This is a genomic window from Aeromonas sp. 601027, assembly GCF_049174455.1.
In the GTDB taxonomy this organism is placed as follows: Bacteria; Pseudomonadota; Gammaproteobacteria; order Enterobacterales; family Aeromonadaceae; genus Aeromonas; species Aeromonas veronii_A.
This window is the reverse complement of sequence record NZ_JAAKTN010000010.1, coordinates 56016-113686: the sequence shown is the minus strand read 5'-3', so window position 1 is coordinate 113686 and position 57671 is coordinate 56016. Positions and strand designations below refer to the sequence as shown.

Below are 57671 nucleotides of genomic sequence, written 5' to 3'. Positions count from 1 at the left end.
TCTTTTAAGGGGTTTGTCGGTTTGCAGGCCAACGATTTTTTCCAGCCCCTGCTCGATATAGCCCGGCCCGTGGGCGGTGATGGTCGTGGCAATATTGGTATCAAAATCGACCGGCGCGTGGGTGGCATTCTCGATGCGGACCCCCTCCATCACCTTGTTCCACAAGGTGGTGGTTGCTTCGGTCGCATCTGCTAAAAACTGTTCGTCACCTTCATAGGGGGTGTAGTTCTGCTGGATAAAATCACGGACGTTGATCTCGTGCTTCCAGCTTTCACCGGCAAACCCTTGCCATGCCTGACGGAATTTATCCTGCTCCAATTGCATATCAACTTTCATCAAATAAACCTCATTCACTACTCATGACACTACAGTGGAAGATGTCAGACGCACTCGGCCTGACGAACCTGCTGCCCCAGACGAATGGCATCCAGCGCGATCATTTTCTCTTCATTGGTGGGAATAACTGCTGCCAGTACCATAGACTCTGCCGCCGAAATAACCCGGCAGCCCTCGCTATTGGGACGCTGGTTAAACGGCTCGCTGATCGCTACGCCAAATACCTGAAGTCGTTCGCATACCAGCTTTCTGATAAAGGCCGAGTTCTCGCCGATCCCGCCGGTGAAAATAACGGCATCCAGCCGGCGCAATGAGGTGGCATGGCCGCCGATATGGCGGGCAATACGATGGACAAAAGCGTGAATGGCCAATTTTGCCCCGGGATGTCCTTCGTGATAGGCAGCTTCCAATACCCGCATATCGGAGGAGAGCCCCGAAATACCCAGCAGGCCGGACTGCTTGTTCAATACCCGCTCGATATCCTCGATGGATTGCCCCGTCTTGCTGGCGATATAGGCCAGCGCGCCAAAATCGATATCACCGCTGCGGCTGCCCATGATCAGCCCCTCCAGCGGCGTCATCCCCATCGAGGTATCGACGCTCTTGCCATCTTGGACCGCACAAATAGAGGCGCCATTGCCCAGATGGGCGATGACCAGACCGGCATGCTGCTCATCCAGCCCCATGAATACGCAGGCCTGCTCGGCCACATAGCGATGGGAGGTGCCATGGAAGCCATAGCGGCGCACGCCGTAATCCTGCAGGTATTGGTAAGGCAGCGCATAGATATAGGCTTCCGGCTTCAGGGTCTGGTGAAAGCCGGTATCAAATACCGCAATCTGGGGCTGGTCGGGAAATAGCTGGCGGGCGGCCATCACGCCGCTCAAATTGGCGTGGTTGTGCAGCGGGGCCAGTGGCGAGACTTGCCTGATTTTGGCCAGTACCCGCTCGTCAATGATGGCCGCTTCGCTGAACTCATTGCCGCCATGGGCAATGCGATGGCCCACCAGGGTGATGGCATCGAGTAAACCGCGCAGTTTCAGCTCTTCTGCAATCACCGCCAGTGCGCAGCTATGGTTGTTTTCCGGCAAGGGGGTGGCCGGGTTTTTATCAATTTTCAGCTGGGGATGTTCGGTCTCGATACCATCGGCCATGCCGGAGATCACCACCTCGCAGGTTTTACTATCCAGTACCGAGAATTTGACCGACGAAGAGCCACAATTGATAACCAGAACCAACGAATCAAACTTCATTACATCGCCTCGATATTTATGATGTCGAGTCACTGCAGTCAGAACATATTTACCACTGTTTGTGGTGGCCAAATAACGCATAGCCTTGCCCTGGGCCCAAATAATTGGGCCAACCAAGAACCGGTTATTGCGCGCTTCTAACTGCGCCATGCAGACCCTGCCAAGGGGTCAGGGTCTGAATGGCTGATGACTTACAGAAAAGGTTTTCAGAACAGCTTGGAAACAATATTCAGGATGGTCAGCACACCGATGATGGTGACAAACAGGTTGCTGGCCTGGCCTTTATATTTGGCCAGCGCAGGTGTTTTGTTGACGGCATACATCGGCAGCAGACAGAGCAGTGACGCGATGATCGGCGCCCCCATTGCCTCAATCAGGTCGAGGATGTTGGGGTTCACATAAGCGACCAGCCAGGTCGAGCCCATGATAAACAACATACTGACCATGTTGAGTTTTTTACTGGAAACCTTGCTCTTGTCGCCCTGGTAGCCAAAGCGGAGGATGAGGCCGTTCAACCCTTCCAGCGTCCCCAGATAGTGGCCGAAGAAGGATTTGAAGATGGCAACCAGCGCAATGATGGACGCGGCATACTCCAGGGTGGTGGCAAATGCAGACTTGCTACCAGCCAGCGAGGAGAAGTGGTTGGCCAGATAGGAGAGCACCGGAATATTCTGGGCCTTGGCTTCCGCCATATTTTGCGGCGACAGGGTAAAGAGGCAGCTGAAGGCAAAGAACATCACCACGGCCACCATCAGCATGCTGGCACCGGAGATAATCTTCGAGCAGCGCTTCTCGGTAAAATCACGACCGAACTCCTGCTCATACTCTTCCCGTTTGGAGACGATGAAAGAGGAGACAATCGGCGAGAAGTTGAAGGAGAAGACCATGATGGAGATCCCCAACCAGACGGTGACCAGAATACCGTCGTGACCGAACATGGATATTTCACTCAGGTTGACCTGATCAAAAACGGCACTGTTCCAGTAAGGGACGAGGGAGAGAGAGATAACCACCAGGCTGGCGATGAAAGGAAATACCAGATAGCTCATCACGCGAACCATCAGATCCTTGCCGAAATAGATCACGAAGGCCATCAACAGCAGCAGCCCAAGGGCGACAACACCCCGATTGAGCGGCGCCATTTGCAGTTGATGCTCCCAGAATGCCATGAAGGTATTGGTGATTGTTACACCATATATCCAAAGCAGTGGGCAGATGGCAAAGAAATAGAGGAAGGTAATTACCACCCCGCCCATTTTGCCAAAATGCTCTTCAACGGTCTCGGTAATATTTGCCGATGGATTGCTGCCAGAAAGACATAATCTTGCCAACGCCCTGTGGCAATAAAATGCTATAGGATAAGCCAGCACCAACATGATTAATATTGGGATCAGGCCACCATATCCGGCTCGAATGGGGAAAAATAGAACACCTGCACCGATCGCTGTACCAAATAGACCGAGTCCCCAGGTTGTATCCGACTTACGCCATGCTTTAACACTCTCTTTACTGCTGCTAACGACACTATCCAATATCATGACTGTATTCCTTACAGGCTAAATTGACGGATATTGTTCTGTTCGATAATTTCGGCGATTCGGGTCAGGTCAATATTGCCACCCGAAATAATGCTGACGGTCTTTTTGCCTTCGACATAATGTTTCAGTTTGCCGCTTAGCAGCGCTGCCGAGGCCAGAGCTCCCGCCCCTTCGGTAATCACCTTGTTGCGCTGAATAAGGTCAATCATGCTATGACGAATATCATCCTCGGTGACCAGTACAATATCATCCACCAATTGTTTGACGATTTCGAAGGTCAGTGAACCGGGTCTTGCCACATCACAGCCATCGGCCAGCGTGCTGCTGGTTCTGTGATTGGTCATGGTACCGGCATAGAAAGAGGCCGCCATACCGTGCACATTCTCGGATTGCACACCAATCACCTTGATGGTCGGATTAATAGATTTGATAGCCATGGCAACACCGGCAATCAAACCACCGCCACCGATCGGCACTATGATGTTATCGACATCATACAAATCTTCGATAATTTCCAGACCAATGGTGCCCTGGCCGGCAATCACTTTTGCATCGTCGAAGGGGGGGATAAATACGCGGCCTTCCATCTCCACGATTTCGCTGACTTTGGCAATGGTGTCATTGAAGCTATTTCCATGGAGGATCACTTTGGCTGAATAGTCACTGGTTGCAGCAATTTTTGATTTGGGTGCGCAGCAAGGCATGACCACCTTGGCATCAATTCCCAGCATGGCACTGGACAAAGATACCCCCTGCGCGTGATTACCGGCAGAGCAGGCGACAACACCTTTTTGACGATCCTCCAGACTTAATGAACTGAGTTTGTTGAAGGCACCGCGAATTTTAAAAGAGCCTGTACGTTGCATGTTTTCAAGCTTGAGGTAAACCTCGCCATGGCAACGTTCACTGATGTAGTTAGAGGGTAATTGCGCGGTCTTGTATATATGGTTGGTCAGTCTTTTTTTGGCTTCGGTAATATCATGAAGACCAATGGGCAGATTGCGATACATCTTCATCGCAAATCTCTTTTTATTTATTAATTTGTAGGGTTTTATTTCACTGGGCGAAGCGATACTAGGTTCTATCACTTGCAATTAATGTGAGTATAAACACAAAAAAATCTACAAAGAGACTGCGTTACGGTGAAATTATCAAAAAATGTGATGGCAGCAACACTTGAATCCAAAATGATTAAAAAAAGTAATCGCAGATTGGAAAATCAATATGATTAACAACTCCAAAACAAAGCGGCAAAGATTAGATTTTTCAGGGCGAACGCGTTGCTTTTTGCAACCGGCAATCAGTTGCTTACCTGCCAGAACCGGGATAATAAAAAAGGAGCCGATGTGGCTCCCTATCGACAACACAGGACCGATTACTCGGCTGCTGCATCATCTTTCTTGTACTTGGCAGCAGTCTCTTTGATCAGAGCCTGCAACTCGCCAGCCTGGAACATCTCGATCATGATGTCACAGCCACCGATCAGCTCACCTTCAACCCACAGTTGCGGGAAGGTCGGCCAGTTGGCGAATTTTGGCAATTCGGCGCGGATATCCGGATTCTGCAGGATATCAACGTAGGCAAACGGCTCGCCGCAGGACATCAGAGCCTGGGAGGCCTGGGCAGAGAAGCCACAGCTGGGTAGCTTGGGGGAGCCCTTCATGTAGATGATGATGGGGTTGTCAGCCAGCTGCTGCTTAATCTTTTCAATAGTTTCCATAGGTGCCTCACTAGAGCGATTTCGGCGGCCATTCTACTGCAATCTTGCCCGAGCACAAACTGACAAAGGGGTGACCCGGCTCGAATTGTGCAAAGAACCCACACAGGATTGATCGCGATCATGGCGCCAATCAAGAGTTGTTAGGCCATCTTTGATACTGCTACAATCCCTTGGCTTTGGGCTACCCAGCCCCATCATTTTAAAAACAACTCTTTTCACATATAGAAAAGAGTACGCAATGTCTTGCAACCGTCGCCTTCGCACGGTCCAGCCAATGGAGAGTAGAAAATGGCATTCGAACTTCCCGCTCTGCCCTATGCAATCAACGCTCTGGAACCGCACATCTCCCAGGAAACTCTGGAATATCACCACGGCAAGCACCACAACACCTACGTGGTCAACCTGAACAATCTGGTGCCGGGTACCGAGTTTGAAGGCAAGTCTCTGGAAGAGATCATCAAGACCTCCAACGGCGGCATCTTCAACAACGCCGCCCAGATCTGGAACCACACCTTCTACTGGCACTGCCTCTCCCCGAATGGCGGTGGCGAGCCGACTGGCGCCCTGGCTGATGCTATCAACAAGGCATTCGGCTCCTTCGCCGAGTTCAAAGATGCCTTCACCAAATCAGCCATCGGCAACTTCGGTTCCAGCTGGACTTGGCTGGTGAAAAAAGCTGACGGCTCTCTGGCTATCGTCAACACCTCCAACGCTGGCTGCCCGCTGACTGAAGCCGGTACCACCCCGCTGCTGACCGTTGACCTGTGGGAGCACGCCTACTACATCGACTTCCGCAACCTGCGTCCGAAGTACATGGAAACCTTCTGGGCTCTGGTTAACTGGGAATTCGTGGCCAAGAACTTGGCTGCCTAATCAGCCTCGCTTGCCAAAACGCCCCGCACTGCGGGGCGTTTTTTTATATCTAGATGGCTGCGTAAATGAAAGAGGCGCCCGCAGGCGCCTTTTACATATCGAGATAGCCAGTTTACTGGTCCAGCTCGTCCATGTATTCATCCAGATTGGCATCGTCGGCCTGCTCTTGCTGAGACGCTTTCAGCTCGGTCTGCTTGCCCGTCACCTTGCCCTGGTTATATTGCAGGTAGAAGTCCTTGGTCAGCGCATAGGGGTCGAGGGAGTTGTCGATGATCCGCTCCTGATCGATCAGCTTGGCGCGATTGCCCAAGCCATCCAGAACCCAATGGGTAACCCTTAACGGGATAGTCAGCAAGGCATAGGGGAAGTAGATGGTGTCAATGGTGTCACCAACCAGCTCCCGAGTGGTGGTCGGACCGTAAACAGGCACCATGATGTAGGCACCATTACCGATATCGGCCCTGCCCAGCACTGTGTCCATCTCCAGCTTGTTGCGCTCGAGGCCGGCATGTTTGGCCACATCGAAGATACCCAACAGACCGACGGTGGTGTTGAGGGTAAAGCGCCCCAGGTTGGTCCCTGCCCCCTTCAAATCACCGGTGATCAGATGGTTCACCATGCTGCTTGGCTCATCAAAGTTGGCAACAAAGTTGGCAATGCCATCCTTCACCCCCACCGGAATATAGCGAGCGTAAGCATGTACCACAGGACGTGCTACATAGGGCTCCAGCACATCATAGTTGACCGCCCACATGGCCCGGTTGGCCCCCTGGAAGGGATCGCGCGGATCGGCCGCCGTACTGGTTGCGCCCGGATTATTCATGCCGGGATTGAGATCCAGACTCTCTGGGCCAGGCTTGGGTGGACCACCGGCACAGCCAGCCAGCAAGAGGGCTGCCAGTATGGCCCCTGAACGAAGATACATATGATTGTCCTGACGTTTTATTTTGATTTATCAGAAGTATAGATAACCCGGCCCCTATCCAGGAGCCGGGTTATCCAAAGGCATATTAGAGGGCGTGATCGATGCGGATGTCAATCGGAGCAGCAGGGATCTCGGCCGTCTTGACCGGCACGGATACCCCTTCGAAGGCTCCTTCCTTGTTCATCACATTGCCACCACGCGAGAGACGCGCCTTGAACTGCAGTTCTGGATACGCTTCCAGCTTGCTGCCCTCCATCATGGCGTCACCATCCCCCAGTGAAAGGGTGACAGGCAGGGTTGGCCCAGCGATACGTTTCACCGCGATGGGCATGGGTGGTCCGTTGGGCACCACGGCAAAGACGAAGAGGTGAGCATCTTCCGGCATCTGGATGCCCGCAGCCAGCGTGATGTGGATGGGGAACTCTCCCTCATTAACGTCAGACTGCTTTACCTGCTCTGTTCCCGTTTTGGCTGCGCCTGAATTCGTCACCTCTATGCCACGCTGCTTGAGCTGCGTGCGGGCATACTCCATGGAGCGCTCAACCATCACATAACGGGGAGAGCCTTTTTCCATCAAGGGCAACATCGCCTGCCAGCGAGACAGCGCGGTCTGGAAGTCCTCTTTCTGCAGCGCCATAAAGGCATAGACGGAGCGCGCCTCGATATTATCAGGCTCCTGCGCGATGGCTGCACGCAGCAGTGCATCGGCCTGCACCTCCTCCCCCGTCATCATCAGCGCTTGGGCATAGGGCACCGCCACCAGCGATTTCTGGGGAGCAAGCTTGTAGGCACGCGACAGCGCATCGTTGGCCATCTCGGGATCATTGCCATCCAGCGCCAAACGTCCGAGCAGCAACCAGCCGCGGTAGTCGTTCGGTTCATCCTTTAGGCGGGTACGCAGTGCCAGCGTGAAGTCGAGCAGATCCTGCTCGGTTACCTGGGCATCACGCTCCACAAGAATCCGGTTGCTGAGCTCACCAAGACGGTTGCTGGCATCCTGCCAGCGGCTCACCTCCTGCCATGAACCCAGCTTGTAGTAGATACCCAGGCTCACCACCACCAGCACCAGCACACCTGGGATCCAGCTCAGACTCTTGCCACTGCGGGCTGTCTGCTCCACATCGGGAATATCATCCAAGAGGCTGCGCTGCAACTCGACCAGCGATTCGGGCTCCTCGGCAAGCACACCCTGCTCTCGCTCCTCGCCAATCTCTAGCAAGCGCTGACGATAGAGCTGTTTGTTGAGCGCCGAGCGACTGATGCTCTGGTTTCCCTCACTGCGCCACAACGGTAACACCAGAGCCAGACTCACCAGCACCAGCAGGGCCGCAATCACAATCCAAAAGGCGGTCATTGTTTCTCTTCCTCTTTGAGCAGCTCGGCCAGGCGACGCTGCTCTTCATCGCTCAGGGTGCTTTCCACAGGCTCTGACGTTGCCGCAGAGCGTCGGCTACGTATCACCACCACGCCGATGCCGATAACGATCACTAACAGCGGGCCAAGCCAGAGGATCAGGGTCGATGCCATCAGGGGCGGGTTATAGAGGATAAAGTTGCCATAGCGGGCAACCATATAGTCCACGATCTCCTCTTTATCCTTACCCTCGCGCACCATCTGGTAGGTCTTGTCACGCAAGTCCTTGGCCAGCCCCGCATTGGAATCGGCGATATCCTGGTTCTGGCACTTGGGGCAGCGCAGCTCTTTGGTCAGTTCGCGAAAGACCTGCTCCTGATTGTCGTTGTCGAAGGTGTAGACATCGATAGCAGCCATGACCGGCGTTTGTACCACCCATCCCAGCAACAGCAGCAGGGAAGCAATAAATACTCTCATCAGCACGCCCCTCACTTCATGGCATCAAAGATGGGTTTGAGGGTCGACACCCAGTTCTCGGGATTGATATCCCCCACGTGGCGATAACGGATGATCCCCTTGCTGTCGATAAAGAAGGTCTCCGGCGCGCCGTACACCCCAAGATCCAGTCCCAGCATGCCGTCCGGATCATAGAGATTGACCAGATAGGGGTTGCCCAGCTCCGCCAGCCATTTGATCGCCTTGTCGCGCTCATCCTTGTAGTTCATGCCGATGATGGGAATGCCCTGCCCTGCCAACTGTTTGAGGTAGGTGTGCTCGCCGTAGCAGGTCGGGCACCAGGTGGCCCAAACGTTGAGCAGCATGGGGCGACCGGTCAGGATACTGCGATCGTGCTGTTTGTTCAGATCATAAATGTCCTGCAGGGTAAACACCGGTACCTCCTTGCCCACCATCACAGATTCGAGCTTGGTGGGATCGGAGTAGAGCCCCTTGAACAGGAACACAGCCCCCAGCAAAAAAACGATAAAGGGAATTAAATACAACCAGACCTTTTTGTTCATGCCTTGGCTTCCTCCTCACGACGGCCGAAACGGTAACGCTTGTCGAGCATCGCCAGCACGCCACCGATAGCCATAAAGACGCCGCCGAACCAGATCCAGCGCACGAACGGCTTGTAGTAGATCCTCACTGCCCAGGCATTGTTGTCTAGCTGCTCGCCAAGGGCCGCATAAAGATCTCGCGTGAAACCGGCATCGATGGCCGCTTCGGTCATCGGCATCCGGGTCACTGTGTACATCCGCTTCTCGGGCTTGAGCAGGGCGACCTGCTTGCCATTTTTGTGCACTTCCAGCACGCCCTTGAAGCCATCGTAGTTGGGGCCGTTCTTCTCTTTGATCCCGGCAAAAACGAACTCGTAATCGGCAAAGTGCACCCGATCACCCGCCTGCATCCGCAGATCCTTCTCGATGCTGTAGTTCTGGGTGCAGGCGATACCTATGATGCTGACTGCCAGCCCCACATGGCCAAGGATCATAGCCCAGTGACTGTTGCCAAGCTTGCGCACACCGACCGCAAAGCTGTGCTTGTGGGTCGCGCGCACCCAGGTCTCCTGCAGGCTGGTAACGATGACCCAGGCCCCCAGACCAATCCCCACCGCAGCCCACGGCTTGAAGGTTTCGGCAAAGATCAGCGGCAACAGCAGGGCTGCTGCCAGGCTCAGCACCAGCGCAAGAATCACCTTGCCCTTGAGCTCGCCAAGCTCCTGGCGGCGCCAGCGAAACAGCGGACCAACCCCCAGCAGCAGGGCAAACGGAATGATCAGCCAACTGTAGATATGGTTGAAGAAGGGAGTACCGATAGAGATGCTCCCCAGCCCCAGCTCCTTGTGCACCAGCGGCAGCAAGGTGCCGAGCAGCACAGTCAGCAGGCCAGCCACCAGCATGATGTTGTTGCAAAGCAGCAGGGTTTCGCGACTCCACAGCTCATGCTTGCCGTGGCTTTTCACCTGCGAACCTTTAAAGGCAAACAGCAGCAAGGATGAACCGATCACCGCCAGCAGGAAGCCGAGAATAAACAGGCCGCGGGTCGGGTCGGAGGCAAACGCATGCACCGACACCAGCACGCCGGAGCGCACTAGGAAGGTACCGAGCAGGCTCAGCGAGAAGGCCGAAAGGGCCAGCAGCACGGTCCACGCCTTGAAGGTGGCGCGCTTCTCGCTCACCGCCAGCGAATGCAGCAGAGCGGTACCCGCCAACCAGGGCATGAAGGAGGCATTTTCTACCGGATCCCAGAACCACCAGCCGCCCCAACCGAGCTCGTAGTAGGCCCACCAGGAGCCCAGCACTATGCCGAGGGTCAGGAATACCCAGGCCGCCATGGTCCAGGGGCGCGACCAGCGGGCCCAGGTTGCATCAAGACGACCGGTCATCAATGAGGCTATGGCGAAGGCAAATGCCACCGAGAATCCTACATAACCCATGTAGAGCATCGGCGGATGGAAGATCAGACCCGGATCCTGCAGCAGCGGATTGAGGTCACGGCCATCGACCGGAAAATAGGGCAAGGTGCGGGTGAAGGGATCAGAGGTGAACAGCACGAACGCGGTGAAACCGACCGAGATCAGCCCCAACACGCCGAGCACCCGCGCCACCGCATCGAGCGGCAGTCGGCGGCTGAACATGGCTACCGCCGCAGTCCAGCCACCTAGGGTCAGTACCCACAGCAGCAGGGAACCTTCGTGGGCCCCCCACACCGCCGAGATACGATAGGCGAGCGGCAGCAGGCTGTTGGAGTTAGTGGCCACATACTGCACGGTAAAGTCGTTATCGATAAAGGCCCAGGTCAGGCAGAGAAACGACAGCAGCAGCAACAAAAACTGGGCATAGGCGAGCGGACGAGCCGCCGACATCATGCCAAGACGCCCCCGACTTGCGCCAAGCAGCGGATAGCTACCCAGCAACAGGGAGGTGGCAAAGGCCAGGATCAGCGCAAACTGTCCTAATTCCGGGATCATGGCTTATTCCCCTTCAACTGCGCATCGGTGTATTCAGGTTTGAAGTGCATGCCACTGGTGGCATCGGCCACTTCTGGCGGCATGTAGTTTTCATCGTGTTTGGCCAGTACCTCGAACGCTTCGACCGTGGTGGCATCCTTGAGAGTTCCTTGCGCCACAATCCCCTGCCCCTCGCGGAACAGATCCGGCAGGATGCCATCAAATTGCACCATCACCTGATGACCACCATTGTCGATCAGGTTGAAGCTAACCTTGAGGCTGTTCGGATCGCGCTTGACAGTGCCGGGGACCACCAGACCACCAATGCGCAGGCGCTGCCCCTCTTCCGGTTTGATCTTGTCCGGCCCCTTCCCTTCCACCAGCTCGCTCGGGGTATAGAAGAGGTCGATATTCTGACTGAGGGCGTAAAGCACTAGGCCGCTCACGGTGGCGAGGCCCAGGGTGATGGCCAGAATGATGGTGAGGCGTTTTTTGCGTCTCGGGTTCATAGGGTGTTCTCCATCTGCCGGGCCGCCTTGCGACGGCTCTCGCGTGCCTGCTTGCTGCGTAACTCATTAAACAGACGACGGGTTTTCATGCGGGTAGAAATGATGATACCGACCAGACAGAGCAGGGTCAGACCGAAGGAGAGCCAGACGTAGAAGGCGTAACCGCCCATCGCCAAAAAGTCACTGAATGAGGCAAAGTGCATGCTTACTTCTCCTGTTCGGCAATCTCTTGAACCCAGGGACGATGCCACTCCCGCATCAAGAGCTCGTTTCGAAAACGCATCAGGGTAAGGGCCCCGAGAAAGGCAACAAACGCCAAGATCATGATGAGCAGTGGCCAAAGCATCTCGGGAGAGATGGAGGGTTTGTCAAACTTGGTGATAGTGGCCCCCTGGTGCAAGGTGTTCCACCACTCCACCGAGTAGTGAATGATGGGGAGGTTGATCACCCCCACCAGTGCCAGAATGCCGGCAGCACGGCCAGCAACCACCTTGTCACTGAAGGCGTTGTAGAGGGCAATCACGCCGAGATAGAGAAACAGCAGGATCAGCTCAGAGGTGAGCCGTGCATCCCACACCCACCAGGTTCCCCACATGGGCTTGCCCCAGGCGGCACCGGTAAACAGTGCAATAAAAGTGAACACAGCGCCGACAGGTGCGATAGCCGCCACCGTCATGTCCGCCATCCGCAGTTGCCATACCAGCCCGATAAAGGCGGCAACTGCCATGGTGGAGTAGGCCCCCATCGAAAGAATGGCGGAAGGAACATGGATATAGATGATCCGGAAGGAGTCACCCTGCTGATAATCGGCGGGTGCAAAAGCCAGTCCCCAGACAGTGCCGATGATGAACGATAGCAGACTTATCACAGCAAACCAGGGCAACAGGGTCCCAGCCAGCCGATAGGCCCGTTCGGGTTTAGCGTAAGGGTGCAACCATTTCCACATAACTCACAAACCTTTTTGTTATTAATTGTTTGGCGAGGCCTAACATACTGACCTCGGGATAACATCAAATACCTCGAAAGCAATAAGCGGCAATCCGCTTGATCCATCGCAACTTTATTTCTGGAAAAGAATGCCCCATGCGAAACCATGTTGCGTTCTACCAATAGATCATCAGTTAAGACTGACCCTCAATGCGGCCGAAACGGCCAACGGCGTCAGCGTCAGGGCACCAACCAGCATGGCGGCCAGAATGGCAAGCTGTCCGCCATAGGGCAAGCCCATCCCCGCCGCATCAATTGCAGAGGTGGCAAAAATCAGTACCGGAATATAGAGCGGCAGGATAAGCAGACTGAGCAGCACTCCGCCCTTGCGCAACCCGACCGTCAGGGCAACCCCGACTGCACCGAGCAGGCTCAGCACCGGTGTGCCGAGTGCCAGAGTGGCGACTACCGCCAGATAACTGTTCATATCCAGCGATAGCAAAATTGCCAGCAAGGGCGAAATCAGCAGCAGCGGCAATCCAGTCAGTAACCAGTGAGCAATCACTTTGGCCAGCGCCAGCAACCCGAGTGAATGGGGCATCAACATGATCTGCTCCAACGAACCGTCGCCAAAGTCGTCGCGAAACAGTCGCTCCAGCGACAGCATGGCCGCCAGCAAGGCTGCCACCCAGATGATGCCGGGAGCAATGCGAGCCAACAACTTGGGCTCAGGGCCGATACCGAGTGGGAACAGGGTGATGACAATAAGGAAAAACCAGAGCGGGTTAAGAATATCTGCACGCTGGCGCAGGGCCATCAATAACTCGCGGTGGATCAAATACATGACGGCACGCAACATCGAAACTACTCCTGCAGCAAGGGCGTAAGCGAGAGTGTTTTCAGTCGACCCTGCATCAGCGTCATATCCTGATGAGTGGTGAGGATCACCATCCCCCCCCGCTCGGCATGAGCCAGAAACAACCTCTCCAGCACCTTGACCCCCTGCTTATCAATGGCGGTAAAAGGCTCATCCAGGATCCAGAGAGCCGGTTTGTCACTGAGCCAGAGCCTGGCCAGAGCCACCCGACGCTGTTGACCTGCCGAGAGCTGTCCGGTCGGGTTCTCTTCAAAACCGGCCAACCCAACCTGGGCAAGCACCTGCCACAAATCCACTGTCTGCCGGGATACATGATGCAGCTTCTGATAAAAGGCGAGATTTTCGAGCGGAGTCAAGGCAGCTTTGACCCCGGGCTGATGACCGAGATAGAGCAGATTGGCATGGTACTCATCACGGCAATGGCGAATATTTTCACCATTCCAGCACACTTCACCGGAAAACGGCTGAGACAGGCCAGTCAGCAGACGCAGCAGGCTGGTCTTGCCAACCCCGTTGGGACCTTCAATTTGCACCAGATCACCGGGAACTACCGCAAAGGAGAGATGTTCAAACAGAGTGCGATCTTCACGCACGCAGCTCAGATTGTTAACTTGAAGCAGCATGGAGATTTTTTCAGAGAAAATGAAGCGGCTTGCATCTTAACACAGTATTGGAATACGTCTTTTCCAAGATGCCCTTCATCCACTGTTTTTGTGGAGAAGATCGCGCACAAGGAAAAATAGGCGTGGAAAATGATGACAATCAAAGGCATCCAAATAGATCAAACTGGAAACCTCATAACAAACCAGTATTAGCAAATAACTATTCTTCTCGATCACTGTACATGGCGCTCCATGAAAGAGCGCCATACATGCAACAGAAAAAATTCAGGAAGGCAAGTTGCCTTCCTGAATCATCAAGAGCGGCCTTTTCGCAACGATATCAAGAGCTCGGCTTCTGCCTTTGGCAACTCGCACTCACTCATGACCTCATCAAGGTCGGCGCCCAGTTCGACCATCTTGGCCGCTCGACTGTAAAGCCGTCGCTCGGGATCCTGCATGGTCAATTCTTGCTGGCGTTCATTGACCTGCTGCATCGCCCCTTCTACCGACTGTAACCGCTGTCCCATGCCGATGGCGCCGGTATGAAGCTCCATCATCTGCTTGCGCAAGCTTTCCAACTGACCTTGCAGCGTTGCCACACTAGCCTCGGACTCCTGCTTGCTACGCTTGCTCTTGAACCAGATATAAGAGGCAAACGCCAAGGCAATCAGGGACAACCCCAAGGCAACCATCTCGATTATCAAAACATCACCTTACTTATCAGAGGGAACCGATATCTTCCCACTCTTCATCGGAGAGCAGCTTGTTCAAGTCAACCAGGATCAGCAGTTGCCCATCACGGTTGCTGACCCCCTGAATGAACTTGGCGCTCTCTTCGGTACCTACAGCTGGAGCAGCATCGATTTCGGAAGATTTCAGATATACCACTTCTGCCACGCTGTCGACCATGATGCCAATCACCTGCTTCTCGGCTTCGATGATCACAATCCGGGAATTTTCGCTCACATCGCCGGAAGGCAGACCGAAACGGGAACGGGTATCGATGACAGTCACCACATTGCCACGCAGGTTGATGATCCCCAGTACGTACTCAGGCGCACCCGGCACCGGTGCAATTTCGGTGTAGCGCAACACCTCCTGAACCTGCATCACATTGATGCCGTAGGTTTCGTTTTCCAGCTGGAAGGTTACCCATTGCAGCACTTCATCTTCGGCCAGATTCTGTGCGATATTGCGCTTTTCTGTCATGTTTTTATTCCTTTTATGAAAACGTCTACTGCTAAAACTAGCAATAAAACAGCTCGATTGCAGAAGTTATCAGCGACCTTCTATGTTAACCCCACGCTCCAGCAACAAGAGCAGTTCACGAACGTGTAACAGGGCACACATTTTTTCTTTGACCATGCCCGCCAACCAAGGGCGCTTGCCCTCCTGATGGCGCCATTTAACCTGGTCACGGTGTAACAATTCAGTCCCTTTGAGATGGTGGCAGGCTAATCCCCACGGCGATTCACCAAGCATAATCAGATACTTGTAATCATCCATCTCGAGATGCTGACCCGGCATGACCCACTGGGCGGTATCGACCACATTCATCTTCTGCTCGCGAGAGGTCATGATCCCCTTGTACCAGCCCGGCTGGCCAAACAGGGAGGTGATCTCGCCCAACTGGTGAATACCACCAAGCTCGGTCAACGGCACCGCAAACGTCACGCCCGCGACTTCAAAAAAGAGGGCCTGAAACTCTTTACCGGTATCGATATTCTCCCAAGTGACAGGTTCAGTGGCTTCTACCGGAGCAACCTCCAGCGCAGTTTCAGTCAAGATGGTGGTGTGGGGCTCTGCAACTTCGGGCAGCAGCACCTCCTCAGGCCATTCAGGCTCTACCGGCAACAATGACTCCTCGGCCACAATCTCCAATGGGGCCGTCAGTGTCACCTCCTGGGTGAAGGTATCATTTTCAAACTGAACTTGTCCCACCTGAGCCAACAGTTCGCCAAGCTGGGCAAGGCGTGGATCACTTTCCAAATAAGGTGCAGCAACCACCTCGGGGACGCTGTGGGGCTGACGTTGCAACTGTAAAACAGGGGCGGATTGAACCTCTTCCACCTCATCCAGCACCAGCGGCTCATCGAGCAGCAGGGAGTGGAAATAGTCATCCATCGCCCGTACTTGAATGGTATCTCTCATGCCGTCACCTCATGAACCCGTTGCCGCTCAAGGGCATCAAGATGGTTGAGCAGCGTCTCATAGGCATAGGTTCCACGACTCCCGGGAGAATAGATAGACGGGGGGATATGCAGCAAGCTGGCATCCCGAAACTTGGTATCAATAGGGATCACCGCATTCCACACTGAATCTCCATATTGATCCTTGATCGACTTCAAGGTCATCAGAGAGGCACGGGTGCGCTTGTCGAACATAGTCGGGATCACGGTATAACGGAATTTGTCACGCTTGGAACGCTGCATGATCTCGAATGTCTTCATCATCCGCTCCAATCCTTTGAGAGCGAGAAACTCGGTCTGAACCGGCACAAGAATACGATCGCAGGCAGCCAGCGCATTGACCATCATCACCCCAAGCACAGGCGGGCAGTCGATCAGCACATAATCATATTGATCCTGAATGCGCAGCAGCGCCCGCTTCAGCACCAGCCCCATTCCCTCACGATTTCCCATTACCCGATCAAGAGTCGCCAGGGTAATAGATGCGGGTAGTAAATTGATATTCTCGAACTTGGTCTTGAGCGTCAGTTTATTGACAAGCTCGGCTGTCGGTTTGACAGCTTGAAACAACTCATAGAGGGTTCCATCCAGACGATCTGAATCAAAATCAAGATATGCAGTCAGCGAGGCGTGAGGATCGGTGTCAATCAACAGCACTCGCTGACCACGCTGGGCCAGGATCCCGGCAAGCGAGACCACTGTGGTGGTTTTACCCACACCACCTTTCTGGTTGGCAACCGTCCAAACAATCACTGTATCAATCCTGCCTTGTTGTTATACGTATGCCGCCACCGGGCAAAGAGATAACCTTTATCTCTCCAGCATCCACCGCCTGCTGCACCACAGGAACCGGTTCGGCAACCACCGGGGGCTTTACCGCCACAGGAGCTGGCGGCACCCAGGCGAATTTGGAAATTGCGACCACAACCTTGCGATTTTGCAGCCGGCCTTGCTCAGTGCTGTTATCGGCAAAAGGGGAAAACTCGCCATATGCCTCAAAGGCCAGACGCTGGGGTGCGATGCCATCAGCAATCAAGCCATTGAGCACCGCTTCGGCCCTCGCAGCAGAAAGCGCCCAATTAGAACGATAAATTTCATTATTTATCTGTTGGTTATCTGTATATCCTCGGACCCTTATATAGTTATCGACCGGTTTGAGAATACTTGAAAGAGTATTGATTACCGGTGCAGCATTCGGTCCCATAAAGGCGCTGCCACTGCCAAACAGCAGACCTGAACTGAGTTCCACAGTCAGCCAGTTCTCGTCTTGCGTCATTTTGACTATCCCGGCATCCACCAGTGACCCCATGCTCTCTTGCAACTGCATATCAAGTTTGGCAAGTGTCGTGCCATCTTGCAGCACAGGGACACCAGAAATGGGGGCAAGTGAAGGAGAGGGGGACGTTGCGCTTTCCAGCAACGAGGGGGAGGCAGAAACAGCATTCTCCAACAGTGAATTGCCCTGCCCCTCCAGCAGACCATCACTGCGAGACTGCATGACACTGAACGCCTGACTCATGCCATCTATCACCGCACGATATTTGTCCTTGTTCACCAGCGCAACAGAGTAGAGCACCACAAACAGAGCAAATATCAGCGTCATGTAATCGGCATAGGAGACCAGCCAACGGTCAAGGTGTTCACGCCCCTGCAAGTGCAAACGATAGCGCTTGCGCATGGCTACTCTCCTTTCAAATAGGCCCTGAGCCGACGTTCAACCTGTAAACCATTCTCACCATGGGCAATGGCTAACAGCCCTTCCAGGGTCATCTCCTGAAACAGTGCATAGTGATAGTGAAACGCTCGCAACCGGTTGGCTATCGGTAGATAGATCAGGTTGGCAAACCCGACACCATAGATGGTTGCCACAAATGCCACTGCGATGCCAGCCCCCAGAGCAGATGGCTCTTCAAGATGAAACATGGCCTGGATAAGGCCCAAGACAGCGCCGATAATCCCGATAGTCGGACTATATCCCCCCATGGCTTCGAACACCCGGGCCGCATGTTCATTACGCTCCTGCTCGATATCGATATCGGCTTCGAGCAACATGCGAATATCCTCCGTGGAGACACCATCGACAATCATGTTCAACCCTTGGCGGGTAAAATGGTCCTCCTCCTGCTCAGCCTGATTTTCGAGGGCCAGCAGCCCCTGCTGGCGTGCAAAGGCAGCCCAGGATTGTAGCCGTTCAGCCTGGGCAGAGAGATCCTGCCGTGGCGGATTGAAAATCCATAGACACTGGCGCAATGCCAGCAAAACAAACTTGGCAGGGGTCTGCAATGTAACGGCACCAACTGTACCGCCAAGAACAATGAGAAAAGCAGGCCCGTCCAACAACGTCAACAGGGAGCCACCATGCCACAGCTGGGCAATAGCAATAGCCCCCAGTGCGAGGAGCAGACCGAGCAAGCCCATGATTAGCGCCCCAACTCAACCAGAATACGCTGGGCCACCTTGTCCAGAGAAAGTGATTCACTGGCAATACCTGCCTTTGCAACCGCTTGAGGCATGCCATATACCACGCAGGAAGCCTCATCCTGAGCCCAGATTGTAGAGCCCTGCTCTTTCAGCAGTCTGGCACCATCACGGCCATCAGCCCCCATACCGGTTAGCACAATCGCCAATACCTTGTCGGCATAGGTCTTGGCAGCAGAGGCAAAGGTAATGTCCACGCAAGGCTTGTAATTTACCTTGTCGTTGCCATCAACGATGCGAATACGGGCGCCTGCACCACGACCCTCCAACAGCATCTGCTTGCCACCGGGGGCCAGGTAGGCATGGCCCGGTTTGAGGACGTCTCCATCCTCGGCCTCCTTGACACCTATCTGGCATAACCCGTTTAGACGGGCAGCAAAAGCTGCGGTGAAGGTGGCAGGCATATGCTGGATAAGCAATATTGGGTGAGGAAAATCCCCTGGCAACTTGGTCAGCACATTTTGCAAGGCTACCGGGCCGCCGGTAGAAGTCCCGATCGCCACCAATTGATAACTCTTGCCACTTCGCTTGAATGAGGCACTTGGCACAGTGCGTTGCAGGTCAGGCTGACGCTCTGAAGATCTGGGCGCAGTGCTACCCAGCGGAGCACGAGCAACCGGTTCAGGTGCTTTGGGGCGAGCAGCGGATGTCATCAGGAAGCGCTTGCGGGAGATCTCCTTCACCCGTTGTTGCAACAGTCTGACCGCTTCGTCCTTGTCTCTGGCAATGTCTTCAAATTTTTTGGGCAAGAAGTCAAGAGCACCGGCGTCCAGTGCATCCAGCGTTGCCTTGGCGCCTTCATGAGTCAGGGAGGAGAACATCAGAATGGGAGTTGGACACTTGGCCATGATCTCCCGCACTGCACTGATGCCATCCATCACGGGCATCTCGATGTCCATGGTGATCACATCAGGGCGCAGCGACATGGCCTTGTCTACGGCTTCACGCCCATTCTGAGCAGTATCTATCACCGTCAGCATGGGATCCTGATTGATTATCTCGCTCACCCGGCGGCGAAAGAAGCTCGAATCGTCGACAACTAATACCTTGACTGCCATTGTTATTTTTCTAACTCCTTGGGCCTGAGCGATTAATGTCTACGCGCATATGCTTTGAGCAGACTCGGTACATCCAGAATAAGGGCAATACCGCCATCGCTGGTAATGGTTGCACCAGCCATCCCCGGGGTGCCTTGCAGCAGATTATCGAGCGGCTTGATCACCACCTCTTCTTGACCAATCAAGCTGTCGACCACAAACCCGATTTGCTGAGTGCCAATCTGCACGATCACCACATGCCCGGTATCCTGACGTGAGCGCTTGTTGGTACCACGGATCAACCACTTGTGTAGATAAAAGAGGGGAATCGCCTTATCACGCACAATGATGGTGAGCTGACCATCGACCATATTGGCCTTTTTCAGATCCAGATGGAAAATCTCGTTCACACAACCAAGGGGAAGAGCGAAGGTCTGCTCACCCACTTCAACCATCAGGGTCGGCAGAATGGCTAGCGTCAACGGAACCTTGATTTCGAGACGGGTGCCTTTCCCCCAGGTAGAATCGATGTGCACTGACCCATTGAGGCTGACAATACTGGTTTTAACCACGTCCATTCCGACACCACGGCCAGAGATATCGGAGATCTCGGACTTGGTCGAAAATCCGGGGGCAAAGATCAGGTTATAGGCATCGTTATCACTCATGCGCGCGGCAGTATCTGCATCCAGCACACCGCGGCTGATGGCAATAGACTTGAGTTTTTCCGGGTCCATCCCGGCGCCATCATCCTCAATGCAAAGCAGGATATGATCGCCTTGCTGGGAGGCGCTAAGGGTGATCGTCCCTTGCCGCGGCTTGCCCGCTTTCTCCCGCACATCCGGCATTTCGACCCCGTGATCGCAGGAGTTGCGAACAAGGTGAACAAGAGGATCGGCGAGCGCCTCCACCAGGTTTTTGTCGAGGTCGGTCTCTTCCCCAACCATCACCAGCTCAATCTCTTTTTTGAGGGTTCTGGCCAGATCACGCACCACGCGCGGGAAACGACCAAATACCTTCTTGATTGGCTGCATGCGGGTTTTCATCACCGCACCTTGCAGGTCAGCCGTTACCACATCCAGATTGGCAACCGCCTTTGACATCTCTTCATCATTACTGGCAATACCCAGACTCACCAGCCGGTTACGAACCAGTACCAACTCACCTACCATGTTCATAATGACATCAAGGGTCTTGGTATCCACCCGCACCGTCGTATCGCTTTGCACTGCACTGTTTTCGGCAGGAGCTGGCGTAGCCTTGGCGGCAGGCGCTGATGCCTTGGCTGCTTCGGCAGGTTTTGCGGGGTCAGCCTGTACAGGTTTGGCTACAGGTGTTGTCGGTTTGGGCGCAGTCATCGCGGCAGGTGCGGCAGGTGCGGCAGGTGCGGCAGGTGCGGCAGGTGCGGCAGGTGCGGCAGGTGCGGCAGGTGCGGCAGGTGCCATACTACTCTGAGGACCTTGGCCACGACCATGCAATTCATCAAGCAGGCGTTCAAACTCATCATCATCGATAAGCTCGTCCACCTCTTTTTGCACCGACTTCAGAGGATTCACCTCTGGCGCCCCCATGTGCTGTCCCTGACCATGGAGTTGATCCAGCAAGGCCTCAAACTCATCATCGGTTATATCGCCAGATTCGCCAGCAACAGTCGCTCCTGCCGCACTCTTGGTTGGTGTGCCCCCCACGCCATGCAGCTCATCCAGCAGACGCTCGAATTCATCAGCTGAAATCTCGTCTATGGATCCGCCCCCGTTAACAGGAGCAGGATCGCTGGCCTGGTTTATCGGTTCAACAACCTCGGGGTCGGAGACAACCTCAACAACAGGAGTGACAGCCTCCTGCTCCATGGCAATAGCGCCACTTGTCGCGGTTCGGAGTTGCTCTTCTCCTTCAGGCTTGCACAACTCGTGGAGGTCATGGAGCAGATCATCAGACGCAGGACTTGGCGCTTCACGGTTTTGTACTTGGGCGAACATGACGTTTATGGCGTCCAGCGCTTGCAGGATCACGTCCATCAGTTCGGCAGTCACGGTTCGCTTGCCATTACGCAAGATATCAAATACGTTTTCAGCGCCGTGGCATACGTCAACCAACTCCCCCAAAGACAGGAAACCGGCACCACCTTTTACGGTATGGAAACCGCGAAAGATGGCATTTAACAGATTCTTGTCATCAGGCCGCTTTTCCAAGTCGACCAGTTGCTCAGACAACTGTTCCAATATTTCGGATGCTTCGACCAGAAAGTCTTGCAGTATGTCTTCATCAACTTCGAAGGCCATGCGTCACTCCATTAGAATCCCAAGCTAGACAGCAGATCGTCCACATCATCCTGACCATTGACTACATCGGCACGCGCCTCTGGATTCATGATTGGGCCTTCGGCTTCAATCCCGTTCACAGGGAGAGTACGAGTTGAATGCTCAGCTGCAGCCTCACCAAACATAGTCAGCATTTCTATTAATTTTGTTTCAACTTCCTGAACCAGTTTTATGACCTTGCGGATCATCTGGCCTGTCAAATCCTGAAAGTCTTGTGCCATCAGAATTTCTGTCAGCAGTTGTCGTAACTTATCGGCATCTGACTCAGAAGCCTTAATGAAATCATCAAGTTGATGGCATAAGGACTTAAACTGCCCCACGCTCATATCTCTGGACATCAGTGCATTCCAGTTGGGCATCACCAGCTGGATATTATCATTCAGGCGATCCGCTATTGGCAGACTGGCCTCTACCGCATCCATGGTGCGATTAGCAGCCTTGTCGGTCATATCTATGACGTAATTGAGGCGCTCCCTCGCATCGGGAATGTCATGGGTGGCCAAATCGGGAATTCGGGGGTCGAGACGAAATTCTTGAAGTGAGTTATGCAGTTGTCGGGTCAGCTGACCAACTTTTTCAAACAGATCGGCTGCGTTGGGGGCACATACATTGGCAAGCAGTTCATCGGCCAGCTCGAATTCACCTTGCTCCAGATGAGCAACAAGCATCCTTGCCTGGTCGAGCGAAATCATTGCTTTCGTTTTGGCCATCATCCCTGCTGCTCCTTAGCCAAGGCGTTCAAAAATTTTGTCGAGTTTTTCTTTGAGCGTTGCTGCAGTGAAAGGCTTGACGATATAACCGTTAACGCCGGCTTGCGCGGCTTCGATGATCTGCTCGCGTTTGGCTTCTGCCGTCACCATCAGTACCGGCAGATGCTTGAGCTTTTCATCGACACGAATGGCTTTCAGCAGGTCGATACCTTGCATGCCTGGCATGTTCCAGTCGGTAACCACAAACTGGAAATCACCATTTTTCAGCATCGGCAATGCTGTGTTGCCGTCATCCGCTTCATGGGTATTGTTGAACCCAAGGTCGCGAAGCAAGTTCTTGATAATCCGGCGCATCGTTGAAAAATCGTCAACAATGAGGATTTTCATGTTCTTGTCCAAAATTCCCTCCTCAATAGCCACCTCAGTGGCTCACTTACATGATGCTAAAAACGGGTTGTGTCATGCGGATTATGCCTTAGAGTTTCATCTCAGTGTAGCCAGTACAAACACTTATAGATGCCAATCTCTCAAACGAGCGCGTAGTCTGTGCATTGCCTGACTATGTATCTGACTCACGCGCGACTCACTCACATTCAAAACCTCGCCAATTTCACGTAAATTCAGCTCTTCATCGTAGTAAAGAGAGAGAACCAGGGCTTCTCTCTCCGGTAAGCGACCAATTTGCTCCGACAGTTGAATTTGAAATCGTTCTGTGGCCAGTTCATCAAACCCCGAGCCTGACGGAGCTTCATCAGGGTTACCGATCACATCCTCACTGACCCCCAGATCCTCGATACCGATGATCTTGCCACAGGAGACATCCTGCAGCATGACATGATAATCAGCGAGAGAGACCCCCATTTGCGCTGCGACTTCCGCGTCGCGAGCATCCCGTCCATTGGCTTGCTCCACATTTTCGATCGCTTCGGCAATCGCTCTGCTGTTTCGATGCACGGAACGGGGCACCCAATCACCACGCCGGATCTCATCCAGCATGGCACCACGGATACGGATCCCGGCATAGGTCTCGAAACTGGCTCCCTTGCTACCATCAAAGTTCCGTGACGCTTCGAGCAGCCCAATCATACCTGCCTGTATCAGGTCATCCAGCAAGACACTGCTTGGCAGGCGAGCCAGCAAATGCTGGGCAATCCGCTTGACCAGTGGAGCATGGCGCTCTACCAGCAGATAGGAATCCTGATGACGCAAGTACGCTTGGGCTTTATTCACGGGAACCTTCCTGTGTGGTGGCCTGAGTCTGCAACAGATTCTCCAGGAAAAACTCCAGATGACCGCCAGGCTGGTTTGGTACCGGCCAGCTAGCTGCTTTGTTGGCCAATGCGCGGAAAGCCAAAGCCGCCGGCGACTTGGGAAACGCCTCGACAATCAGTTTCTGCTTGCGCACGGCTGCACGCAGATTGGTGTCATAAGGCACGCAGGCAACCAGTTCCAGTGACGTATCGAGGAAACGATCGGTTACCCGGGTCAGCTTGGCAAAAAGCTCCTGCCCTTCACGCAGGCTGCGCACCATATTTGCCACTACCTTGAAGCGAAATACACCGTGCTCTTTGGAGAGGATCTTGATGAGGGCATAGGCATCGGTAATGGAAGTCGGCTCGTCACACACCACCACCATGATGTCCTGCGCAGCACGGGTGAAACTCAACACCATGTCCGAGATCCCCGCCGCCGTATCCACCATCAGAATATCGACCTGGGTCTTCATCTCGCTGAAGGCGCGGATCAGTCCGGCATGTTGTACCGGTGAAAGCTCGACCATGGACTGGGTCCCCGAGGTTGCAGGCACAATCATCATGCCATACGGTCCCTCAACGATAATGTCGTCGATAGTGCACTCACCTGCCAGCACGTGAGAGAGATTGCGATGAACCCGCAGCCCCAGCATGACGTCGACGTTGGCCAGACCAAGGTCAGCATCCAGCACCATTACCCGTTTGCCTTGGGCCGCCATGGCTCCGGCCACGTTCAGGGTCACGTTGGTCTTGCCCACGCCACCTTTACCACCGGAAACGGCGATCACTTTTACTCGATTGTTTTGACGCATTTTGCGCAGACCACTCGCCTGATCCATATACATGTTACTCATAAAACTCCGAATCTTCGGCCTCGCCAAAGCCTGTGCCCCAGAAATAGGGCTCTTCTGTTTCTCGCTCCAGCGAGCCCATGGCCGCGCCGACAAGCTGCGCCGCATTGGCAACCTGAATATCTTCCGGAACCCGCTGCCCATCCGTGATGTAACTGATAGGCAAGGCATTCTGGATACACACGTTAATTACTTCGCCCAGATTCAGACTCTCATCCAACTTTGTAAGTATGCAGCCGCTCAAGGGAATGCGCCGGAAATGGTCAACCGCTTCCTGCATTACCCGACGCTGGGAGGTTGCCGACATCACCAGATAGCTGCGGATCCTCACCTTGGCATTCTTGACCAGGGTATCGAGCTGCTCGGTCAGACGGATATCCCGCTGCCCCACGCCTGCCGTATCGATCAATACCAGCCGACGGTGGCGGAACTGATAGAGGGCATTGGCCAGCTCTTCGGCATCACGCACCTGACGTACCGGACAGCCCATGATCCGGCCATAAGTCTGTAATTGCTCATGAGCACCGATCCGGTAGTTGTCAGTGGTGATAAGGGCCACCTGCTCGGCACCATACTTCATGGCAAAACGGGCGGCTAATTTGGCGATGGTGGTGGTCTTGCCCACCCCGGTCGGCCCCAGCAGGGCAACGGCGCCCCCCTGACGTAAAATCTCGTCCTCGCTGATCTTGAGCTGAGCCGTCAACACTTCCGCCAACTGGGCCATCGCCTGATGGATGGGCATGTCTTCAGGGATCAGCCCCGCCAGTTGATCGGCAAACGCATCGTCAAAGCCCATCTTTTTGAGCTCCTTGATCAGCAGAGCCCGCATCGGCTCACGTCGCTCAACTTCCTGCCACATCAGACCGGAGATCTGGTGCTCCAGCAATTTGCGGATACTGGCCATCTCCTTGCGCATCCCCTCCATCTCCTGATCCCGCTGAGCAGGTTGAGAAGAACGCTGGGCGGAGGCAACCCGGGCTTTGGGCTTGACAGGTTCCGGGGCGGCGCCCCATTGCCCCTGCTCGGCCAATGTTCTGGGCGCTGCATTGGCAGCGGCCAGACCGGCCGATTGGGTATTGCCCATTGGCGCCCCATTGCCCGGCTTGAGCTTCTGCTGGCGCGCCAGCAAGGCTGCCAGGGTATCGGCATAATGTTCGTTCTGTTCCTGAACCTTTGTGGGCTCGGGGCGGGTCATCTGCCGAGCAGCAGACGAAATATTGACACTCTCATCGTTCAGCTGACGGCGAACCGGCGCATCTTTGGGCCCCGGAACCTGGGATTGATAATCGACTGCGGCGACTATCTCTACCCCTCCGGTGACCTTCTTGTTGGACATGATGACAGCGTCAGGCCCGAGCGTCTCCTTGACCTCGGCCAGAGCCGTTCGCATGTCCTTGGCAAAAAACCGCTTAATCTTCACCCATCGTCTCCGCTAACTAGTTCTGCCCTACCGCACTGACGATGCGGATCTGCTTGTCGTCGGGCACTTCCTGATAAGACAGAACACGCAACCCAGGAATGGCATTCTTGACAAATTTTGCCAGGGTATTGCGCAAGATCCCCGATGTCAGAAGCACGGCCGGTTGGCCTTCCAATTCTTGTCGTTGAGTGGCTTCCACCAGCGAGCGCTGCATTCGCTCCGCCAGACCCGGCTCAATACCGGCACCATCACCTCCACCCGCCTGCAGGGATTGATGCAATATACGTTCCAATTCAGGTGCCAATGTTATCACCGGTAGCTCTGGGTCTGGGCCGGCAATCTCCTGCACAATCAGACGACGCAGGGCAATCCGGCAAGCCGCGGTGAGCACTTCCGGATCCGGACTGCGCGGCGCGTATTCAACCAGGGTCTGCAGGATAGTGCGCATATCGCGGATTGGCACCCCTTCATCGAGCAAATTCTGCAATACCTTCACAAGGTTACCCATGCTGATCACTTCCGGCACCAGCCCTTCGACCAACTTGCTCTGGTGTTTGCCAATCATGTCGAGCAGTTGTTGTACCTCGTCATGGCCGAGCAACAGTGAGGCATGGTTGGTCAAGATCTGACTCAAATGGGTGGCAACTACGGTCGCAGTATCCACCACTGTATACCCCAGGGTCTGCGCCTGTGACACCTGCTCCTTGGCTACCCACACTGCTTCAAGTCCAAACGCGGGATCCCGGGTAGCAATCCCCTGAATTTGGCCGAATACCTGCCCCGGGTTGATGGCCATCTCTTTATCATGGTAGACGCTGGCCTCGCCGGTACTGACTCCCATCAAGGTGATGCGATATTGATTTGGTGCCAGATCCAGGTTGTCGCGGATGTGGACGGCAGGCACCAGAAAGCCCAGTTCTTGCGAGAGTTTCTTGCGCACCCCTTTGATCCGGTTGAGCAGTTCGCCCCCCTGATTGCGATCCACCAGCGGGATTAGCTGGTAACCCACTTCCAGCCCGATGATGTCTACCGGCATCACATCGTCCCAGCTCAACTCTTTCTGTTCATGCGATGGCTGGTCAGTACTGGTCGGCATCAACTCGCCGCTGGCTGCTTTGGCTACCGCCAGCTTCTCGCGGCGCAGCAGCCACCAGGCTCCAGCGGCAGCGATCGCCCCCAGACTCAGGAAGGCGAAGTGCGGCATCCCCGGCACCAGTCCCATCATCAGCAGGATACCGGCAGAGATGATCAAGGCCTTGGGATTGTCGAACAGTTGGCCCAATACCGCCGTGCCCATATCCTGATCGGTATTCTGACGGGTCACTATGATGGCGGCGGCGATAGAGAGCAACAGGGAGGGGATCTGCGCCACCAGACCGTCACCTATCGCCAGCAGGGTATAGATCTCGGCAGACTCCCTGAAGGTAAGATGATGCTGCATCATCCCGATGATAAAGCCGCCGATGATGTTGATGAAGAGGATCATGATGCCCGCAATGGCATCCCCTTTGACGAACTTGGAAGCACCATCCATAGAGCCATAGAAGTCCGCTTCCTGGGTCACATCCTGGCGACGCTTCTTCGCCTCTTCCTGGTTGATGAGGCCGGCATTCAAATCGGCATCGATGGCCATCTGTTTGCCCGGCATCGCATCCAGAGTAAAACGGGCGCTCACTTCCGCGATCCGCCCGGCCCCCTTGGTGATAACCACAAAGTTGATGATCATCAGGATAGTAAAGACGATGATGCCGACTGCATAGTTACCGCCGATCACCACATTACCGAATGCCTCGATCACATGGCCTGCCGCTGCACTGCCATTGTGACCTTCCAGCAACACCACTCGGGTCGAGGCCACGTTCAATGCCAACCGCAGCAAGGTGGCCAGCAGCAATACGGTCGGGAAAGCAGCAAATTCGAGGGGGCGCCGGGTATAGACGGATACCAGCAGCACCACGATAGAGAGCGCAATGTTGAAGGAGAAGAGCACATCCAGCATCAGTGGCGGGATGGGCAACACCACCATGCCGAGCGCGGCCAATACCAGCAGAGGGGTACCAAGGCCTTTGCTCAATACTCCCCGAGACTGTTTTAACTGGCCCAATACTGCCTTGAATTCCATCGCTCTTCTCAATGTCAACCTGCTGGTGCCAGATTAAAGCAAACATTAAGCCAACAATGCAACACATTGAAATGCAATGAATTTATTTTGACAACGTCAGAACTTTGTCATTTGCGATATTCGGTCGGAATGGGCAGATCTTTAGCCAGCGGCTGAGGACGGCGCCCCTGGCCACGGCGGAATTTCTTGAGCTGGAAGACATAGGCCAGAACCTGGGCAACCGCCGCAAACAACCCTTCCGGGATCTCGTGGCCCAACTCGGTAGAGTGGTAGATAGCCCGGGTCAAGGCCGGTGACGGCATGATGGGTATCTCGTATTCTCTAGCTATCTCCCTGATCTTCATTGCAATTTCATCAGTTCCCTTGGCCAAGACCTTGGGCGCAGCACCGGGTTTGCCCGCATCATACTTGAGCGCTACCGAGTAGTGAGTCGGGTTGGTGATCACCACATCAGCCTTGGGTACATCCCCCATCATCCGGCGCATCGCCATCTGCATCTGCAACTGGCGGATCTTGCCCTTTACCTCGGGTTTACCCTCGCTATCCTTGAACTCGTCCTTCACCTCCTGCTTGGTCATCTTGAGCTGACGCATATGGTTCCATTTTTGGAACGGCACATCGATGGCCACAATAGGCAACAGGGCACAGCAAAGAATGATCAGCATCCACAAAAAAAGGTCGAGGGCATCTATAATCCCACCGGGGAATCCCTCCATGGAGAGGTTGAGCAGATGATCAAACTGGCTGGAGAGCATCCACCAGGCAAACAGGGTGATGAACACCACCTTGGCGATGGACTTGACCAGCTCAATCAGTGACTGCACCCCAAACATCCGCTTGAACCCGCTGATGGGGCTCATCTTGCTGAATTTCGGCATCATTGCTTCAGTGGAGAAGTTCATCCCCCCCATCAGGATATTGCCGATAAAAGCTGCAATAGCGACCAGAGCGAATAGCAATCCGAGCGGAAACACCAGTTCCCCCAGCAGCGCCGGCACCATGGCAACCATGGCATTGGGATCGAAAGCCTGCTCTCTGTTCAGCGTGAAGCCCATGGTCACCACCTTGAGCATGGCGTTCGCTAGGTAACCCTTGATAAACAGCAGGCCAAATACGGCTGACAACAGCACACTGGCTGTTCCCAGCTCCTTTGAACGTGCAATCTGCCCTTTTTCACGGGCCTGTTGCAGTCGTTTGCCCGTGGGTTGTTCGGTACGTTCCTGGTCGGTATCAGCCATTGACACCTCCGAAACATTGGGTGTCAATCAGCTCGCAACTGACCTCCTGCACCCGCTCCCACAAGGTGTCGAAATGGCCGAGGAACCCGCCGATCGTAAGCCAGAGGATAAGCAAACCCGACATCATGCTGACGGCAAAACCGATACTGAAAATATTGAGCTGGGGGGCTGCCCGGGTCATCACGCCAAAAGCGAAGTTGATGAGCAACAGCGCCACGATGGCAGAGAGGGCCATCACCAGCGAGGCCTGATACATGACCCCCAGGAACGCGCTCAGGGTTTGCATAGAAGAGAGTGACAGACCGCTATCGGAGATGGGTAGCGTCTCAAAACTGAGGATAACCAGGCGTAGCATCACCAGATGACCATCAAGCGCCAGAAATACCAGAGTCGCCAGCATCAGATAAAACTGACCGACCACAGGGGCCGACTGGCCATTCATCGGATCCACCAGGGTGGCAAAACCCAGACTGGTTTGCATGGCTATCACCTGCCCCGCCATCACGAAGCTTTCCATCAGAAACTGGGTCATCAACCCCAGCGCAATACCGATCAGCAGCTGCTGGCCCAAGACCAGAAAACTGCCGGCAGAGAAGAGCTCCACTGGGGGCATGGGAGGGAGCAGAGGAGCAACCAGAAACGTCACGGCTACCGCCAGCCCCAACCTGATCCGAGCGGCGACCAGCCGGCTGCCAAATACCGCCATCACCATGAAAAGGCTGCTTATTCTAGCCAGTGGCCAGAGAATGGACGACAACCACTCCATGATCAGAGCGGTGGTATAGGTCACCCCACCACCTCGGGAATTTGATTGACCATCAGGATGAAGAAGTCCATCAGACTCTGCATTCCCCAGTGAGCACCAATCCCTAGGGCCAAAAGGGTCACGATGAGACGGGGCAGAAAGCTCAAGGTCTGTTCGTTGATGGAGGTGGCGGCCTGAAAGATGGCTACCACCAACCCGATAGCAAGGCTGGGCAGGATCACGGCGCTGACCATGATATTGACCAGCCAGAGCGCCTCACGAAATACATCGACAAAGGTTTCTGGACTCATGTTCGGGCTCCTTGCATGGGACCGGTTAACCGGCACCCAGTCCGAAACTGTTGGCCAGCGAACCCAGGATCAGGTTCCAGCCATCCACCATCACAAACAGCATCAGTTTGAAAGGCAACGAGACGATCATCGGCGAGAGCATCATCATCCCCATCGCCATCAAGATACTGGCGACCACCAGATCGATGACCAGAAACGGCAAGAACAGCATAAAGCCAATCTGGAAGGCTGTTTTCAGTTCGCTGGTGACAAAGGCCGGGATCAGCACCCGCAGCGGCACATCGGCAGGCTTCTCCACCTGCACGTTGGCGATCTCCATAAAAGTATTGAGATCCTTGATCCGGGTCTGGGCCAGCATGAACTGGTGGATGGGCAATTCAGCCCGTTCCAGCGCCTCCTTGGCCTCAATGGTTTCGGCCAGATAGGGCTGCAGTGCCTCGTCATTTATGCGATCCAGCACAGGCGACATGATGAAGAACGACATGAACAGGGCGATGCCGATCAACACCTGATTGGAGGGGCTCTGTTGCAGACCGATCGCCTGACGCAAGATACCCAACACTATGATGATACGGGTAAACGAGGTCATCATGATGACCATTGCCGGCAGGAATGAAAGTGCCGTCATCAACGCCAGCACCTGCAGGGTCAGGCTGTACTCCTGAGAGCCATCCCCCATGGTCTTGACGGTCACTGCCGACATGCCGTCCTGCGCCAACGCAGGCCAGGCGCAAAACAGCGAAATCAACAGGCTGGCCAGCAATCCGCTTTGCCACAACAAGCCGTTAGTTTTTTTCATGTTTGCCCATCAACTTACCCAGCTGCTGGGAAAATGCCTGCGGCTGCTGTTCGTCCAGCGGCTCCTCCAGCCGATAGAGAAAGTTGACCTGCTGCGGCGTTACGCCGACCAGCAGCTGCTGCTCACCCACCTTGACCACCAGCAACTTCTCCTTGTAGCCCACAGGCAGCGTAGCAATCACTCTCATCTGCCCGCCCCCCATGGCGGTGGCAATTTTGCTCTTCTTGAGCAAGAAACCCAGCACCAGAATAAGCCCGATCACCATCAGGCTGGAGAGCAGCCAGGAACTCAGGCTGGGAGGGTTGGCGGCCCCCCCCACCTCGGCAAACACCGGCAATGGCAGCCACAACAGCAGCAGACGCATCATTTGAGTTTCTTAATCCGTTCAATCTGGCTGATGACGTCGGTCAGGCGAATACCGAACTTGTCGTTCACCACCACCACCTCGCCGTGAGCGATCAGGGTACCGTTAACCAGCACGTCGAGGGGCTCGCCCGCCACCCTATCCAGCTCCACGACCGAGCCCTGGTTGAGCTGCAGCAGGTTACGAATGCTAATCTGGCTGCGACCGACCTCCATCGAGATGGTGACCGGAATATCCAGAATGGTGTCAAGCTTGCGCCGCTCCTCGGCACTGATAGGGGCATCGTCCTTGAGCTCTTCCAGCGGGGCCGGTTTGGCTTCCGCCGTCACCTGCTCCTCCAGTGCTGCCGCCCAGGCATCAGCCATCAGATCCTCTTCCTCTGTTCCGCTCATCTTGTTTCCTTATACCACTTCGTGACGATCAATAACTGCAAACCGTCGATTAACGCTGTTGTTCTTCGATGCTGCGCTCAAGCTCTTCAAGCTCGGCCTCACCATCGATACGTACACCACCCCGGGTCACCAGATGCATCTCGGTCTTGACCCCTTCCGGGCGCTTGAGCTTGTCGGTGATCTTGAGTGCCACATTCTCCTTGGTCCGCCCCATCTTGGCATGGAAGGTGGGCAAATCTTCCACGTAGACCAGCAAATGTTCGGGCATGTCGACCGGAATAATATCTCCCGGCTGCAGCTCCATCAGTTCACGCAGAGTGAGTTCGGTCTCCAGCAGTTTGGCCCTCAACTCGACCTTTACATCCATGATCTCGTCACGAAGTGCCTTGCTCCAGCGCACGTCTGTGTCACCCTTGTCACTCTGCACACCGGCATCGAGCAGTTCACGGATCGGCTCCAGCATGGAGTAGGGCATGGCCACGTGGAAATCGCCGCCGCCACCATCGAGTTCGATGTGAAACGAGCTCACCACAATCACTTCGGTCGGGCTGACGATGTTGGCCATCGCCGGGTTCACTTCAGAGTCGAGATACTCGAACCCTACGTCCATCACTGGCGCCCAGGCATCCTTGTAATCCTCAAACACCAGTTTGAGCAGCATCTGGATGATCCGTCGCTCGGTCGGCGTGAACTCGCGCCCCTCAATCTTGGCGTGGTAGCGCCCGTCACCACCGAAGAAGTTCTCCACCAGAATGAAAACCAGTCGTGCCTCCATGGTGATGAGTGCGGTTCCTTTCAATGGCCGGAAACGCACCATATTGAGGCTGGTCGGCACGAACAGGGTGTGAACATACTCACCAAACTTCAGCATCTGCACCCCGTTGATGGAGACCTCGGCGGTACGACGCATCATGTTGAACAGGCTGATCCGCATGTGGCGAGCAAAACGTTCGTTCACCAGCTCCAGGGTCGGCATCCGGCCACGGACGATGCGGTCCTGGGAGGAGAAGTCAAACTGAGCAACGCCGGGGTCTCCGGCGCCGCCTATCTCTTCCTCTTCGACATCATCGACACCGTGCAAGAGGGCATCAATTTCGTCCTGACTTAACAGATCGCTCACGCTTCACCTACTGCATTACAAAGCCGGTAAACAGCACTTGTTCGATAACGGGGGAAGAGACCAGGTCCTTAAGCACCCGACGGCACTCTTCCAGTGAATCCTTGCGCAGCTTCTCCTTGCCTTCAAAGGTCATCAGCTGTTCGGCACTGGCTGCACTGAACACCCGCAGCAAGGTGCCTTCAATCAGGGGTATATTCTGTTTGGCCAGCGTCTCGTCGGCGGTGCCGCGCACCATCAGCTGGATCTTGATCTGCACCAGTCGATCCCGCTGGGCTCCCGCGACGTTGAAGACAAAGGGACGCGGCATCCCGACATAAAGGGATGGCTGGGGTGCTTCCACCTTGGGTTTGGCCTCAGCACCCTCCGCCGCTTCGGCAGGGGGGGTATCCGAGCCGGACAGCATAAGCCAGGCGCCTGCTCCACCACCGCCCAGCAAAATGACCGCCAGGGCAATGATAATAATCAGCTTCTTTTTCTTGCCCGCAGCCGGGTCTTTTAGCGTCAATTCGTTATCGTCAGCCATCCCTTGTCCACCCTAGTCTCAAACTTGTTCGATATCATAAACTTACTCGGGATTGCATCAAGCATAGAAATCTATTCCTGAACCGTTTGTCGATTCCACCGACAAATTGGGGTTGGTCGTAGTGACCTCCCCGTCAAGATGGCTATGACCGGAGTGTCCCTCTCCTGATTGTCCCTGCCCGGCAAACGCCGACTGACCCTGCTGTTGTTGCTGCGGTGACTGTTGTGACTGCTGCTGCACCTGGGTCTGGCCAAGCTGGATCCCCTGCCCCGCCAGCATTTCACGCAGACGGGGCATCGCCTGCTCCAGCATCTCACGGGTCTGTCCGTGCTGGACTACAAAATGGACGCTCGCCTGGCTGGATGCGTCGATCTGGATCTTGATCTTCATCTTGCCAAGGCCGATGGGGTCTAGCTGAAGCTCGGCCTGCTGCAGCTTGTCGGCCAGCATCAGGTTTACCTTCTGGTGCAATTCGGCGGGTGCTTCCTGACTAGACAGTTTCAAATGGGGTAAATTCTGCGGTTCACGGCGCAACGTGCCCTCAGCGGCGGGCGCCCGGCTGTCGGCCACCTGGGGCTGAGGCTGGCTGTTCTGGCCATGCTGTACAGTCTGGCTCTGGCTGCTCTCGCTGCTCGATGTCGTAGCGACAAGACTCTTCTCAGACTCACCGGCCTTCGGTTTTACCTCAAGCGAAACCGCTTTGCGCACCTCGTCGGTGCCCGTCACTTCCATCTGCCTGATCCCGGCTGAAATGCTCGACAGCGGTGCTTGCGGCCCCTGAGATTCGGCCTGCGCCAACACCTGCTGCGGCGCCACCATCACGGGTGCGGCAGCGCTATCGGTCTGAGTCGTCACATTTGGCGTCACGCTGCTCTGGGCTGTGGCACTTTGCACTGTCGTCACTTGCGCCGCACCTGGATTGGAGGATGTGGTTGTCGCTGCCTGCTGTCCCCCCTCGGCGCTACTCTTATCAGCTCCCTTGCCAGCCCCATTAGCGATGCTCTCTACGGCAGTAGAAGTGGTTGAGCTACCCGCATCTGGTTGTTTGCCCCCCTCACCGAATGCCTTGAGCACCGCCCCCTGAATCGCGGCTTGAGCAGCTTGTCCCTTGCCGGTCACGACGCTGCTGGCAGCGGGGTCGGATTTGCTGTCATCTCCCTCTTTCACTGCGGGTGACTCACCACTATTTGCCGCATTGGCGGACGCCTCAACCGGCAACACCCTGGCCAGTTGGGCCATCCGCTCAGCCCCCGTAAGGGGCTTGGTGAGCTTGCCATCTGCCCCGAGAGTTTCACCCTTGGCAGAGACTTTCTCCCCGGGCTGACCATCTTGGGTGGCGGCGGCATCCTTCCCCTCAGAAGTGTTGGGAGCGGAGGACAGTACGGCGGTCGAGGCGTCGCCCTGCTCAATCACTCCTCCTGCAGAGAGTGAAACCGGAGTTTCAAGGGAAGATTTACCAGTCGTAGCCAGAAGCGACTGCGCCCCGGTCTGACCGGCAAGCTGGCTGGCAATTCTGGCAGCGGCAGGGGTCTGCTCGCCGTCATCAAGCGCAATCCCCTCCAGATCACCCTCTTGCGGCAACGGATTGCCGTCTACCGCAGTGGCGCTCTGTTGGGCCGCCACCGCCAGCTGGGGTGTCACTAGCGAGGTATCGAGCTTGAGGGAGTCTTGCAGGCGCAGTAGAAAGTCGGTGGCAGGGAGCTCCTCCACCTTGTTGTCGGCGTCAGGATCCTGCTCCTTGCCGGTCTCCTCTTTGGGAGAGGCGCTTTCGGTCGCCAAAGATTTGGCTGATCGGACATGGTTACCGCCCTGAGTGGCCTCGGCGGCGCCCTGTTCGCTGTTCCGGGCCTTGGCAATCAGGGTGGCGAAATCACCCTTGCTGTCGCTACCGGTTCCCCCATCGATACTTTTGCTCTCGACGGAACCGCTCAGAGGCGCTTTGTCCAACCCGTTGGCCGGAGCCGAAGGCGTTTGTGTCAACAGTGTCTGCATCATGATGGGATCCCTGAATTCTGGTGGCCCCCAAAGAGATGGCCGCCGACAATGTCCATATCAAAGCAAGTTACAGGCCAGATTGATGAAAACGTCGCAACATGGCGTACTCATCCAGCATCTTCTGCTCCTGACGCTGGGCTTTCTGCTGCTCGCGGCTCGCCTGCTTCTCCAGCAACAGCTCTACCGCCTTGCGCCGCTGCTGGGCCGCCAGCCACTCTTCACGGCGCTGTTCCAGCGCCTGACGCACCTGCAACACCCCTTCGTACTGCTGGGTCGCTGCCTGTTCGAGCTTGTTGATAAAGGCGTGATACTGGCTGTTTTGCTGGGGCGAAATCCCCTGCAGGCCGCGATCGGTCCACTGCTGGTGATAGATCTGGCGGTACTGGTTGAGGGCATTTTGCTGATCCATGAACAGCTTGAGATCCTGCTGCGCCTTCACCAGTGCCAGCGCACACTGCTGCTCCGCTTCCACCAGCCGATCGGCCAACAATAGCAACCCTTTACTCATCGTCGACCTCTCTGTTACCGACCATCATCAGCGCATCAATGGCATCGCCACCATCTGCAAGGCTTGCAGGCCATCATCGTAGTGAATGACCTCGCGCATCCCCTGCTGCAAGAACTGATCCAGATAGGGTTTTTGAATGATGGCACGGTCGATGCGCGGATCGGAACCCTGACTGTAGGCGCCGATGGTGATGAGATCCCGGTTCTGCTGATAGAGGGAGTAGAACTGCTTGAGGGTGCGCGCCAGATCCATATGTTCCTGCGAGGTCACCATGGGCATGACCCGGCTGATGGACTTCTCGATGTCGATGGCCGGATAGTGGCCCGCATCGGCCAGCTCGCGCGACAACACTATGTGGCCATCGAGGATCGCTCGCGCCGCATCGGCAATGGGATCTTGCAGGTCATCCCCCTCAGTCAGGACTGTGAAGAATGCCGTGATGGAGCCCTGGCCGTCACTGCCGTTACCCGCCCGCTCCACCAGCGCCGGTAATTTGGCAAATACCGACGGTGGATAGCCCTTGGTCGCTGGCGGCTCGCCCACCGCCAGTGCGATTTCCCGCTGAGCCTGGGCGTAACGGGTCAGCGAATCCATCAAGAGCAGCACATTAAGCCCCTGATCGCGGAAATACTCGGCGATGGCCAGCGCCGTCTCACACCCCTTTAGCCGCATCAGCGGCGAGGCATCGGCGGGAGCCGCCACCACCACGGAGCGGGCTCTCCCCTCCTCTCCCAGAATGTCTTCGATAAACTCTTTCACTTCCCGGCCCCGTTCACCGATGAGGCCGACCACCACCACATCCGCCACCGAGCCGCGAGTCATCATGCCCAGCAGCACCGATTTACCGACACCGGAACCGGCAAACAGCCCCATCCGCTGGCCCTGCCCCACCGTCAGCACGGCATTGATGGCGCGTACCCCCACGTCCATCGGCTGATGGATCGGGCGGCGAGAGAGCGGGTTGATGCGGTGCTGGGCAAACTGCACCGTCCGGGACGAGATAATGGGGCCGAGGCCATCAAGCGGCTGGCCGATGCCGTCGATGACCCGACCAAGCAGGTTCATGCCAACAGGAATACCGTGCTCTTCGGTGATGGGCACCACCCGAGCACCAGGGATAACCCCCTTGAGCTGTTCACTCGGCATAAGATAGAGGCGATCGCCCGAGAACCCCACCACTTCGGCCTCCAGCGTCCCATCCAGGGTATCGATGCGACACAAGGCTCCGATGGCGGCACGGCAGCCGATGGCTTCGAGGGTCAGCCCCACCACCCGGGTCAATTTGCCGGCAACCGGCGGTTTGGGGGCGCTGTCGCGAACCTTGTACCCTTGCAACCGGTTCAGTAGCGAGCCGCTCATCTGGCCTCCTGAGAGCTAAAAAGTGCAGCCGGACGGCAACGTCCGGCATCGGTTATGGGCGTGAGTCCTGCGAAGCCGGTTTCTGCGACGCATTGTCCCGCAAGAAGTTGCGCAGCAACTGATCGATGCGCCCGGAGAGGGTCAGATCGATGCTGGATAGCTCGGTAGCCAGTTGCAGATCGCCGGGGGAGAGGGTGGGATCGCTTTGCAATCGCCAGTGGCGCTTGGCGCACTCGTCGGCGCCAAATGCCTGTTCGATTCGCGCGATATCGTCGGGATGCAACATCAGAGTCACCCCCTGTTCGGCGGCAGGCAGCAAGGCCAGCCCCTCCTTGAGCGCCTCCAGCAGGATGCGGGGCGAGGTCTCTGCTTCATGGCGAATGAGCGCGCGGGCCAGTTGCATCACCAGCGAGACCAGTTGCTGCTCTACCGCCAGATCCAGCGCGCTCAGGGGATTGGCAAGGCGTGCGGCGAGACCCTGCCAGTGGGCGATCTCCTGCTCCACCAGATCGCGCCCCATGGCCAGCCCCTCCTCGCGCCCCTGTTCGAGACCTGCAGCATGACCCTGTTGCAATCCTTCCAGTTTGCCCTCTTCGAGCCCCTTGGCAAAACCGGCCTCGCGCCCTTCGGTCAGTCCCTCTTCCCAGGCGGCCTGACGGATCGCTTCGAGCTCTTCGGCGGTGATGCTGGGGGTCGGCTCCTGCTCGGGTTCCGGCTCCACCACCTCCTCTTCCTGCTGATACCAGTCAGGTGCAAGACCGAGCGCATTGGTCTCGGCCTCAGCCACCACGTCCATTTCGGGCCAGCCCCAGGCCTCTACCCGGGTCTCTTCCCCTTCAGGCCGCACATAACCACGCAGCTTGTTGTTCATCTATTCGCGCCGCTCCTTGCCAAGACAACATACTGGGCGGCAGACAGGTTACATGAGTTGGCCATGGTTTAGAGGAACTCCTCGCCACCGCCGGAACCCAGCATGATCTCGCCGGCATCCGCCAGACGGCGGGCGATGGAGAGGATCTCCTTCTGGGCAGCCTCCACCTCGGAGACCCGGATCGGCCCCATGGCCTCCAGATCGTCTGCCAGCATTTCTGCCGCCCGTTTCGACATGTTCTTGAAGATCTTCTCGCGCATCTGATCGTCGGACCCCTTGAGGGCGCGCTGCAACAGATCCCCAGGCACTTCCCGCAGCAGAGTCTGGATACCGCGATCGTCCACATCGATGAGGTTTTCGAACACGAACATCAAATCCTGGATCTGCTGGCTCATCTCTTCGTCCGACTCGCGGATGGAGTCCATCAACTGGCCTTCGATATTGGTATCCAGATAGTTCATGATGTTGGCGGCTGCCTTCAGGCCGCCCATCTTGGCTGCCTGGGCACCGGCCGCACCGGCGAACTGTTTCTCCATGATGTCGTTCAACTCTTGCAGTGCCGCCGGTTGTACCTCTTCGAGGTTGGCGATACGCATCACCAGATCGAGGCGCACCTGCTCCGGGAACTGGCTCAGGATCTCGGCGGACTGCTCCGGCTCCAGATAGGAGAGCACTATGGTCTGGATCTGCGGGTGTTCGTTCTGGATGATGCTGGCCACCTGACGGGCATCCATCCACTTGAGCGAATCGAGGCCACGGGCACCGGAACCGAGAATGATCTGGTCCACCAGGTTGCTCGCCTTGTCCTCGCCAAGGGCCGCCACCAACGCCTTGCGCACAAAGTCTTCACTACCGATACCTATGTTGGTGTACTTCTGGATATCGTCGATGAATTGACGGTGCACCGCCGCCACCCGATCGTGACTGAAATCGGACATGGAGGCCATCGACATACCGAGCCGCTGCACCTGCTTGGGTTCGAGATGGCGGAAGATCTGGGCGGCATCCTCTTCGTTGAGGCTCAACATCAATACAGCCGCCATCTCCATACCGGACATCTGATCCAGCAACTGGCGCTGGCTGTCGGTAATGTCGTTACCGGTCACCTGGCTTTTAGTTTCTTCAGGCATCTTTGGTTACCCACTCTTTAATGACCTGAGCGGCCAGATCCGGTTCGTTCGCCACCAGCGCACGCACCGCCTTGAGCAAATCTTCATCACGGTGCAGATCCGGCAGTTTCAGCTGACCATCGCGCACCCCGAATACCTGCTCTCCCTCAACCTGGGCTGCCAGCAAGCTGAGCTCGTCGTCACCCCCCAATACGGTGTGGTTGTCAAAGTCCACTTCCCCTTCCGGCTTAGCATCCGGATAGAGCAGCCGCTTGAGCATGGGGCGAACCACGGTGACGATCAAGACAATAATCACCAGTACCGAAGCGGCAATCCGTACCGCACGCCAGAACCAGGGCTGATCGTAGAGCGGCACCTCGGCCACGGTATCAAGCTCGGGACGATTGAACGGAATGGCGACCACCTCGAGGGTATCACCACGGGTCACATCAAAGCCAAGGCCACCGCTCAGCAAACGGCGCAGGGTATCGAGTTCCGCCTGACTGCGCGCTTCGCGGGTCACAGCCCCGTCGGCACCGGGCACCGCCTTGTAATCCACCGCGACCGAGACGGTCATGCGGCGAATGCCCCCCATCTGGCGCCGGGTATGGCTGACGGTGGTATCCAGTTCGAAGTTGCGGGTCGCCTCTTTGCGAGAACGCCCCGAGGCAGCAACGCTGGCCCCATCACCGCCAGTGGCCTGTTCAGGAATATTGGACGCGGCAGGGGGCTGGTTGCTGAGAGCCCCCGGCACACCGCCATTGCTGCCGCCGGAGCTGTTCTCTTCCAACGTCATCTCGGAGCGCACTGCAGGCAGATCCGGGTTGTAGGTTTTGCGGGTCTGCTCCTGCTGGGAGAAGTCGAGGGAGAGATCCACTTCCGCCGTATAATTGTCGGCGCCAAGCACCGGGATCAGAATGGCGTCAATTTTTTGCTTGTACTCCAGCTCCTGCTTCTGCTGCATCGCAAATTCCTTGCGCGTCTGGGCAGAGACGGGATCCTGGGAGCCGGAATTAAGCAGGCGACCATTCTGGTCGGTGACGGTGACACGAGTCGGCTCCAGGCCATGTACCGCAGAGGCCACCATATCGACGATGGAGTCCACCTCCCCCTGCCCCAGTGCCGCCCCTTTCAGGTTGAGTACCACGGTAGCACTGGGCTTGCGCTCGTTGCGGGCAAAGACGTTATCTTTGGGGATGGCCAGCAGCACCTGGGCCTTGGCCACATTCTGGAACTGTTCAATGGCGCTCGCCAACTGGCGCTCGCGACTCAACTTGAGGCGCTCGGCCTCCATCCGCTGGCTGACACCGAAACTGGAGTCCTTGAGCAGAATATCCTCTCCACCATTGGCTACATCGGCCGCATTGGTGAGGCCGGCCCGGGTCAGTGCCAACCGGATACTGGCAAAGTTCTCGGCACTGACCAGCACGCTCTTGCCATCGACCTCATAGGGGATCTTCTGCTGATCGAGAAAGTCGAGGGTCTTGACCAGCTCCTGAGTGGTATAGGTGCCAAGAGGGCGCATATCCGGCTCCTTGCCCCACAGCAGGATGAAGACGGCGATGGCCAGGCAGATGGCAAGCCCCAGGATCAGAGTGATCTGGCGCAGTACATCGGTATTGGACAAGAATCCCAGTGCCGAGCTCTTCTGCTCGTTGGCATCGAGGGCGGCGGTGCCCTCATCGTTTATCAGCAGATCGCCATTTTGGTCAGTAGCCACGATTTATGTCCTTATTGCTGACATGTCATGATGCACGGTCATCGCTCAGACCGGCATATTCATGATGGTTTTGTAGGCATCAACCATCTTGTTGCGCACTTGCACCGTCGCCTCAAAGGCGATGGAGGATTTTTGGCCCGCGATCATCACCTCGGCCAGATCCACCGACTTGTCGCCCATATCGAAACGGGTGCGCAGATCATTGGCTGCGCCCTGCAACTCGTTGACGTTACCGAGCGCCTGCTGCAACAGCAGGCCAAAATCGGAGGTCACCTGACGGCCAGGCTGTGACAGCGGGGTTGCACCGGCCTCTACCTTGAGAGCCTGCATCTCTTGCATCAGGCTGCTTGCACTAATTTCCATTTTCTGTCCCCAGACAAATCATTGACGCTGACGGACCAAAAGCAATAAAAGTGCCAATTAGGTAAAAACGATCTCAAGCCGCAGAAATGGAGGGGAAAAAGAGATGATGAGGGGGATCGGGGAATAGGCTGCTTCACGCACGGCACGGCTCCGTAACCGGCCACACCGTAGAACCGTGATGTTTGTCGAGCCACTTGACCAGTGGTTTGTTGTGAAGATTAACCACTCGACGGGCTATCAGTCCGGGGGGATGGCGCGTGCAGAGCCGGCTATCGGGCTCTGCACGCTTGCGGGTGCGGACTGATACGCTCCGCGGCCCCAGTCAAAGCTGGCATCGGACACTACCGTTATGGCTCAGAAGTGTCCCCCCTGGCGGCCAGCGCCTCATCTACCTGCTGATCCCGCTGCCCGGTCATGCTGGCGTGACGGGCGATCAGGTGGTAGGTGGCGGGCACCACCAGCAGGGTAACCAGGGTCGCCAGGGAGAGACCGAAGAAGACCACGGTCCCCACCGCCATCCGGCTCTCGTAGCCAGCCCCCATGGAGAGCATCAGCGGCACAGCGCCGATGATGGCGGTGAGCGAGGTCATCAAGATCGGCCGCAGACGGCGCACCGAACCCGCGATGATCGCCTCTTCGAATCCTTCACCGCGCTGACGCAACTGGTTGATGAACTCGACGATGAGAATACCGTTCTTGGTCACCATGCCGATCAGCATGATCATCCCGATCTGGCTGTAGATGCTCATCTCCTGCCCCGTCAACCAGAGGCCAAGTAGACCGCCGAAGATGCCGAGCGGCACCGTCATCATCACCACAGTCGGGGTGAGGGTGCTCTCGAACTGGGCCACCAGCACCAGATAGACCACCAGCAGGGCGAGGCCGAAGACCATCGCCATCTCCCCCTGATTGTCGCGGTAATCCTTGGAGTCACCGGCGTAATCCACCGTCATACCGCTCGGCAGATGCTCGTTGGCCCAGCCATCGAGGAAGTCGAGCGCCTCGCCCAGAGTGTGATCCGGTGCCACATCGGCGGTCAGGGTCACCGCCTTCTGGCGCTGATAGTGGTTGAGGCGATTGGCGGTCGCCACCTGCTTGACGGTCGCCAGGGTCGAGAGGCTCACCATCTCGCCATTGGCCGCTTTCAGGTAGATGCGGCCGAGATCCGAGATGCCGTTGAACTCCTTCTGGTTGGCGCGCAGATAGACGTCATACTCCTCGCCCCTGTCCACATAGGTGGTCTTGCTCACCCCGCCCAACATCGCCTGCAGGGTGCTGGCAACGGTGGAGACCGGTATGCCGAGCTGGCTGGCGCTGTCGCGCGAGACGGTCACCTGCAGCTCAGGAGTCTTCTCGGCGTAGTCGAGATCCGGGCTTATCATCAGGCCACTGGCCTGCGCTGCTTTTTGCAGCTCTAGCCCCTGCTGGTAGAGCTCGGCATAGTCGTTGCCCTGCAGCACGAACTGCACCGCAGCGGTAGAGCCGCCACGGAAGCCTGGCTGGAAGGTGCGGATCATCACATCGGGAATAACCGACAGCTTGGCCCCGAGCGAGCGGGAAAACTCGGTGGCGGTCACATCACGCTCGGCCCAGTCGGTGAGCTGGATGATCACCATGCCGGTCTGATCGCCGCCACGGCCAAAGGCGGGGGTACTGAAGCTCATCGCCTTGACCACCCCCTGGCCCAGCATCGGCATGATGGTCGATTCCACCTGCTGCATGTTGCGCTTCATCCGCTCGATGCTGGTCCCCTCCGCCCCCTTGACGAAGACGAAGACCACACCGCGATCCTCGGTCGGGGTGAGACTGCTAGGCAGCTGGGTAAAGAGGGCACCGATACCGGCCAGACAGAGCAGCAGCGCCAGCGGCATCCAGCGCGAGCGACGCAGCAGCCCCTGCAGCAGATGACGATAGTGCCCCTCCATCCGGCCCAAAGCGCGATCGAGGGCCGCCGTCAGCCGGTTCGGCTTGTCGAGCGGGCGCATCAGCCAGGAGCCCATGGCTGGCGTGAGGGTCAGCGCCACCAGCGAGGAGCAGAGCACCGCCAACGAAAGCAACATCGCAAACTCGGTAAAGAGCCTGCCCACCATACCATCCATAAAAGCGATGGGAATAAAGACCATTACCAGCACGGCGGTGGTAGCGATGACCGCAAAGCCCACCTCGCGGGTGCCGTGCCAGGCCGCCAGCAGGGGGGGCTCACCCCGCTGCAGATGGTGGTGAATGTTCTCCACCACCACGATGGCATCATCCACCACCAGACCGATGGCGAGAATAAGCGCCAGCAGGGTGATGAGGTTGATGGAAAAACCGAGATACCAGGCGCCGATAAAGGCGGAGATGAGCGACACCGGCACAGTAATGGCCGGAATGAGTGTGGTGCGCCCCTGCCCGAGGAACAGATAGAGCACTGCCACCACCAGCACGGCACAGATGGCCAGTGTCTCATATACCTCGTCGATGGCCTGCTTGATAAAGATGGTGGAGTCGTAGTCAACCTCAAGGGTGGCCCCCTCCGGCAGGAAGCGCTGCATCTCCACTAGCTTCTTCTCCACCCCCTGTGCCACCGCCAGCGGGTTGGCGGTGGACTGGGCGACGATGCCGATACCCAGACTCTCGCGGCCATTGCGCTGGTAGGCGCTGTCTTCGTTCTTGGCTCCCACCTCCACATCGGCAATATCGGCCAGATAGACACTCTGACCGTTGGTCGCGGTACGGACCTGCAACTGCTGGAAATCTTCGGCGGTGTGGTAGAGCCGGGCAATCTGCACCGACATGGTCATGGAGTTGTTGCGGATCTCCCCCCCCGGCAGCTCTATGTTCTCGCGCTTGAGGGCATCCTGCACATCCGCTACCGTCACGCCGCGGGCCGCCATATCGGCCGGCCTCAACCGCACATACATCACCTGCGTCAGATCGCCGGAGAGCGCCACTTCACTCACCCCGTCCACCAGGCTCAAGGGGTCTACCAGCACCCGGTTGGCGTAGTCGGTCATGGCGGTACGATCCATCTGGCTGCTGCTGAAGTTGAGCCAGACCGCCACGTCACCGCTGCCGCTATCCTTGGTCACCAGCGGTTCGTCTGCATCCTCCGGCAGCTTGCTCTTGGCGCGAGTCAGGGCGTCGCGCACATCGGAGACCCCCTCCACCATGTTCCAGCCAAGCTTGAACTCCACCGTGATCATCGAGCGCCCCTTGCGAGTCACCGAGTTGATATTCTTGATACCGCTGATGCCGGAGAGCTGATCCTCGATGGGCTTGGTGACCTGACTCTCCATCACTGCGGGAGCCGCTCCCTCATAGGTGGTGGTGATGGAGACCGACGGGATCTGCACGTCCGGCATCTCCCGCACAGTCAATTTGCTAAAGGCGACCAGACCGAACACGCTGAGCAGGGCGCTGAGCACTACCGCCACCAGCGGTCGGCGTACTGAGATATCGGAGAGCCACATCAGCCATTCACCTCCGCCAGATCGTGCACCTTGGCACCATCACGCAAGTTGACCAGCCCCTCGACCACGATGCGATCGCCGACCTTGAGCCCCTCGGTGACCCAGACGGTCTCCCCTTCGGTTTCGCCAAGTACCACAGGCACCCGCTTGACCCGGCCATCGGCCTCGAGACGGTAAACAAAGCGCTGCTCACCGGCGTACTCCACCGACTGGGCGGGGATCAGGGTAAGCTGCTGGGCAGGCAGCGCCAGCTCTACATTGAGCAGCATGCCTGGGCGCAACTGGCCGTTATTATTGGGTAACTCGACCCTCGCCTTGATGTTCTGGGTCTCGTTGGAGATACGGCTATCGAGGGTGGTGAGGGTGCCGTTAAAGCGCTGATCCGGCCAGGCTGCGCTGGTCGCTGTCACCGCCATGCCAGGGCGCAGCAGGGAAAGGTAGCGCTCCGGCACTGCCAGATCGAGGCGCAGGGTGTCGATATCGTCGAGGTGCAACAGGGTATCGCCGCTATTGACCAGGGCCCCTTCGCTCAAATCAATCAGGCTCACGGTACCGGCAAAGGGAGCGGTGAGAGTGCGCTGGGAGAGTTCGTAACGGGCGGCATCGACCCGCGCCTGCACCTGATCAACGGTGGCCTCCTGCCCCTCCAACACCGACTGGGTGACGGCTCCACGGGCGACAAGCTTGCGCATCTCGGTCAGCTTGCGATTCTCGTCGCGCAGACTGGCACTCTGCTCGGCCAGCTCCGCCTGTTGCTTGCCCGCATCCAGCGCGACCAGCGTATCGCCCTTGTTGACCTGCTGACCCGACTGCACCGCAATCTTGACCAGGCGCCCGGTCACCTCGGGAGTGATCACCACCGAGTGGTTGGCCGCCAGTTTACCTACCAGCTTGAGAGTCGGCTCGGCCAGACTCTGCTTGACGGTCTGGGTACGAATATTTATCTCGCGGGAAGGGGCTTTGGCTGCTGGTTGCAAGTGGCCAACCGCCCACCAGATGGCCGCTACCAGAGAGAGCAGGCCGAGGCCAATCCAGATACGCATTTTCATCAAACAATCCATGAAGTGTTAAGAAGGGGAAATCTGAGTGGGGGCCATTTTAGCCCCAGACTATGCCGTGACTATGTATAAATGTGACAAAACGTAACAGGTGCATGGTGAACTCACCCGGTTTCAGGTAGTTCAGTTTGTTTTCACACCACATCGCATACACTAACGACAATTTCCTTCGCAACCCGACTGACTGCCTATGCCCAACATGTCTGGCCACCGTTTTCTCACACGCCTGACCTGGCTCCTGTTCGCCGTGGTCATCCTGCTGATTGGTTTGACTTTGTGGCAAAGCCTGAAACAGATTGAACGCCTCTATCAAAGCGATACCCTCAACAGTGCCATCTACCTGCGGGATCGGTTCAAACGGACCGAAGTATTTCTGGAGGCGATGCGCGGGCAGGCTGAGGAGCGACTGCGCAGCGACCCCCAGTCGGTGCTCACCCGCCAGCTCTATCGCCATATCGAGGCGCTGCCAGAGGGGCTGGCTCTCGACAAGCTCCCCGGTGATTTGCCTGCCGGACTGGCAGGCAACCTCACCGGTGATGGCCCGCTGCCGCCCCCCGGCAGCGAGCGTGAGGCACGCATTCATCTGGCCCTGAGCCTCTCCCCCTTGCTTGCCACCGCCAGCCAGCGCCTTGGCAACGAGATCGCCTGGGTCTACTTCACCGGTGTGGACAACTTTATCTATCTCTACCCTTGGCAACCCTCCAGCCGGTTTCGCTTTTATCCCACCATCTACCAGAAGAGCTTCTGGCAAGATGCGCTGCACAGCACCAATCCGGACAAGAAGACCGTTCTCTCGCGCCCCTATGAGGACTTTATCGGGCGCGGCCCCATGGTCACCATGTCCCAGCCCCTCTACAAAGAGGGAACTCTGGTGGGAATGATCAACATGGATGTGCTGCTCGCCCGCCTGCAGCAGCAGCTCGATCAGATGACCCCGGCGCTGGGGGAATATCTGCTGCTCAATCAGTACCACCAGGTGCTGGCCAGCAGCGCACACCAGCCCGTGGCGCCGCAAAACACCGAACCGACCGGCGAATATCAATGGCGGCAAGGCACATTGCAGCTGACCATGGCGATACCTGATACCCCGTTGCGGCTGGTGCACAGCGTGACCCTGCTACCGCTGGTGTGGGCCATGCTCTGCCAGTCCGCGCCGACCCTGCTCGCCATCCTCTTTATGCTGCTGGCCGTCCTCTCCAACCTGAGATCCCATCGCCTCAACGAGCGGCTCAACTACCTCTCCTGCCACGATGCCCTTACCGGCGCTTTCAACCGCCACTATGTGGTGCTACTGGAGCAGGCGGGAGAGCTGGCCCGGCTGCAAGCGGGGATCCTGATGTTCGATGCAGACCACTTCAAACGAGTCAATGACAACTTTGGCCATGCCGTGGGGGATATGGTGCTAATCCGGCTGGTGCAGATCTGCCAGCAGCAGCTTGGGCCCACAGACCGCCTGATCCGCTGGGGGGGCGAGGAGTTTCTGCTGCTGATTGGCCGCAGTGATGCAACACAGCTCGGCGAGCTGGCGGAGCGACTGAGAAAGGCGGTGGCAGATCACGACTGGGCCGCCATCGAACCCGAGCTAGAGGTCACCATCAGCCTCGGCTATCTCCCCCACCAGGAGAACCTTCCCCTGCACGAAGCGGTACGCCGCGCCGATGTGGCGCTCTATCAGGCCAAGGCCAACGGTCGCAACCGCAGCGAAAGATGGCAGGATGACGCCTCCTGACTCTCGGAGTAAGCTGAGCCCTCAACCCCTTTTTTGGAGGACTGTCGTGCCACGTAAACCCCGCGTTGGGCTCGCTCTCGGGAGCGGCGCCGCCAGAGGATGGGCCCATATCGGCGTCATCCGCGCCCTTGAACGTCTCGGCATCAAACCGGATTTGATCGCTGGCTGCTCCATCGGCAGCTTTGTCGGTGCCGCCTATGCCGCCGGAGAACTGGATCGGCTGGAAACCTGGGTGCGCGGCTTTACCCGCCTGCAGGTGGTCAGCCTGCTCGACCCGGCCCTCTCCGGCGGTCTGTTTCGCGGCGAAAAGGTGTTTGGTCTTGCCGCCAGCCATCTGGGGGATCCCGATCTCGAGAGCCTGCCCATCCCCTTCGCCTGCATCGCCACCGAGCTCGATACCGGCCGCGAGATCTGGCTGCAACAGGGCCCGCTGCGCCAGTCGGTGCGCGCCTCCTGTGGTATGCCGGGGATCCTAACCCCGACCCGGATCAACGACCGCTGGCTGGTCGATGGCGCCGTGGTCAATCCGGTGCCCATCTCGCTGGCCCGCGCCATGGGGGCCGAGGTGGTGATTGCGGTCAACCTCAACACCGATATGCACCAACCCTGGACCGACGAGCCGGATCAACCCGGCAGCGGCGGTCTGCTCAGCCAGTGGCTCAATCGCGGTGAATCCGCGCCAGCCACCCCCGGTCTGTGGAGCGTGATGAGTGGCTCCATCAACATCATGCAGGAGCGGATCACCCGCGCCCGGATGGCCGGTGACCCGCCGGAGATCCAGCTCTGCCCGCGCCTTGGCAGCTTCTCCATCATGGATTTTCATCGCGCCAGCGATGCTATCAACGAGGGGGAAGCCTGTGTCGAGCGCAATCTCGATCAGCTCAAGGATGAACTGGGCCGCCTCGGGTTGCTGGGCAGTTAGTTGTCGACATGCAGCGGTTTACACATGGAAAAAGCGCCATTCGGCGCTTTTTTTTCAACTCACTTACCCGGTTACTCCTTACGGTAGAAGAGCAACCCGAGCAGAATCACCCCCACAGAGACCAGCAGATAGAGTCCCAGACTGGGATTGGTGATACCGCCATACAGAATGATGAGCGCGCCCAGGGTGGCGCAGGTCGGGATCACAAACCGCTTTATCCAGCCCAACTCGGTAAAGGTGCGCATGTACCAGACATAGAGGAACAGATAGAGGCCATAAATCAGCACGATCGGCATCTCGTCCAGGGCGATGTAACGACCGAATGTCTCGTTGATGCTGCAGTACCACAGCACTGAGTAGATCACCGACAACAGCGCTGCCGCGAGGGCCGAGTTGATTGGCATGTGGTGATGCGGTTCGATACGGCTCATCCACTTGGGGGCTGGCCCCTGATTGCGGATCGCCAGCGAGTAGGGAATACGCATGGTCGCCAATACCAAACCATTGAGGGTGCCGAGGCAGGAGATAATCACGAACACGGTCAAAATGGTCGAGGCAGTCCCGCCAAACAGGCTGGTTGTCGCGAGATTAACCGCGTTATCCCCTTGCGCCACTATCTCGTCCGTCGGCAAGACGCTGGCGATCCCCAGAAAATAGGTGACATAGACCACAAAGACTATCAGGGTGCCAATCACCAGTGCTCTGGGCAGATTCTTCTTGGAATCGCGAATTTCGCTGTTGATGGTCACGGCGGCGATCCACCCCTCATAAGCGAAGGCGGTGGCAACCACGGCCGTGGCCAGCGTGCCTCCGGTGCTTCCTATCCCATCCATTGCCTGCACAAAGTTGGTCACGGTGACACCATTGAGCAAGCCTGAAATGGTGCCCACAATGGCAACCAGGATCAGCGGGATCAACTTGATCAGGGTAGAGCCCACTTGCAGCTTGCCCGCCAGGACCGGGGTGTAGAAGTTGATCAGATAGGTGACCGTCATATAGACAGCCGCTAGTATCCAGGTCGCACCAGAGTTGGTCGGATTATCACTACCAAGCAAGATCATGGTGTACAGAGCGGCGACCCAGGCAAGGATGGCGGAAAGAGGGGCGTAATAGAGTACGCCTTTGAACCACCCCACCAGATAACCAAACATTTTGCCGTATGCCGCTTCGGCATAATCGACGATACCGTTGGACTTTTCGATCCGCTGGGCAAACTCGGCAAACACCAGCGCGCCGAAGATCATCGAAAATGCCCCCAGCGCCCATGCCAGCAGCGCAATGGCCAGATTACCGCCAGTCAGACGCAGTACATCATCGGCCTTGAAGAAGACACCGGAGCCGATCACCACGCCGACCACCATCGCAATGGCAGTCATCAGGCCATAGCGTTTATCCAACTCATTACTGCTCATACCCATACTCCATACGATTGCTCATATCATCCTGAATGTAATAGTGTTCAGGTGGCCAGATACCACCAGGGGCCCACTTTTCGGGGCCGCTTATTCTCGTTGGCCTGCATGGATAATTCAAAGCGTGTTAGATCAAAATATCGATCGGCGACCCAAAAAAATACCGCCCGAAGGCGGCATTTCTATTCACATCGATGATCACGCCTTGGCGAGGTCATCCGGGCCAATCTGGCCGATTTCGGCGACTTTCTTGTCTGCCAGCAGCCAGAGGGTGAACTTGTGCAGATCCGGGTGGTGCGCCAGGGCAACCAGGAAGGCGCCCCCAACTTCACGGTAACCCAGCTCGTAGTTTTTCAGGGTTGTGGGGGGAACACCGAGCAAATCAGCAAACTTCGGACGGCTCAAACCGACCGCTTCACGGATCTGACGGATCTTCTTGCCAACAGTGACGATATTTGAATTCATAATGTTCCATACTCCGTTTGACGGATTAAATCCGTCTTTATTTTTCGCGACGACTCGTAGTCAAGTGTATCAGTTTTGTACGGACTCGTTATGGTCGAGCCTCTATCTTTATGAGCGCCTTTCGGCGACAACCCTTATCTTCAACGGGGGATGGTAATCGCTCAGCTGTCTCAGGTAAACAGTCTCGAAAAGAAACCTTTATTGTTGCCACCAGAATAACTCGTATAATCCGCCAGCTACCCATTAAGAGGAATAAGTATGGCGTTTCCCGGCATTATCTCTCGCCTGCACCCGGTTTCTGACCCGGCCCAATTGCAACAACAGCTCAGTCAAGGTGCACAATATCGTGCCGAAGCATTCTGGCTTCCGGCCTTGATGTCCAGCCAGGCCAGCGAGCTGTTGGCCGCCCTGCCGGAGAGCTGCAGCCTGTTTCTTGAACAGGAATCGCATAACCTACCCTTGCGCAGCCACGATGGTGCCCTGCATAACAATGAAGAGCTCACCACGGTAAATGGCCAGTCTATTGCGCTGGCAAGCGCCCCGGGTGATGGTGGTCTGGTAGCTGAATCGGGCATGTGCGAGATGGCCGACTGGCTGGAGGCGGGACACCGCCATTTCATCTGTTCAGCCGCGGTTCAGCCTGTGGCACGAGCCATCCTCAACATCTGGCCCCTGGATCCCTATCTGGCCCGCCACTACCTGATGGCGTTTACTCCCCTGCTGAAAAGTGCAACGGAAGCAGACTACCTCGAGGTGTTCACTGCCAGAGCAAACCCTGCCAACCCGCACTCCGACTGGGTTCAGGCCTATATGAAACTGGAAAAAAAACTGCACAGGGCCTATCTGGATCACTAATTAATCTGGATAAACAGCCATTTAAGGTCACGACACAATTTGCCACAAGGCTCATTTGTGAGCTTGATCATGTTTTAAAATCGGCATAGAGTGCGCCTCGTCATCGGAATGACATCAGTTGCCTGGCAGTGGTTTCTCACGCATTGCGTGCCATGCCAGCGCACTCGACACACCAGGAGAGTGTGCAACCCGGTTGTACCGGGTCATCTGCCAGACTCGACGCCAGCCGTACGGCGGAGCCTGCAGCTTACATAAATTACAAAGTGTGAAGCACGTGAATAACGTGCGATCTCAACGAGGATTTTTTTATGATGAAAATGGCTCCTTCCATGATCGCCATCGCCATGGCTGCTCTGGGTGCTACCGCTGCTCACGCCGCTGACGACATCTACTTCGGTGCCGGTGTCGGTGCTACTCACTTCAACGGCCTGAACAAGCTGGAAAGCACCAATGTAGGCCAGGAAGACGCGGCTGCCGCCAACGCCTTCATGGGTTACAACTTCACCGAAAACTTCGGTACCGAACTGGGCTACCAGTACACCGGTCGTGGCAACACCGACGGCAACCGTTACGAGAGCCAGGGTGCCACCCTGTCCGGTATCGCCCGTATGCCGGTTGGCAACGACTTCTCCCTGTTCGCTGAAGGCGGCGCCTACTGGGGTCACACCGACGGCCTGGGCACCAGCGACACTAAAGTTTCCCCGCTGGCTGGCGCCGGTGTGACCTACAAGGTAAATGACGCGCTGGATCTGCAAGCTCGTTACCGCTACATGTGGGACGTGGCTGACCTGCACGCCAACGGTGAGCGTTACAAGGCCAACCAGAGCATCGCTACTCTGGAAGCGGTATACCACCCGTTCCGCACTTCCTACGTAGCTCCGGTAGCTGCCCCGGTTGTTGAAGAAGCACCGGCTCCTGCTCCGCAAGTTGTAGAGAAGAACTTTGCACTGAACTCAGACGTGCTGTTTGCCTTTGGCAAAGAGACTCTGAAGCCGGAAGGCGTTGCAGCCCTGAATGCGCTGTACCAGCAGATCGTTGAGTTCCAGCCGAAAGATGGCAACGCTGTTGTTGTTGGTTACACCGACCGTATCGGTTCCGACGCGTACAACCAGAAGCTGTCTGAAGCCCGTGCCCGTACCGTTGCCAACTTCCTGGTGAGCAAAGGTATGGCTGCCAGCAAGGTTGCCATCGAAGGTCGTGGCGAAGCCAACCCGGTTACCGGCACCAAGTGCAACGGTATCACCGCTAAAGCTCAACTGATCTCCTGCCTGGCTCCGGATCGTCGCGTAGAAGTTCGCGTATCTGGCGTACAAGAAGTTCAGCAATAATCTGACCTCGTTCAGATAATGCAAAAGAAAGGGATGCTGCGGCATCCCTTTTTGTTTGCCTCATTCTCGCTTGCATCATCCCTCACTCCCGCCTCCCTACCCTTGCCTGCCCCGCCCCGAAAGCATAAAGTAGTTGCGCCTGTAAGGTATTGGATAAGCACTAAAAAGCGCTTCTTGTCCGGTCTGTTGTCCATGACGCCAATGCATCATGAGAGTCCAAAGCCTTCGCTATCCACTTTGCTGGCGATTTTTCGCAGCAATAAAAACAAGTGCATTGCCCGACATGGGCTAACACAACGAGGATAAACCGATGAAACTCAAAATGACTCCTACCCTGATTGCACTGGCGCTGGCCGCCGCAGGCACCACAGCTCAGGCTGCCGATGACTGGTACACCGGTGTTGGTGCAGGCTGGGCATATGCCCACGGTCTGGATGATTTTGGCAAAGACACTGACAAAGACGCCACTGCGCTGAGCCTGTTCGGCGGTTACAACTTCAACGACTACTACGCAGCTGAACTGGGCTACCTCTACGCCGGTAAAGCGGGCGTTGACGGTGCCGATTTCAAAACCCAGGGTGCAACCCTCTCCGGTATCGCCCGCCTGCCACTGGGTGACATCTTCTCGGTGTTTGCCGAAGGTGGTGCCTACTTCAACCACGTCAACGGCAATGGCAACAGCGACAACGGCACTGCGCCGCTGGCCGGTCTGGGGGTGACAGCCAAGCTCTCCGACCTTATCGATGTGCAAGCCCGCTACCGCTACATGTGGAGTCTGGGTGACGAGCAGAAGACCTGGGAGAGCGACATGAGCGTCGCAACCCTGGAGCTGGTGATGCACCCGAACCGCACCACTTACGTGGCCCCCGCTCCGGCACCAGCACCCGAGCCAACCCCAGAACCTGTGGTGGTTGACAAGAACTTCGCCCTGAGCTCTGACGTGCTGTTTGCCTTTGGCAAATCCACCCTCAAGCCAGAAGGTGTCGCAGCGCTCAACACCCTGTATCAGCAGATCGTCGACGTACAGCCAAAAGATGGCAGTGCCGTGGTCGTCGGTTACACCGACCGTATCGGCACTGACGCCTACAACCAGAAACTCTCCGAAGCACGCGCCCGTACCGTAGCCGACTTCCTGGTTGGCAAGGGCCTGCCGGCTGGCAAAGTTGCCATCGAAGGCCGCGGTGAAGCCAATCCGGTCACAGGCACCCAGTGCAACAGCGTCAAGGGCAAGGCTCAGCTGATCTCCTGCCTGGCGCCGGATCGCCGCGTTGAAGTGCGCGTCACCGGTGTGCAACAAGTCACACAATAATCCTGATCACCTGGATAAGCAGGAGGCCATATGGCCTCCTTTTTATTGTCTTCCATGCCGCCCACCTCAGGCTATCTTTCCTCTTCCCGCATGGTTTCAGTGACATAGGTTCACTTATGGCCGCAATCCACACCTCTTGAGTGGTTAAATACAACCTGTCACCTATACATAAGTGTGGGGTTTGACCAACAAGCAGCCCCACTAAACCACACATCGACGAGGATACGCGATGAACATAAGATTAAAACCTGTGTGGATTGCACTGGCATTGGCGAGCACAGGCGCACAAGCGGTACCGGTCCATGACTGGTATGCCGGGATAGGCGGTGGCTGGGCGATAGCCCACGATCTGAATGATTTCAGCCAGGATGTCAGCAAGGATGCGACTGCGCTCTCCCTGTTTGGCGGCTACAACTTCACGGAGAACCTGGGCGCCGAAATTGGTTACCTCTCCACAGGTGACTGGGATATCAGCGGTCATGAGTTCAACAGCAAGGGAGCTACCCTGTCTGTGATTGGTCGTTTGCCGCTCAGCGAGATGTTCTCGGTGTTTGCCGAGGGTGGTGGCTATATCTATCACGTTGAATCGATCAATGGCGGGGACGACAACCTGGCACCGTTGGCAGGTCTGGGAGTGACGGCCCGGCTCCATGACTGGGTCGATCTCCAGGCCAGGTATCGTTATCTGGTCAGGGTCGGCGATGATCCTGACAATGACAAGGCAAACAGCGGCACCCAGCGTTGGGTCAGCGACATCAGCACAGCAACCCTGGAAGTAGTGATCCATCCCAATCGCAGCCAGCCGACAGAGCCGGCTCCCACGCCCGCACCGGTCGTGGTCCCCCCGCCACCGGCCGAACCGGAGGTGGTAGATCAGACCTTCAACCTCAGTTCCGATGTGTTGTTCGCCTTTGGCAAAGCGGACCTAAAACCGGAGGGGATGAGCGCGCTGGACGCTCTCTACCAGCAGATCGTCGATGTACAACCCAAGGATGGCAGTGCGGTTGTGATGGGATATACCGACCGTATCGGCTCGGATGCCAGCAATCAGAGGTTGTCAGAAGCTCGGGCCCAAACCGTTGCCGACTTTCTGATCAACAAAGGGCTGCCTGCCGACAAGGTAAGCATTCAGGGCAATGGCGAGAGCAATCCGGTCACCGGCAACCAGTGTGACGACATCAAGGCCAGAGCCGCCCTCATAGACTGCCTTGGGCCGGATCGCCGGGTCGAGGTGCGCGTCACCGGCGTACAGGGCGCCAGCGAGTAGTTGATCTTGAGGCGATAACCATGTCAGACGTGCAGTAAAAAGGGATGCTTTCGCATCCCTTTTGCTTTGCCGTGGCATTCCCTTCTCCCCAATCAGAAGGAGGTGCGGCGGTAGCGGCGATACTCCGGATGCCAGAAGTTAGCTTCGATGGCCTGATCGATCACCTCGTCCGGGGTCTGCACCGCCTTGCCCTGCAGCATGGCGGTCTTGGCCACCATCTTGGCGATGTAGCGGGAGACCTGATGGATATCCGCCAGATCCGGCAGCAGGGAGCCCTCCTCCCCTTTCACCAGCGGCGAGCACTCCGCCAGCGCGCGGCTGGCCGACATCAACATGGCGTCAGTCACCCGGGTGGCGCCGGAGGCGATGACGCCAAGGCCGATCCCCGGGAAGATGAAGGAGTTGTTGCACTGGGCGATGACGTAGCGCTTGCCCTTGTACTCCACCGGTGCAAACGGACTGCCGGTTGCCACCAGCGCCTGACCGTCGGTCCAGCGGATGAGGTCTGCCGGCGTCGCCTCGACCCGGGAGGTGGGGTTGGAGAGCGGGAAGATGATGGGACGGGCACAGTGCTTGTGCATGGTCTTGACCACCTCTTCGGTAAACAGCCCAGGCTGGCCGGATACCCCGATCAGGATGTCCGGGCGACCGTGCTCCATCACCTCCAGCAGGGAGATATTGTCCCCCACTGGCCAGTCTTTGATCCGCTCCACCGGCTGGGAGAGACGGCGCTGGAAGTCGAGCTGGTTGGGGATCTTGTCGGTGATAAGACCAAAGCGGTCCACCATAAAGACCCGGCTGCGGGCCTGCGCATCGGTCAGCCCTTCGGCCTTCATCTGCGCCACGATCTGCTCGGCGATACCGCAACCGGCGCTGCCTGCCCCGAGGAAGGCAACCCGCTTCTCGGAGAGCTTGGCGCCGGAGGCCTTGCAGGCGGCGATCAGGCTGCCCAAGGTCACCGCTGCAGTGCCCTGAATATCGTCGTTGAAGCAGCAGAGCTCGTTCTTGTAGCGGTTAAGCAGCGGCATGGCGTTGTTCTGGGCGAAGTCCTCGAACTGCAGCAGGATGTCGGGCCAGCGGCGTTTGACCGCCTGAATGAAGGCATCGACAAACTCGGCGTACTCATCCCCCGAGATACGCGGATTGCGCCACCCCATATAGAAGGGGTCATTCAGCAGTTGCTGGTTGTTGGTGCCGACATCCAACACCACCGGCAGGCAGTAGGCGGGCGAGATGCCACCACAGGCGGTGTAAAGCGACAGCTTGCCGATGGGAATGCCCATGCCGCCGATCCCCTGATCACCCAGACCCAGGATCCGCTCGCCATCGGTCACTACGATCACCTTGACGTTCTGCTTGGTGGCGTTTTGCAGCATGTCATCGATCCTGTCCTTGTCCGGATAGGAGATAAACAGGCCACGGGCGCGGCGATAGATGTTGGAGAACTCCTCGCACGCCTTGCCCACCGTCGGGGTGTAGATGATGGGCAGCATCTCGGTCAAGTGGTTGTGCAGCAGACGGTAGAACAGCGTCTCGTTGGTATCCTGGATGTTGCGCAGATAGATGTGCTTGTCCATGTCGTTGCCAAACGCCATGAACTGGCGATAGGCACGCTCGGCCTGCTCTTCGATGGTCTCGATATTCTGGGGCAACAGACCTTCGAGGTTGAAGTTGCTGCGCTCTTCGCTGGTGAAGGCGCTGCCCTTGTTGAGCAAAGGGGTCTCCAGCAGGGCGGGACCGGCGTAGGGAATGTAGAGAGGACGTTTCTGGTTATTATCTTCAAACATGGATCTTGGTACCTAAACGGTTAGCTAGACGCAGGGACCCGCCGATCCTAGGGGCTTGTGTCATTAATTTCAAAGAGTTTGCACATCCGTTGCAAAAGGTTTGCGACCCAGTCGACGAAAGGCGCCGGGGGTCTGACCAGTCAGACGGCGAAAGCAGTTGGCAAAGTTGGCCCCATCGCTGTAACCGACCCGGGCCGCCAGCTCGCCAAGTGGCCAGTTGGTATAGAGCAGCAGCTGGCGTGCCTTGTTCATTCTGAGCTCGGTCACCCTCGCCATCGGCCCCATACCGAACACTTGCTGACAAAGCCGGTGCAGATGGGGGACGGAGCAGGCCATCTGTCGGGCCAACAGGGCGACACTCCAGGGCTCGTCCAGGCGCGCCTCCACCCGGCGAAACAGCGCCTGCAATCTGAGTTCAGGGGTACC

General features: G+C 56.8%; 57 protein-coding genes (2 of these 57 cut by a window edge). 7 read left to right on the top strand and 50 right to left on the bottom strand.

Annotation, left to right across the window (positions count from 1 at the left end):
- From pflB to G5193_RS14110, 5 genes are all read right to left on the bottom strand, one after another.
- Positions 1 to 336, bottom strand: the 5' portion of a protein-coding gene (gene pflB / locus G5193_RS14130; RefSeq protein WP_421206226.1) for a formate C-acetyltransferase. 1959 nt of this gene lie to the left of the window's left edge; only the first 336 of its 2295 coding nucleotides appear in the window; it begins with the start codon at positions 334 to 336; its stop codon lies beyond the left edge, outside the window.
- 44 nt (positions 337 to 380) lie between these two features.
- Positions 381 to 1589, bottom strand: coding sequence for a propionate kinase (gene tdcD, locus G5193_RS14125; protein ID WP_421206225.1), 1209 nt, complete (start codon positions 1587 to 1589; stop codon positions 381 to 383).
- 206 nt (positions 1590 to 1795) lie between these two features.
- Positions 1796 to 3127 (bottom strand): threonine/serine transporter TdcC, encoded by a 1332-nt coding sequence (tdcC, locus tag G5193_RS14120; protein WP_323062481.1) that lies wholly within the window; start codon positions 3125 to 3127, stop codon positions 1796 to 1798.
- 11 nt (positions 3128 to 3138) lie between these two features.
- On the bottom strand, positions 3139 to 4143 hold the full coding sequence (gene tdcB, locus G5193_RS14115; RefSeq protein WP_421206224.1) for a bifunctional threonine ammonia-lyase/L-serine ammonia-lyase TdcB: 1005 nt from the start codon (positions 4141 to 4143) through the stop codon (positions 3139 to 3141).
- Between the two features lie 359 nt (positions 4144 to 4502).
- Positions 4503 to 4847, bottom strand: a complete 345-nt coding sequence (locus G5193_RS14110; RefSeq protein WP_005353650.1) for a Grx4 family monothiol glutaredoxin — start codon at positions 4845 to 4847, stop codon at positions 4503 to 4505.
- 288 nt (positions 4848 to 5135) lie between these two features.
- Between G5193_RS14110 and sodB the strand changes: the two genes are divergently transcribed.
- The gene (gene sodB, locus G5193_RS14105) at positions 5136 to 5720 is read left to right on the top strand and encodes a superoxide dismutase [Fe] (protein ID WP_005334664.1); all 585 of its coding nucleotides are present in this window, start codon (positions 5136 to 5138) and stop codon (positions 5718 to 5720) included.
- A gap of 112 nt (positions 5721 to 5832) precedes the next feature.
- Here sodB and G5193_RS14100 read toward each other — a convergent pair whose 3' ends face one another.
- The 41 genes from G5193_RS14100 to G5193_RS13900 all read right to left on the bottom strand — a co-directional run bounded on the left by G5193_RS14100 (position 5833) and on the right by G5193_RS13900 (position 46162).
- Positions 5833 to 6645, bottom strand: a complete 813-nt coding sequence (locus tag G5193_RS14100; RefSeq protein ID WP_021229893.1) for an MlaA family lipoprotein — start codon at positions 6643 to 6645, stop codon at positions 5833 to 5835.
- Between the two features lie 85 nt (positions 6646 to 6730).
- A complete protein-coding gene (gene ccmI / locus G5193_RS14095; protein WP_421206223.1) occupies positions 6731 to 7999 on the bottom strand; it encodes a c-type cytochrome biogenesis protein CcmI in 1269 nt (422 codons plus the stop codon).
- Positions 7996 to 8475 (bottom strand): cytochrome c-type biogenesis protein, encoded by a 480-nt coding sequence (locus G5193_RS14090; protein ID WP_227341076.1) that lies wholly within the window; start codon positions 8473 to 8475, stop codon positions 7996 to 7998. The genes ccmI and G5193_RS14090 overlap by 4 nt, the downstream gene beginning before the upstream one ends.
- Before the next feature lie 11 nt (positions 8476 to 8486).
- Positions 8487 to 9017, bottom strand: a complete 531-nt coding sequence (locus G5193_RS14085; RefSeq protein WP_421206222.1) for a DsbE family thiol:disulfide interchange protein — start codon at positions 9015 to 9017, stop codon at positions 8487 to 8489.
- Positions 9014 to 10969 carry a heme lyase CcmF/NrfE family subunit gene (locus G5193_RS14080; RefSeq protein ID WP_216951794.1) on the bottom strand — a complete coding sequence of 652 codons (1956 nt, stop codon included), beginning with the start codon at positions 10967 to 10969 and terminating at the stop codon, positions 9014 to 9016. The genes G5193_RS14085 and G5193_RS14080 overlap by 4 nt, the downstream gene beginning before the upstream one ends.
- Positions 10966 to 11457, bottom strand: coding sequence for a cytochrome c maturation protein CcmE (gene ccmE, locus G5193_RS14075; protein ID WP_005344003.1), 492 nt, complete (start codon positions 11455 to 11457; stop codon positions 10966 to 10968). The genes G5193_RS14080 and ccmE overlap by 4 nt, the downstream gene beginning before the upstream one ends.
- On the bottom strand, positions 11454 to 11660 hold the full coding sequence (ccmD, locus tag G5193_RS14070; protein ID WP_216951795.1) for a heme exporter protein CcmD: 207 nt from the start codon (positions 11658 to 11660) through the stop codon (positions 11454 to 11456). Before ccmD ends, ccmE begins: the two co-directional genes overlap by 4 nt.
- Before the next feature lie 2 nt (positions 11661 to 11662).
- Positions 11663 to 12403, bottom strand: a complete 741-nt coding sequence (locus G5193_RS14065) for a heme ABC transporter permease (protein ID WP_216951796.1) — start codon at positions 12401 to 12403, stop codon at positions 11663 to 11665.
- A 171-nt stretch (positions 12404 to 12574) separates the two neighbouring features.
- A complete protein-coding gene (ccmB, locus tag G5193_RS14060; protein ID WP_216951797.1) occupies positions 12575 to 13243 on the bottom strand; it encodes a heme exporter protein CcmB in 669 nt (222 codons plus the stop codon).
- A 5-nt stretch (positions 13244 to 13248) separates the two neighbouring features.
- A complete protein-coding gene (gene ccmA / locus G5193_RS14055; RefSeq protein ID WP_216951798.1) occupies positions 13249 to 13884 on the bottom strand; it encodes a cytochrome c biogenesis heme-transporting ATPase CcmA in 636 nt (211 codons plus the stop codon).
- Between the two features lie 293 nt (positions 13885 to 14177).
- A complete protein-coding gene (locus G5193_RS14050; protein WP_168769852.1) occupies positions 14178 to 14555 on the bottom strand; it encodes a DUF2802 domain-containing protein in 378 nt (125 codons plus the stop codon).
- Positions 14556 to 14583: 28 nt separating this feature from the next.
- A complete protein-coding gene (locus G5193_RS14045; protein WP_005343991.1) occupies positions 14584 to 15072 on the bottom strand; it encodes a chemotaxis protein CheW in 489 nt (162 codons plus the stop codon).
- Between the two features lie 69 nt (positions 15073 to 15141).
- Positions 15142 to 16014 carry a chemotaxis protein CheW gene (locus tag G5193_RS14040; protein ID WP_421206221.1) on the bottom strand — a complete coding sequence of 291 codons (873 nt, stop codon included), beginning with the start codon at positions 16012 to 16014 and terminating at the stop codon, positions 15142 to 15144.
- Entirely contained in the window at positions 16011 to 16805 is a 795-nt protein-coding gene (locus tag G5193_RS14035; protein ID WP_005334696.1) for a ParA family protein, read from the bottom strand. Before G5193_RS14035 ends, G5193_RS14040 begins: the two co-directional genes overlap by 4 nt.
- A 4-nt stretch (positions 16806 to 16809) precedes the next feature.
- On the bottom strand, positions 16810 to 17730 hold the full coding sequence (locus tag G5193_RS14030) for a flagellar motor protein MotB (protein WP_216951800.1): 921 nt from the start codon (positions 17728 to 17730) through the stop codon (positions 16810 to 16812).
- 2 nt (positions 17731 to 17732) lie between these two features.
- Entirely contained in the window at positions 17733 to 18470 is a 738-nt protein-coding gene (locus G5193_RS14025) for a flagellar motor protein (protein ID WP_227341082.1), read from the bottom strand.
- Positions 18471 to 18472: 2 nt separating this feature from the next.
- Positions 18473 to 19588: a protein-glutamate methylesterase/protein-glutamine glutaminase gene (locus G5193_RS14020; protein ID WP_421206220.1), complete on the bottom strand. Its 1116-nt coding sequence runs from the start codon at positions 19586 to 19588 to the stop codon at positions 18473 to 18475.
- A 32-nt stretch (positions 19589 to 19620) separates the two neighbouring features.
- On the bottom strand, positions 19621 to 21849 hold the full coding sequence (locus G5193_RS14015) for a chemotaxis protein CheA (protein WP_421206219.1): 2229 nt from the start codon (positions 21847 to 21849) through the stop codon (positions 19621 to 19623).
- A gap of 11 nt (positions 21850 to 21860) precedes the next feature.
- The gene (locus G5193_RS14010; protein ID WP_216951803.1) at positions 21861 to 22601 is read right to left on the bottom strand and encodes a protein phosphatase CheZ; all 741 of its coding nucleotides are present in this window, start codon (positions 22599 to 22601) and stop codon (positions 21861 to 21863) included.
- A gap of 12 nt (positions 22602 to 22613) precedes the next feature.
- Positions 22614 to 22997 carry a chemotaxis response regulator CheY gene (gene cheY, locus G5193_RS14005; RefSeq protein ID WP_041234108.1) on the bottom strand — a complete coding sequence of 128 codons (384 nt, stop codon included), beginning with the start codon at positions 22995 to 22997 and terminating at the stop codon, positions 22614 to 22616.
- Positions 22998 to 23108: 111 nt separating this feature from the next.
- Positions 23109 to 23828, bottom strand: coding sequence for an RNA polymerase sigma factor FliA (locus tag G5193_RS14000; protein WP_216951804.1), 720 nt, complete (start codon positions 23826 to 23828; stop codon positions 23109 to 23111).
- Positions 23821 to 24663 (bottom strand): MinD/ParA family protein, encoded by an 843-nt coding sequence (locus G5193_RS13995; protein ID WP_408082997.1) that lies wholly within the window; start codon positions 24661 to 24663, stop codon positions 23821 to 23823. Before G5193_RS13995 ends, G5193_RS14000 begins: the two co-directional genes overlap by 8 nt.
- Positions 24664 to 24697: 34 nt before the next feature.
- Positions 24698 to 26122, bottom strand: a complete 1425-nt coding sequence (gene flhF / locus G5193_RS13990; RefSeq protein ID WP_227341085.1) for a flagellar biosynthesis protein FlhF — start codon at positions 26120 to 26122, stop codon at positions 24698 to 24700.
- 16 nt (positions 26123 to 26138) lie between these two features.
- Positions 26139 to 28244, bottom strand: coding sequence for a flagellar biosynthesis protein FlhA (flhA, locus tag G5193_RS13985; RefSeq protein ID WP_421206218.1), 2106 nt, complete (start codon positions 28242 to 28244; stop codon positions 26139 to 26141).
- A gap of 107 nt (positions 28245 to 28351) precedes the next feature.
- Positions 28352 to 29482: a flagellar biosynthesis protein FlhB gene (gene flhB / locus G5193_RS13980; protein WP_216951807.1), complete on the bottom strand. Its 1131-nt coding sequence runs from the start codon at positions 29480 to 29482 to the stop codon at positions 28352 to 28354.
- Positions 29475 to 30272, bottom strand: a complete 798-nt coding sequence (gene fliR / locus G5193_RS13975) for a flagellar biosynthetic protein FliR (protein ID WP_216951808.1) — start codon at positions 30270 to 30272, stop codon at positions 29475 to 29477. Before fliR ends, flhB begins: the two co-directional genes overlap by 8 nt.
- A complete protein-coding gene (gene fliQ / locus G5193_RS13970; protein WP_005334727.1) occupies positions 30269 to 30538 on the bottom strand; it encodes a flagellar biosynthesis protein FliQ in 270 nt (89 codons plus the stop codon). The genes fliR and fliQ overlap by 4 nt, the downstream gene beginning before the upstream one ends.
- 25 nt (positions 30539 to 30563) lie before the next feature.
- Positions 30564 to 31337: a flagellar type III secretion system pore protein FliP gene (gene fliP, locus G5193_RS13965; RefSeq protein ID WP_216951809.1), complete on the bottom strand. Its 774-nt coding sequence runs from the start codon at positions 31335 to 31337 to the stop codon at positions 30564 to 30566.
- Entirely contained in the window at positions 31324 to 31704 is a 381-nt protein-coding gene (gene fliO / locus G5193_RS13960; protein ID WP_216951810.1) for a flagellar biosynthetic protein FliO, read from the bottom strand. Before fliO ends, fliP begins: the two co-directional genes overlap by 14 nt.
- Positions 31701 to 32093 (bottom strand): flagellar motor switch protein FliN, encoded by a 393-nt coding sequence (fliN, locus tag G5193_RS13955; RefSeq protein ID WP_005343964.1) that lies wholly within the window; start codon positions 32091 to 32093, stop codon positions 31701 to 31703. The genes fliO and fliN overlap by 4 nt, the downstream gene beginning before the upstream one ends.
- A 49-nt stretch (positions 32094 to 32142) precedes the next feature.
- Positions 32143 to 33213: a flagellar motor switch protein FliM gene (gene fliM / locus G5193_RS13950; RefSeq protein WP_005343961.1), complete on the bottom strand. Its 1071-nt coding sequence runs from the start codon at positions 33211 to 33213 to the stop codon at positions 32143 to 32145.
- A gap of 7 nt (positions 33214 to 33220) precedes the next feature.
- Positions 33221 to 33736 (bottom strand): flagellar basal body-associated protein FliL, encoded by a 516-nt coding sequence (gene fliL / locus G5193_RS13945; protein ID WP_227341088.1) that lies wholly within the window; start codon positions 33734 to 33736, stop codon positions 33221 to 33223.
- A gap of 57 nt (positions 33737 to 33793) precedes the next feature.
- Complete coding sequence (locus tag G5193_RS13940) at positions 33794 to 35731, bottom strand: flagellar hook-length control protein FliK (protein WP_421206217.1); 1938 nt, start codon at positions 35729 to 35731, stop codon at positions 33794 to 33796.
- 67 nt (positions 35732 to 35798) lie between these two features.
- Entirely contained in the window at positions 35799 to 36239 is a 441-nt protein-coding gene (gene fliJ, locus G5193_RS13935) for a flagellar export protein FliJ (protein WP_421206216.1), read from the bottom strand.
- Positions 36240 to 36266: 27 nt separating this feature from the next.
- Positions 36267 to 37598: a flagellar protein export ATPase FliI gene (fliI, locus tag G5193_RS13930; RefSeq protein ID WP_421206215.1), complete on the bottom strand. Its 1332-nt coding sequence runs from the start codon at positions 37596 to 37598 to the stop codon at positions 36267 to 36269.
- Positions 37599 to 37650: 52 nt separating this feature from the next.
- Positions 37651 to 38469: a flagellar assembly protein FliH gene (fliH, locus tag G5193_RS13925; protein WP_421206214.1), complete on the bottom strand. Its 819-nt coding sequence runs from the start codon at positions 38467 to 38469 to the stop codon at positions 37651 to 37653.
- 68 nt (positions 38470 to 38537) lie between these two features.
- Positions 38538 to 39599: a flagellar motor switch protein FliG gene (gene fliG, locus G5193_RS13920; RefSeq protein ID WP_216951816.1), complete on the bottom strand. Its 1062-nt coding sequence runs from the start codon at positions 39597 to 39599 to the stop codon at positions 38538 to 38540.
- Positions 39592 to 41298 carry a flagellar basal-body MS-ring/collar protein FliF gene (gene fliF, locus G5193_RS13915; RefSeq protein WP_216979265.1) on the bottom strand — a complete coding sequence of 569 codons (1707 nt, stop codon included), beginning with the start codon at positions 41296 to 41298 and terminating at the stop codon, positions 39592 to 39594. The genes fliG and fliF overlap by 8 nt, the downstream gene beginning before the upstream one ends.
- A 45-nt stretch (positions 41299 to 41343) precedes the next feature.
- Positions 41344 to 41661 (bottom strand): flagellar hook-basal body complex protein FliE, encoded by a 318-nt coding sequence (gene fliE, locus G5193_RS13910; RefSeq protein ID WP_042011636.1) that lies wholly within the window; start codon positions 41659 to 41661, stop codon positions 41344 to 41346.
- Positions 41662 to 42008: 347 nt separating this feature from the next.
- On the bottom strand, positions 42009 to 45113 hold the full coding sequence (locus G5193_RS13905; protein WP_421206213.1) for an efflux RND transporter permease subunit: 3105 nt from the start codon (positions 45111 to 45113) through the stop codon (positions 42009 to 42011).
- Complete coding sequence (locus G5193_RS13900) at positions 45113 to 46162, bottom strand: efflux RND transporter periplasmic adaptor subunit (protein ID WP_421206212.1); 1050 nt, start codon at positions 46160 to 46162, stop codon at positions 45113 to 45115. Before G5193_RS13900 ends, G5193_RS13905 begins: the two co-directional genes overlap by 1 nt.
- 199 nt (positions 46163 to 46361) lie before the next feature.
- On the opposite strand from G5193_RS13900, the gene G5193_RS13895 reads away from it, so the two are divergent.
- A complete protein-coding gene (locus G5193_RS13895) occupies positions 46362 to 47900 on the top strand; it encodes a sensor domain-containing diguanylate cyclase (protein WP_421206211.1) in 1539 nt (512 codons plus the stop codon).
- A 46-nt stretch (positions 47901 to 47946) separates the two neighbouring features.
- Complete coding sequence (locus G5193_RS13890; RefSeq protein ID WP_100654262.1) at positions 47947 to 48822, top strand: patatin-like phospholipase family protein; 876 nt, start codon at positions 47947 to 47949, stop codon at positions 48820 to 48822.
- A gap of 71 nt (positions 48823 to 48893) precedes the next feature.
- On the opposite strand, the gene G5193_RS13885 is transcribed toward G5193_RS13890, so the two are convergent.
- On the bottom strand, positions 48894 to 50234 hold the full coding sequence (locus tag G5193_RS13885; protein ID WP_005338365.1) for an APC family permease: 1341 nt from the start codon (positions 50232 to 50234) through the stop codon (positions 48894 to 48896).
- 198 nt (positions 50235 to 50432) lie between these two features.
- Positions 50433 to 50699 (bottom strand): helix-turn-helix domain-containing protein, encoded by a 267-nt coding sequence (locus G5193_RS13880; RefSeq protein ID WP_005338367.1) that lies wholly within the window; start codon positions 50697 to 50699, stop codon positions 50433 to 50435.
- A gap of 258 nt (positions 50700 to 50957) precedes the next feature.
- On the opposite strand from G5193_RS13880, the gene G5193_RS13875 reads away from it, so the two are divergent.
- From G5193_RS13875 to G5193_RS13860, 4 genes are all read left to right on the top strand, one after another.
- Positions 50958 to 51554 carry a hypothetical protein gene (locus tag G5193_RS13875; RefSeq protein ID WP_421206210.1) on the top strand — a complete coding sequence of 199 codons (597 nt, stop codon included), beginning with the start codon at positions 50958 to 50960 and terminating at the stop codon, positions 51552 to 51554.
- A 308-nt stretch (positions 51555 to 51862) separates the two neighbouring features.
- Positions 51863 to 52882, top strand: a complete 1020-nt coding sequence (gene ompA, locus G5193_RS13870; RefSeq protein WP_421206209.1) for a porin OmpA — start codon at positions 51863 to 51865, stop codon at positions 52880 to 52882.
- A 310-nt stretch (positions 52883 to 53192) separates the two neighbouring features.
- Complete coding sequence (ompA, locus tag G5193_RS13865) at positions 53193 to 54191, top strand: porin OmpA (protein ID WP_421206208.1); 999 nt, start codon at positions 53193 to 53195, stop codon at positions 54189 to 54191.
- A gap of 229 nt (positions 54192 to 54420) precedes the next feature.
- Positions 54421 to 55458, top strand: coding sequence for an OmpA family protein (locus tag G5193_RS13860; protein WP_421206207.1), 1038 nt, complete (start codon positions 54421 to 54423; stop codon positions 55456 to 55458).
- Between the two features lie 92 nt (positions 55459 to 55550).
- Here the strand turns inward: G5193_RS13860 and G5193_RS13855 are convergent, their stop codons facing one another.
- Positions 55551 to 57245, bottom strand: coding sequence for an NAD-dependent malic enzyme (locus G5193_RS13855; protein WP_216951826.1), 1695 nt, complete (start codon positions 57243 to 57245; stop codon positions 55551 to 55553).
- 69 nt (positions 57246 to 57314) lie between these two features.
- On the bottom strand, positions 57315 to 57671 hold the 3' portion of the coding sequence (locus tag G5193_RS13850; protein WP_270904672.1) for a helix-turn-helix transcriptional regulator. 501 nt of this gene lie beyond the right edge of the window; the window shows 357 of its 858 coding nt (coding positions 502-858); the start codon falls outside the window, past its right edge; its stop codon occupies positions 57315 to 57317.

Coding starts and splice junctions, on each gene's coding strand:
- tdcD (WP_421206225.1), bottom strand. CDS start 1,589: ATGAAGTTTGATTCGTTGGTTCTGGTTATCAATTGTGGCTCTTCGTCG.
- tdcC (WP_323062481.1), bottom strand. CDS start 3,127: ATGATATTGGATAGTGTCGTTAGCAGCAGTAAAGAGAGTGTTAAAGCA.
- tdcB (WP_421206224.1), bottom strand. CDS start 4,143: ATGAAGATGTATCGCAATCTGCCCATTGGTCTTCATGATATTACCGAA.
- G5193_RS14110 (WP_005353650.1), bottom strand. CDS start 4,847: ATGGAAACTATTGAAAAGATTAAGCAGCAGCTGGCTGACAACCCCATC.
- sodB (WP_005334664.1), top strand. CDS start 5,136: ATGGCATTCGAACTTCCCGCTCTGCCCTATGCAATCAACGCTCTGGAA.
- G5193_RS14100 (WP_021229893.1), bottom strand. CDS start 6,645: ATGTATCTTCGTTCAGGGGCCATACTGGCAGCCCTCTTGCTGGCTGGC.
- ccmI (WP_421206223.1), bottom strand. CDS start 7,999: ATGACCGCCTTTTGGATTGTGATTGCGGCCCTGCTGGTGCTGGTGAGT.
- G5193_RS14090 (WP_227341076.1), bottom strand. CDS start 8,475: ATGAGAGTATTTATTGCTTCCCTGCTGCTGTTGCTGGGATGGGTGGTA.
- G5193_RS14085 (WP_421206222.1), bottom strand. CDS start 9,017: ATGAACAAAAAGGTCTGGTTGTATTTAATTCCCTTTATCGTTTTTTTG.
- G5193_RS14080 (WP_216951794.1), bottom strand. CDS start 10,969: ATGATCCCGGAATTAGGACAGTTTGCGCTGATCCTGGCCTTTGCCACC.
- ccmE (WP_005344003.1), bottom strand. CDS start 11,457: ATGAACCCGAGACGCAAAAAACGCCTCACCATCATTCTGGCCATCACC.
- ccmD (WP_216951795.1), bottom strand. CDS start 11,660: ATGCACTTTGCCTCATTCAGTGACTTTTTGGCGATGGGCGGTTACGCC.
- G5193_RS14065 (WP_216951796.1), bottom strand. CDS start 12,403: ATGTGGAAATGGTTGCACCCTTACGCTAAACCCGAACGGGCCTATCGG.
- ccmB (WP_216951797.1), bottom strand. CDS start 13,243: ATGTTGCGTGCCGTCATGTATTTGATCCACCGCGAGTTATTGATGGCC.
- ccmA (WP_216951798.1), bottom strand. CDS start 13,884: ATGCTGCTTCAAGTTAACAATCTGAGCTGCGTGCGTGAAGATCGCACT.
- G5193_RS14050 (WP_168769852.1), bottom strand. CDS start 14,555: ATGGTTGCCTTGGGGTTGTCCCTGATTGCCTTGGCGTTTGCCTCTTAT.
- G5193_RS14045 (WP_005343991.1), bottom strand. CDS start 15,072: ATGACAGAAAAGCGCAATATCGCACAGAATCTGGCCGAAGATGAAGTG.
- G5193_RS14040 (WP_421206221.1), bottom strand. CDS start 16,014: ATGAGAGATACCATTCAAGTACGGGCGATGGATGACTATTTCCACTCC.
- G5193_RS14030 (WP_216951800.1), bottom strand. CDS start 17,730: ATGCGCAAGCGCTATCGTTTGCACTTGCAGGGGCGTGAACACCTTGAC.
- G5193_RS14025 (WP_227341082.1), bottom strand. CDS start 18,470: ATGGGCTTGCTCGGTCTGCTCCTCGCACTGGGGGCTATTGCTATTGCC.
- G5193_RS14020 (WP_421206220.1), bottom strand. CDS start 19,588: ATGGCAGTCAAGGTATTAGTTGTCGACGATTCGAGCTTCTTTCGCCGC.
- G5193_RS14015 (WP_421206219.1), bottom strand. CDS start 21,849: ATGGCCTTCGAAGTTGATGAAGACATACTGCAAGACTTTCTGGTCGAA.
- G5193_RS14010 (WP_216951803.1), bottom strand. CDS start 22,601: ATGATGGCCAAAACGAAAGCAATGATTTCGCTCGACCAGGCAAGGATG.
- G5193_RS13995 (WP_408082997.1), bottom strand. CDS start 24,663: ATGCGTCAAAACAATCGAGTAAAAGTGATCGCCGTTTCCGGTGGTAAA.
- flhA (WP_421206218.1), bottom strand. CDS start 28,244: ATGGAATTCAAGGCAGTATTGGGCCAGTTAAAACAGTCTCGGGGAGTA.
- flhB (WP_216951807.1), bottom strand. CDS start 29,482: ATGGCTGATACCGACCAGGAACGTACCGAACAACCCACGGGCAAACGA.
- fliQ (WP_005334727.1), bottom strand. CDS start 30,538: ATGAGTCCAGAAACCTTTGTCGATGTATTTCGTGAGGCGCTCTGGCTG.
- fliP (WP_216951809.1), bottom strand. CDS start 31,337: ATGAAAAAAACTAACGGCTTGTTGTGGCAAAGCGGATTGCTGGCCAGC.
- fliO (WP_216951810.1), bottom strand. CDS start 31,704: ATGATGCGTCTGCTGCTGTTGTGGCTGCCATTGCCGGTGTTTGCCGAG.
- fliN (WP_005343964.1), bottom strand. CDS start 32,093: ATGAGCGGAACAGAGGAAGAGGATCTGATGGCTGATGCCTGGGCGGCA.
- fliL (WP_227341088.1), bottom strand. CDS start 33,736: ATGGCTGACGATAACGAATTGACGCTAAAAGACCCGGCTGCGGGCAAG.
- G5193_RS13940 (WP_421206217.1), bottom strand. CDS start 35,731: ATGATGCAGACACTGTTGACACAAACGCCTTCGGCTCCGGCCAACGGG.
- fliJ (WP_421206216.1), bottom strand. CDS start 36,239: ATGAGTAAAGGGTTGCTATTGTTGGCCGATCGGCTGGTGGAAGCGGAG.
- fliI (WP_421206215.1), bottom strand. CDS start 37,598: ATGAGCGGCTCGCTACTGAACCGGTTGCAAGGGTACAAGGTTCGCGAC.
- fliH (WP_421206214.1), bottom strand. CDS start 38,469: ATGAACAACAAGCTGCGTGGTTATGTGCGGCCTGAAGGGGAAGAGACC.
- fliG (WP_216951816.1), bottom strand. CDS start 39,599: ATGCCTGAAGAAACTAAAAGCCAGGTGACCGGTAACGACATTACCGAC.
- fliE (WP_042011636.1), bottom strand. CDS start 41,661: ATGGAAATTAGTGCAAGCAGCCTGATGCAAGAGATGCAGGCTCTCAAG.
- G5193_RS13905 (WP_421206213.1), bottom strand. CDS start 45,113: ATGTGGCTCTCCGATATCTCAGTACGCCGACCGCTGGTGGCGGTAGTG.
- G5193_RS13900 (WP_421206212.1), bottom strand. CDS start 46,162: ATGAAAATGCGTATCTGGATTGGCCTCGGCCTGCTCTCTCTGGTAGCG.
- G5193_RS13895 (WP_421206211.1), top strand. CDS start 46,362: ATGCCCAACATGTCTGGCCACCGTTTTCTCACACGCCTGACCTGGCTC.
- G5193_RS13885 (WP_005338365.1), bottom strand. CDS start 50,234: ATGAGCAGTAATGAGTTGGATAAACGCTATGGCCTGATGACTGCCATT.
- G5193_RS13880 (WP_005338367.1), bottom strand. CDS start 50,699: ATGAATTCAAATATCGTCACTGTTGGCAAGAAGATCCGTCAGATCCGT.
- G5193_RS13875 (WP_421206210.1), top strand. CDS start 50,958: ATGGCGTTTCCCGGCATTATCTCTCGCCTGCACCCGGTTTCTGACCCG.
- ompA (WP_421206209.1), top strand. CDS start 51,863: ATGATGAAAATGGCTCCTTCCATGATCGCCATCGCCATGGCTGCTCTG.
- ompA (WP_421206208.1), top strand. CDS start 53,193: ATGAAACTCAAAATGACTCCTACCCTGATTGCACTGGCGCTGGCCGCC.
- G5193_RS13860 (WP_421206207.1), top strand. CDS start 54,421: ATGAACATAAGATTAAAACCTGTGTGGATTGCACTGGCATTGGCGAGC.
- G5193_RS13855 (WP_216951826.1), bottom strand. CDS start 57,245: ATGTTTGAAGATAATAACCAGAAACGTCCTCTCTACATTCCCTACGCC.